This is a genomic window from Vagococcus salmoninarum (assembly GCF_003987495.1).
Classification (GTDB): domain Bacteria; phylum Bacillota; class Bacilli; order Lactobacillales; family Vagococcaceae; genus Vagococcus_D; species Vagococcus_D salmoninarum.
Genome location: NZ_NGJU01000004.1, coordinates 1 through 57,671 on the forward strand (window position 1 = coordinate 1; position 57,671 = coordinate 57,671).

General features: G+C 38.2%; 54 protein-coding genes. 24 read left to right on the forward strand and 30 right to left on the reverse strand.

Going from position 1 to position 57,671, the window contains the following annotated elements; translation table 11 throughout:
- Positions 1–647: 647 nt before the first annotated feature.
- From CBF35_RS03375 to CBF35_RS03385, 3 genes are all read right to left on the reverse strand, one after another.
- Entirely contained in the window at positions 648–1,013 is a 366-nt protein-coding gene (locus tag CBF35_RS03375) for a hypothetical protein (protein ID WP_126778578.1), read from the reverse strand.
- A gap of 76 nt (positions 1,014–1,089) precedes the next feature.
- Positions 1,090–1,458 carry a CvfD/Ygs/GSP13 family RNA-binding post-transcriptional regulator gene (locus CBF35_RS03380; protein WP_126778579.1) on the reverse strand — a complete coding sequence of 123 codons (369 nt, stop codon included), beginning with the start codon at positions 1,456–1,458 and terminating at the stop codon, positions 1,090–1,092.
- A 123-nt stretch (positions 1,459–1,581) separates the two neighbouring features.
- Positions 1,582–2,166 carry a peptidylprolyl isomerase gene (locus CBF35_RS03385; protein WP_126778580.1) on the reverse strand — a complete coding sequence of 195 codons (585 nt, stop codon included), beginning with the start codon at positions 2,164–2,166 and terminating at the stop codon, positions 1,582–1,584.
- 171 nt (positions 2,167–2,337) lie between these two features.
- Here CBF35_RS03385 and CBF35_RS03390 point away from each other — a divergent pair, with 171 nt between their 5' ends.
- Both CBF35_RS03390 and CBF35_RS03395 read left to right on the forward strand, forming a co-directional pair.
- A complete protein-coding gene (locus CBF35_RS03390; RefSeq protein ID WP_126778581.1) occupies positions 2,338–3,330 on the forward strand; it encodes an NAD(P)/FAD-dependent oxidoreductase in 993 nt (330 codons plus the stop codon).
- Positions 3,331–3,422: 92 nt separating this feature from the next.
- A complete protein-coding gene (locus CBF35_RS03395; RefSeq protein ID WP_126778582.1) occupies positions 3,423–3,911 on the forward strand; it encodes a phosphatidylglycerophosphatase A family protein in 489 nt (162 codons plus the stop codon).
- 21 nt (positions 3,912–3,932) lie between these two features.
- Here CBF35_RS03395 and CBF35_RS03400 read toward each other — a convergent pair whose 3' ends face one another.
- The 6 genes from CBF35_RS03400 to CBF35_RS03425 form a co-directional block, all read right to left on the reverse strand.
- On the reverse strand, positions 3,933–4,577 hold the full coding sequence (locus tag CBF35_RS03400) for a TIGR01906 family membrane protein (RefSeq protein ID WP_126778583.1): 645 nt from the start codon (positions 4,575–4,577) through the stop codon (positions 3,933–3,935).
- Positions 4,578–5,342, reverse strand: coding sequence for a TIGR01457 family HAD-type hydrolase (locus CBF35_RS03405; RefSeq protein WP_126778584.1), 765 nt, complete (start codon positions 5,340–5,342; stop codon positions 4,578–4,580).
- Positions 5,343–5,353: 11 nt separating this feature from the next.
- Positions 5,354–6,034: a YutD family protein gene (locus tag CBF35_RS03410; RefSeq protein WP_244922556.1), complete on the reverse strand. Its 681-nt coding sequence runs from the start codon at positions 6,032–6,034 to the stop codon at positions 5,354–5,356.
- Positions 6,035–6,080: 46 nt separating this feature from the next.
- Positions 6,081–7,457 carry a bifunctional metallophosphatase/5'-nucleotidase gene (locus CBF35_RS03415; protein ID WP_126778586.1) on the reverse strand — a complete coding sequence of 459 codons (1,377 nt, stop codon included), beginning with the start codon at positions 7,455–7,457 and terminating at the stop codon, positions 6,081–6,083.
- A gap of 87 nt (positions 7,458–7,544) precedes the next feature.
- Positions 7,545–8,294, reverse strand: a complete 750-nt coding sequence (locus tag CBF35_RS03420; protein ID WP_170174701.1) for a tyrosine-protein phosphatase — start codon at positions 8,292–8,294, stop codon at positions 7,545–7,547.
- 23 nt (positions 8,295–8,317) lie between these two features.
- Positions 8,318–9,010, reverse strand: coding sequence for an MgtC/SapB family protein (locus tag CBF35_RS03425; protein WP_126778588.1), 693 nt, complete (start codon positions 9,008–9,010; stop codon positions 8,318–8,320).
- A gap of 145 nt (positions 9,011–9,155) precedes the next feature.
- Here CBF35_RS03425 and CBF35_RS03430 point away from each other — a divergent pair, with 145 nt between their 5' ends.
- Positions 9,156–10,367 (forward strand): MucBP domain-containing protein, encoded by a 1,212-nt coding sequence (locus CBF35_RS03430; protein ID WP_126778589.1) that lies wholly within the window; start codon positions 9,156–9,158, stop codon positions 10,365–10,367.
- Between the two features lie 61 nt (positions 10,368–10,428).
- A complete protein-coding gene (locus CBF35_RS03435) occupies positions 10,429–11,079 on the forward strand; it encodes a class A sortase (protein WP_126778590.1) in 651 nt (216 codons plus the stop codon).
- Positions 11,080–11,098: 19 nt separating this feature from the next.
- On the opposite strand, the gene CBF35_RS03440 is transcribed toward CBF35_RS03435, so the two are convergent.
- Positions 11,099–13,456, reverse strand: a complete 2,358-nt coding sequence (locus CBF35_RS03440; protein ID WP_126778591.1) for an HAD-IC family P-type ATPase — start codon at positions 13,454–13,456, stop codon at positions 11,099–11,101.
- A gap of 304 nt (positions 13,457–13,760) precedes the next feature.
- Here CBF35_RS03440 and treP (CBF35_RS03445) point away from each other — a divergent pair, with 304 nt between their 5' ends.
- The 3 genes from treP (CBF35_RS03445) to CBF35_RS03455 all read left to right on the forward strand — a co-directional run bounded on the left by treP (CBF35_RS03445) (position 13,761) and on the right by CBF35_RS03455 (position 17,015).
- On the forward strand, positions 13,761–15,764 hold the full coding sequence (gene treP, locus CBF35_RS03445; RefSeq protein ID WP_126778592.1) for a PTS system trehalose-specific EIIBC component: 2,004 nt from the start codon (positions 13,761–13,763) through the stop codon (positions 15,762–15,764).
- A 151-nt stretch (positions 15,765–15,915) separates the two neighbouring features.
- Positions 15,916–16,635 (forward strand): trehalose operon repressor, encoded by a 720-nt coding sequence (gene treR, locus CBF35_RS03450; protein WP_126778593.1) that lies wholly within the window; start codon positions 15,916–15,918, stop codon positions 16,633–16,635.
- Positions 16,636–16,811: 176 nt separating this feature from the next.
- Entirely contained in the window at positions 16,812–17,015 is a 204-nt protein-coding gene (locus CBF35_RS03455) for a hypothetical protein (protein ID WP_126778594.1), read from the forward strand.
- A gap of 79 nt (positions 17,016–17,094) precedes the next feature.
- On the opposite strand, the gene pgmB is transcribed toward CBF35_RS03455, so the two are convergent.
- Entirely contained in the window at positions 17,095–17,745 is a 651-nt protein-coding gene (gene pgmB / locus CBF35_RS03460) for a beta-phosphoglucomutase (RefSeq protein WP_126778595.1), read from the reverse strand.
- Between the two features lie 25 nt (positions 17,746–17,770).
- The gene (locus tag CBF35_RS03465) at positions 17,771–20,482 is read right to left on the reverse strand and encodes a glycoside hydrolase family 65 protein (RefSeq protein ID WP_126778596.1); all 2,712 of its coding nucleotides are present in this window, start codon (positions 20,480–20,482) and stop codon (positions 17,771–17,773) included.
- A 293-nt stretch (positions 20,483–20,775) separates the two neighbouring features.
- Between CBF35_RS03465 and treP (CBF35_RS03470) the strand changes: the two genes are divergently transcribed.
- From treP (CBF35_RS03470) to CBF35_RS03485, 4 genes are all read left to right on the forward strand, one after another.
- Positions 20,776–22,740, forward strand: a complete 1,965-nt coding sequence (gene treP, locus CBF35_RS03470) for a PTS system trehalose-specific EIIBC component (protein ID WP_126778597.1) — start codon at positions 20,776–20,778, stop codon at positions 22,738–22,740.
- Between the two features lie 473 nt (positions 22,741–23,213).
- Positions 23,214–23,804, forward strand: a complete 591-nt coding sequence (locus tag CBF35_RS03475; RefSeq protein ID WP_211345289.1) for a sugar O-acetyltransferase — start codon at positions 23,214–23,216, stop codon at positions 23,802–23,804.
- 17 nt (positions 23,805–23,821) lie between these two features.
- Positions 23,822–24,208, forward strand: a complete 387-nt coding sequence (locus tag CBF35_RS03480; protein WP_126778599.1) for a VOC family protein — start codon at positions 23,822–23,824, stop codon at positions 24,206–24,208.
- Between the two features lie 423 nt (positions 24,209–24,631).
- On the forward strand, positions 24,632–25,933 hold the full coding sequence (locus CBF35_RS03485; RefSeq protein ID WP_126778600.1) for an NCS2 family permease: 1,302 nt from the start codon (positions 24,632–24,634) through the stop codon (positions 25,931–25,933).
- A gap of 41 nt (positions 25,934–25,974) precedes the next feature.
- On the opposite strand, the gene CBF35_RS03490 is transcribed toward CBF35_RS03485, so the two are convergent.
- Positions 25,975–27,408 (reverse strand): 6-phospho-beta-glucosidase, encoded by a 1,434-nt coding sequence (locus CBF35_RS03490; RefSeq protein ID WP_126778601.1) that lies wholly within the window; start codon positions 27,406–27,408, stop codon positions 25,975–25,977.
- Between the two features lie 4 nt (positions 27,409–27,412).
- A complete protein-coding gene (locus CBF35_RS03495; RefSeq protein WP_126778602.1) occupies positions 27,413–28,774 on the reverse strand; it encodes a PTS sugar transporter subunit IIC in 1,362 nt (453 codons plus the stop codon).
- 131 nt (positions 28,775–28,905) lie between these two features.
- Between CBF35_RS03495 and CBF35_RS03500 the strand changes: the two genes are divergently transcribed.
- On the forward strand, positions 28,906–29,796 hold the full coding sequence (locus tag CBF35_RS03500; protein WP_126778603.1) for a LysR family transcriptional regulator: 891 nt from the start codon (positions 28,906–28,908) through the stop codon (positions 29,794–29,796).
- 95 nt (positions 29,797–29,891) lie between these two features.
- On the opposite strand, the gene CBF35_RS03505 is transcribed toward CBF35_RS03500, so the two are convergent.
- Both CBF35_RS03505 and yeiL read right to left on the reverse strand, forming a co-directional pair.
- On the reverse strand, positions 29,892–30,464 hold the full coding sequence (locus tag CBF35_RS03505; protein WP_126778604.1) for a TetR family transcriptional regulator: 573 nt from the start codon (positions 30,462–30,464) through the stop codon (positions 29,892–29,894).
- 52 nt (positions 30,465–30,516) lie between these two features.
- Positions 30,517–31,188, reverse strand: a complete 672-nt coding sequence (gene yeiL / locus CBF35_RS03510; RefSeq protein ID WP_342352312.1) for a transcriptional regulator YeiL — start codon at positions 31,186–31,188, stop codon at positions 30,517–30,519.
- 54 nt (positions 31,189–31,242) lie between these two features.
- On the opposite strand from yeiL, the gene CBF35_RS03515 reads away from it, so the two are divergent.
- A complete protein-coding gene (locus tag CBF35_RS03515) occupies positions 31,243–31,872 on the forward strand; it encodes a DUF6198 family protein (RefSeq protein WP_126778606.1) in 630 nt (209 codons plus the stop codon).
- Positions 31,873–32,042: 170 nt separating this feature from the next.
- Here CBF35_RS03515 and lacD read toward each other — a convergent pair whose 3' ends face one another.
- Genes lacD through pfkB form a run of 4 tightly spaced genes read right to left on the reverse strand, consistent with a single transcriptional unit; the run spans position 32,043 to position 35,828 of the window.
- Positions 32,043–33,017 (reverse strand): tagatose-bisphosphate aldolase, encoded by a 975-nt coding sequence (gene lacD / locus CBF35_RS03520; RefSeq protein ID WP_126778607.1) that lies wholly within the window; start codon positions 33,015–33,017, stop codon positions 32,043–32,045.
- A gap of 2 nt (positions 33,018–33,019) precedes the next feature.
- Entirely contained in the window at positions 33,020–33,472 is a 453-nt protein-coding gene (locus CBF35_RS03525) for a PTS sugar transporter subunit IIA (protein ID WP_126778608.1), read from the reverse strand.
- 13 nt (positions 33,473–33,485) lie between these two features.
- Entirely contained in the window at positions 33,486–34,889 is a 1,404-nt protein-coding gene (locus tag CBF35_RS03530) for a PTS fructose transporter subunit IIC (protein WP_126778609.1), read from the reverse strand.
- A gap of 18 nt (positions 34,890–34,907) precedes the next feature.
- Positions 34,908–35,828, reverse strand: a complete 921-nt coding sequence (gene pfkB / locus CBF35_RS03535; RefSeq protein ID WP_126778610.1) for a 1-phosphofructokinase — start codon at positions 35,826–35,828, stop codon at positions 34,908–34,910.
- 124 nt (positions 35,829–35,952) lie between these two features.
- On the opposite strand from pfkB, the gene CBF35_RS03540 reads away from it, so the two are divergent.
- Together CBF35_RS03540 and CBF35_RS03545 are read left to right on the forward strand one after the other, a co-directional pair.
- The gene (locus CBF35_RS03540) at positions 35,953–36,714 is read left to right on the forward strand and encodes a MurR/RpiR family transcriptional regulator (protein WP_126778611.1); all 762 of its coding nucleotides are present in this window, start codon (positions 35,953–35,955) and stop codon (positions 36,712–36,714) included.
- Between the two features lie 8 nt (positions 36,715–36,722).
- Positions 36,723–37,412, forward strand: a complete 690-nt coding sequence (locus CBF35_RS03545) for a thermonuclease family protein (protein ID WP_126778612.1) — start codon at positions 36,723–36,725, stop codon at positions 37,410–37,412.
- A 21-nt stretch (positions 37,413–37,433) separates the two neighbouring features.
- Here CBF35_RS03545 and CBF35_RS03550 read toward each other — a convergent pair whose 3' ends face one another.
- Together CBF35_RS03550 and CBF35_RS03555 are read right to left on the reverse strand one after the other, a co-directional pair.
- Complete coding sequence (locus CBF35_RS03550; protein ID WP_126778613.1) at positions 37,434–38,309, reverse strand: class II fructose-bisphosphate aldolase; 876 nt, start codon at positions 38,307–38,309, stop codon at positions 37,434–37,436.
- Positions 38,303–39,373, reverse strand: coding sequence for a zinc-dependent alcohol dehydrogenase (locus CBF35_RS03555; RefSeq protein WP_170174702.1), 1,071 nt, complete (start codon positions 39,371–39,373; stop codon positions 38,303–38,305). Before CBF35_RS03555 ends, CBF35_RS03550 begins: the two co-directional genes overlap by 7 nt.
- A gap of 171 nt (positions 39,374–39,544) precedes the next feature.
- Between CBF35_RS03555 and CBF35_RS03560 the strand changes: the two genes are divergently transcribed.
- Entirely contained in the window at positions 39,545–40,300 is a 756-nt protein-coding gene (locus CBF35_RS03560; RefSeq protein WP_126778614.1) for a DeoR/GlpR family DNA-binding transcription regulator, read from the forward strand.
- 47 nt (positions 40,301–40,347) lie between these two features.
- Here CBF35_RS03560 and CBF35_RS03565 read toward each other — a convergent pair whose 3' ends face one another.
- Positions 40,348–41,430: an alcohol dehydrogenase catalytic domain-containing protein gene (locus tag CBF35_RS03565; protein ID WP_126778615.1), complete on the reverse strand. Its 1,083-nt coding sequence runs from the start codon at positions 41,428–41,430 to the stop codon at positions 40,348–40,350.
- A 183-nt stretch (positions 41,431–41,613) separates the two neighbouring features.
- Here CBF35_RS03565 and CBF35_RS03570 point away from each other — a divergent pair, with 183 nt between their 5' ends.
- The 7 genes from CBF35_RS03570 to queG all read left to right on the forward strand — a co-directional run bounded on the left by CBF35_RS03570 (position 41,614) and on the right by queG (position 48,866).
- Positions 41,614–44,220, forward strand: a complete 2,607-nt coding sequence (locus tag CBF35_RS03570) for a sigma-54-dependent transcriptional regulator (RefSeq protein ID WP_126778616.1) — start codon at positions 41,614–41,616, stop codon at positions 44,218–44,220.
- A gap of 241 nt (positions 44,221–44,461) precedes the next feature.
- Positions 44,462–44,881: a PTS sugar transporter subunit IIA gene (locus tag CBF35_RS03575; RefSeq protein ID WP_126778617.1), complete on the forward strand. Its 420-nt coding sequence runs from the start codon at positions 44,462–44,464 to the stop codon at positions 44,879–44,881.
- 70 nt (positions 44,882–44,951) lie between these two features.
- Positions 44,952–45,425, forward strand: coding sequence for a PTS sugar transporter subunit IIB (locus CBF35_RS03580; protein ID WP_126778618.1), 474 nt, complete (start codon positions 44,952–44,954; stop codon positions 45,423–45,425).
- 24 nt (positions 45,426–45,449) lie between these two features.
- Positions 45,450–46,211, forward strand: a complete 762-nt coding sequence (locus tag CBF35_RS03585; protein WP_126778619.1) for a PTS mannose/fructose/sorbose/N-acetylgalactosamine transporter subunit IIC — start codon at positions 45,450–45,452, stop codon at positions 46,209–46,211.
- A complete protein-coding gene (locus CBF35_RS03590) occupies positions 46,211–47,080 on the forward strand; it encodes a PTS system mannose/fructose/sorbose family transporter subunit IID (RefSeq protein ID WP_126778620.1) in 870 nt (289 codons plus the stop codon). The genes CBF35_RS03585 and CBF35_RS03590 overlap by 1 nt, the downstream gene beginning before the upstream one ends.
- A 69-nt stretch (positions 47,081–47,149) precedes the next feature.
- On the forward strand, positions 47,150–47,578 hold the full coding sequence (gene rpiB / locus CBF35_RS03595) for a ribose 5-phosphate isomerase B (RefSeq protein WP_126778621.1): 429 nt from the start codon (positions 47,150–47,152) through the stop codon (positions 47,576–47,578).
- A 130-nt stretch (positions 47,579–47,708) separates the two neighbouring features.
- A complete protein-coding gene (gene queG, locus CBF35_RS03600; protein WP_126778622.1) occupies positions 47,709–48,866 on the forward strand; it encodes a tRNA epoxyqueuosine(34) reductase QueG in 1,158 nt (385 codons plus the stop codon).
- A 68-nt stretch (positions 48,867–48,934) separates the two neighbouring features.
- Here queG and CBF35_RS03605 read toward each other — a convergent pair whose 3' ends face one another.
- From CBF35_RS03605 to CBF35_RS03630, 6 genes are all read right to left on the reverse strand, one after another.
- The gene (locus tag CBF35_RS03605; protein ID WP_126778623.1) at positions 48,935–50,260 is read right to left on the reverse strand and encodes an amidohydrolase; all 1,326 of its coding nucleotides are present in this window, start codon (positions 50,258–50,260) and stop codon (positions 48,935–48,937) included.
- Complete coding sequence (locus CBF35_RS03610; protein WP_126778624.1) at positions 50,257–51,969, reverse strand: adenine deaminase C-terminal domain-containing protein; 1,713 nt, start codon at positions 51,967–51,969, stop codon at positions 50,257–50,259. Before CBF35_RS03610 ends, CBF35_RS03605 begins: the two co-directional genes overlap by 4 nt.
- A gap of 85 nt (positions 51,970–52,054) precedes the next feature.
- Positions 52,055–53,113, reverse strand: coding sequence for an ABC transporter substrate-binding protein (locus CBF35_RS03615; RefSeq protein ID WP_126778625.1), 1,059 nt, complete (start codon positions 53,111–53,113; stop codon positions 52,055–52,057).
- Positions 53,114–53,137: 24 nt separating this feature from the next.
- Positions 53,138–54,175, reverse strand: coding sequence for an ABC transporter ATP-binding protein (locus CBF35_RS03620; protein ID WP_126778626.1), 1,038 nt, complete (start codon positions 54,173–54,175; stop codon positions 53,138–53,140).
- A 22-nt stretch (positions 54,176–54,197) separates the two neighbouring features.
- Positions 54,198–54,977: an ABC transporter permease gene (locus CBF35_RS03625; protein WP_126778627.1), complete on the reverse strand. Its 780-nt coding sequence runs from the start codon at positions 54,975–54,977 to the stop codon at positions 54,198–54,200.
- Positions 54,970–55,803: an ABC transporter permease gene (locus CBF35_RS03630; protein ID WP_126778628.1), complete on the reverse strand. Its 834-nt coding sequence runs from the start codon at positions 55,801–55,803 to the stop codon at positions 54,970–54,972. Before CBF35_RS03630 ends, CBF35_RS03625 begins: the two co-directional genes overlap by 8 nt.
- A gap of 425 nt (positions 55,804–56,228) precedes the next feature.
- On the opposite strand from CBF35_RS03630, the gene CBF35_RS03635 reads away from it, so the two are divergent.
- Complete coding sequence (locus CBF35_RS03635; RefSeq protein WP_126778629.1) at positions 56,229–56,783, forward strand: NADPH-dependent FMN reductase; 555 nt, start codon at positions 56,229–56,231, stop codon at positions 56,781–56,783.
- Between the two features lie 46 nt (positions 56,784–56,829).
- Here CBF35_RS03635 and CBF35_RS03640 read toward each other — a convergent pair whose 3' ends face one another.
- Positions 56,830–57,609, reverse strand: coding sequence for a sulfite exporter TauE/SafE family protein (locus tag CBF35_RS03640; RefSeq protein ID WP_126778630.1), 780 nt, complete (start codon positions 57,607–57,609; stop codon positions 56,830–56,832).
- Positions 57,610–57,671: the final 62 nt, after the last annotated feature.

The window sequence follows — 57,671 nt, forward strand, 5'->3', positions numbered from 1 at the left end:
AGGCACGCCGCCAGCGTTCGTCCTGAGCCAGGATCAAACTCTCAATAAAAGTTTTGATAAGACCCGAAGGTCTCGCTCATTTTGTTTGCTAGCGAATTACTTCACTATATCAATTTTTCATAAAAAATTGTAAAATCTTTTGTGTGTTCTTCTACTAAAGAAGAACTATTACACATTTGGTTCGTCTTACTTTGTTCAGTTTTCAAAGGTCTACATATTGGCTCTTCGCCAACTTGAAATGTTGTCTTAGCAACTTTTATATCATAACCTTAACTGTTGAGTTTGTCAACAATTAATTTTATTTATTTTTTTGTTGCTGTCCGAAGTTCAGCACTCCTTGACAACTTCATAAGAATAACATGGTTAGTTGACATTGTCAACCTTTTATAAAATTCTTTTTTTGTCACCTTCTTACGAAATGACAACTTATTTATATTACCATCAATCCAAGCTGAATGTCAATATCTTTTCAAACAATTAAAAATTGTTTTTTTATATTGGTCTTCCACATGAACTCTTACTAATATACCAAGAGTCTTATTAAAAAGCAATAGTTAATTGCATTTCCTTTAATATTAGATATTTCTGGTTTATATAGAAGAAAGAGGATTAAAAAAAGCTAATCAGTGAATGATTAGCTTTCTGGTTTATTTAAATATCGGTACGCCTGAAACTTGAAATTTATTCAATACTGCTCGCAGGGTTGTTGGTGTTTCCCAAACATACTCTTCTTCTAAGACTAGCTTTTCGCCACGATCTTCCATTTCAAAGACAAACAATGGCATCTTCTTATTCTCAACAATTACATTTGTTAATTCCACTAAATCAATGGAATTGACATCCATCATAACTTCTGACTTGAGTTCTTGCAAAATACAGGCAAGATTTGTTAAGTCTTGATTCATTGGTGTTGTCACGAAATCAAACTTATTTTCGCTCTTTCTCACTAAAAACTTTTTATCACCATTTGCGCTATTAAGTATTACAGTACCAGCAACTAATTGGTTACTCAAAACTTCCACCTCAATTTTCAATGAATTTTCAGTCTACATTTCAAATAATAGCACATTTTTCTGAAAAAATACATGTTTATTTCTCAGTTAATTCTGTAACGCTTTCGGAAATCCAGTCTGGCATTTGATTCGCTAAGCTTTCAAAGCCGATTTTCTTGCGGCGATTAGTAAAATATTTTTTTCTTTTATATGTCGCTACCGGTGCTTGATCATCTAAACTTCTCATTGAAAGGCTGATTTTTTGAGAATATTCATCTATATCAATTACTTTGACAGTTACAGCATCACCTACCGCTAGAACTTCAGAAATATTCTTAATAAAACCATGTTTCACTTCGGATATATGGACAAGTCCTTGAGTCTCCTCGTCTAAATGAACGAAGGCCCCATATGGTTGGATCCCTGTAACTTTGCCTGCCATAATCATTCCTATTTTAAAAGTCATACTTGTCCCTCCTTTACTCTTCCTTTCTATTATACGTCAATTTATCAAAAAATTAAACCTTGGATTGTTCCTTTGCTTAAAACAAAAAAAGCAGACAGCTGATAGCTGCCTGCTTTTTGATAGTTATTCTGAGATTTCAACCTTTTCCATGACGATATCATAAAGAGGTTTATCTTGAGAGCCACGTTGGACAGCAGAAATATCATCCATTACGTCGATTCCATCAATGATATGTCCGAAAACTGTGTGACGGAAATCTAACCATGGTGTTCCACCATTTTTATATGCTTCAATGATTTCTGTTGGGAATTCAGCCCCTTCAAGTTGGCTAATCATGTTAGCTGGGACATTTTTATTTTGTACGATGAAGAATTGGCTACCGTTAGTGTTTGGTCCTGAGTTAGCCATCGACAACGAGCCACGTAGGTTATATAAGTTTTTAGAAAACTCATCTTCAAATGATGAACCGTAAATACTTTCGCCACCCATTCCTGTTCCAGTTGGATCGCCCCCTTGAATCATGAAATCTGGAATAACACGGTGGAAGATAATCCCATCGTAGTAGCCTTTTTTCGCTAATTCAACAAAGTTTTTAACTGTTTTCGGTGCTTCTTCTTCAAATAATTTGAAAGTCATTACACCTTTGTTAGTTGTTACTGTGGCGATTGGTCCTTTAGCCTCGGCTAAATTTAGTTGTGGAAATGTCATTTTGTAATTCCTCCTAATTTGTATTCTATTATATAATACCCAAAATTCTAAAAGATATCTATCTATTTAACTGATAAAAGCAAATTTGTGTTGTTATTATCAGTTATATTCTATACTATATCAGTACTAAAGACATTACGATTTTAATAACTAACGGAGGTGCGGTAGTTTATGCCGACTGAAAATATACATGATATTACCATCATAGGTGGTGGCCCAACTGGTTTATTTGCAGCCTTTTACGCTGGGATGCGAAATGCCAAAACAAAAATTATTGAGAGTTTACCACAACTAGGTGGTCAACTTGCCATGCTTTACCCTGAAAAAAAGATTTATGACATTGCTGGTTTTCCAGATATCAAAGCTAGTGACTTAATTAACAATCTGACTGAGCAAATTGCCCGCTTTAATCAAGACATCTGTTTAGAAGAAGAAGTTCTTGATTTAACTCTTAGAACAGATGGTTTACTACATATTACGACAACAAAGGGCGCTCATCTTTCAAAAAGTGTGATTATTACAGCTGGAAATGGTGCCTTTCAACCGCGAAAATTAACACTTCCCCAAGCCGTTGAATTAGAAGGTCATAATTTGCACTACTTCGTGACCGACACTGAAAAATTTCGCAATAAAGAAGTCATGATCTGTGGTGGCGGAGATTCTGCTATTGACTGGGCCTTAATGCTTGAGGAAGTCGCAAAATCCGTCACTTTGGTTCATCGCCGGCCAGATTTCAGAGCCCATGAACACAGCGTTAGCTTATTAAATCAATCTTCTGTCATCGTTAAGACGCCTTTTATTCCAGATAGTCTAAACCTGGAAGACTCTAACCTAAAAAGTATTACTTTAAGCAACCCTAAAGAAGACCTTACGGAAGAACTGGCGATTGATGAATTAATTATTAATTATGGCTTCACTTCTTCCCTGGGGGCAATTAAAAAATGGGATTTAAATTTTTCTCGTAGTTCGATTGTCGTTAATAGTGATATGTCCACGAGTTTACCTGGTGTTTACGCTGCTGGTGATATTTGTACTTACGATGGTAAAGTCAAGCTTATTGCAACCGGTTTTGGTGAAGCACCGACAGCTGTTAATAACGCCTTACACTTTATCCGCCCAGACATGCGGACTCAACCAACTCATAGTACCAGTCTTTTTGAATAATAAATAATAAAAGCAAGGTTAATCCTTGCTTTTTCCTATTTATTAAAGGTAAGATAATTAACATCAGAGCTCTTTGAAAGGAATGGATAGACGTGACGATCGATAAAAACATTTTAGAAAAACAAGCGAAGGCTTTACTAATTCAACGAGGGATTACTTTAGAAGATATGGCAGAGTTAGTTTACTTCTTGCAAAAAGATTACGTGGCTGGTCTAGACTTAGCAACTTGTCAAGAAAATGTCGAAGCAGTTTTATTAAAAAGAGAAGTTCAAAATACGATTATTACTGGGATTCAATTAGATATTTTAGCAGAAGAAGGCAAATTACTAAGCCCACTCCAAGAAATTTTAAGTGAAGACGAAGGCCTTTACGGCATTGATGAGATTATGGCTCTCTCAATCGTTAACGTATATGGTTCAATCGGTTTTACAAACTACGGCTACATCGACAAAGTTAAACCTGGTATCTTAGCTAAGTTGAATGAACATGATGGCATTCACGTTCATACTTTCTTAGATGATATTGTTGGGGCAATAGCCGCTGCTGCAGCTAGCCGAATTGCCCACGCTCAAGTCAAATAAACACAAAAAAACAACTGAAAGTTAACTTTCAGTTGCTTTTTTTAATTCTCGGCGACCACTTACTATCCCCACTAACATAATTAATTCAAAGATAACTAAAGCTAGGATGAAACAGTGCATGAAGTAAGCTTCTGGTAATACGTTAATAATTGGGTCTGTTGCTGGATCAAATAACCAGTCATCGTTATTGAAAAAAACACCATGAAACGTTTCAAAAAATTGTTGAAAGCCAATTAACATGCCGAAACCTAAACCTACAGGAATCAAGGCACCAATTTGGAAAGGTCTGACTAACTTCCAGAGCCTTTTTTGTTTGATTGATTCTTTAAGAAAAATCACGCTTGGAATAAGAGTAATTAGGAGTACGCCGTAATTTAACATAAATAAGCGTTTGACTTCATAAAAATGAAATGCGCCTGAGGCTGAAACTGGAAAATCCGTCATCTTCAGTTGACTCACCCACGGTAAATTCAAGTAAGCCATTAGTTGACGATAATTAGCTAATAATTCAGTTTTAGATAAATCTACCCAATCTAAAATATTTAAATACTTAATATCAAAAACATATAACGGATAAGCATTAATGGTTAAAGTAATAGCTAACGTAATAATTGTTAAAAAAAGACATGTTACGCCAAGATAATGACGCCATTTTTGATTTTTCACTTAAAAACTCCATTCATCAAGACTGTTTAACACGAAAGTTGGGGCTTCCCTTAGGCTTGCCACGTCTTCAGCTTGGGTAAAACCGGATAACACGAGTAATGTGTCAATGCCATTCTTTAAGCCTGCTTGAATATCGGTTTCATAATTATCCCCCACCATGATGACTTCTGATTTATTTAAACCGAGCTTTTTGACAGCGATTGACATAATCGTCTTCTCGGGTTTTCCGATAATGACTGGTTTAACTCTTGTGGCTGTTTCAATTAAAGCCAATAAAGAGCCTGCTCCTGGCATTAACCCCCGACTTGTTGGAATGTTTTTATCAGGATTCGTACCAATAAAATGAGCCCCTTTTTGAATGGCTAATGTAGCGATGGCTAATTTTTCATAAGTCAATTCAGTATCTAAACCGACGACAACATAATCAGGTGTCAACTCTTCGTACTCATAGCCGGCCTGATAAATTTCAGTCGTTAGACCTGCTTCGCCAATCACAAAGACTTTCTTACCTCGATTTTCTTGATTCATATAATCAACTGTCGCTAATGAGGCAGTATAGATGGTTTCTGGCCCGACATTTATCCCAAAATCAGTTCCCAGCCTTTGACTAACAGCTTGTGGACTTTTCGTTGTATTATTTGTGACAAATAGAAAGGGAACCTTTCGCCCTTGTAAATTTTCGATAAAGCTTTTACCAGCAGGAATCAACTTATCCCCTAAATAAATAGTCCCATCTAAATCTATTAAGTAGCCTTTATAACTCATAGTTAGCTCCTTTACTCGCCTTCAGTTTGTCGAATAGTAAAACTTCGATTAGTATTTTTGGATGCTTGTGTTTTTTTCTCAACTGGTTTGGATCCTTGAGGTTTAGTTTCAGCTGCCTGACGATTTTTTATGACAGGGCTTTTTTTGTTACGATTTGGTTGCTTCTTGTCAACTGGTTGGCCTTTCTTCTCTTGGAGATGAGCGGCTGGCTGTTTCGGCTTATTGCGACGATTGTTGCGTTTATTTTTATTTTGCGGACGCTCTTTTTTAACGGGTCCACCTATCCGTTCTAAAACAAAGTAAGCACAACCAAAGTTGCAATACTCGTACAAGTAATCTTGCAGGGAACCAATGCGTTGTTCCACTGGCATTTTTTTCTGGTTATCAGAAAAGAACCCCTTGAGTCTCAGTTGTTCAAAACCAACATCACCAACTATATAGTCATATCTATTTAAAACATCACTGTAGCGTTCATTCATTTTATCTAAGTCAAAGCCTTCACGATAATTGACGGCTAAACGATATTCTCGTTGATCAATCGTTACGACATCTTCACTTTGCATCTCTATCCGTCGTTTCTTTTCTTTGACAGGGGCTTCGCTAGCAATCTCCGTTAAGACTTCCGCAATGTCACCTGTCAAATCAGTTACTACCGCCGGGGTTTCTACTAGTTGTTTTTCTTTTTCAGTCACGCTCTCACCACCTATTTTTTCTAGTCTTTATTATTATAGCCTTTTTTTACTTCCTTGGATAGTGACGAGTCAGATGAAGACCGATTACTTCCCGTAAAAATTCTGGAAAGAGAAACTCAATCTCTGCTCCTTGACTTAAACTTGGGAAAAAAGGAATAAACAAAAGATGATCCACAGTCGTAAATTGATACTCTTTGTCATCTTCAATCTCTTGACCTAAGTAGGTCATGCCTTGCTGGTCATTCCAAGTTAAACCATTACTCACTAACTGACCAAATACTTTGCCACGAAAACCCATTCCGATAATGGCGAAGTCTTGTAATTTATCTTCTTGAATATTAATTTCTCTTAAAAAGGTTTTTAAATGTTCACCGCTAATTTTCACTCGAATCAAGTGCATTGGATGAGGCAAGACTTGATGAAGATCGTCACGGCTAACGAGGCCTTTTTGAAAGGATTCTAGAAATAAGCCACTATTGAGTAGGCTGACTTCCGTCTGACTATACTCACTCATCGCTGTTAAGGCCATCATCATAATATCACTAGTTCCTTCACCAGTTAAACTCAAGGTTTGTGGTAAATCAGCGATGAGTTGTTTTTGTAATAGTTCTCTACCTTGATTTTCGTAGCTAATAATTTCTGCCTGATCACTTAGTTCTTCTTCTAAACTAGTAACTGGAATGACTTTAGCTTCTTTCTTGACTATTAGACCGTCAGCTAGTTGAACCTTAACTTCGCCAATATAGCGACCATACTTACCTGCAGCTGCTAGTAAGCACTCATCGACATACATGCCTTCTGTCAGCAAATGATGCGTATGAGAACCTAAGACTATGTCAATCTCCGGGTAAGCTTTAGCAATCCGAGTTTCTTCTTTAATCCCTAAATGAGACAAAAGCACTATCATGTCGGTTTCCTTACTTATTTCTGCTAATAAATTCGGTAACACCTCATCAGCTTCAGCCACTTTCCAACCATTTGGTCCGTATGTTAACTCAAAGGGTGCGGTCAATCCTAGCAAGCCGACCCGAGTCCCTTGGTCCGTTTCAATAATTTTATAGGGCTCTGCCCATTGAGGCTGTTCCAAACTTTTGCCGTCACGTAAATTTCCTAAGATGACGGAAAACTCACTTGATTGGTACAAGTCATTCAGTTGTTCGTGACTATTGCCGACTCCTTCATTATTACCAATCGTCACACCATCATAATTGACTTGATTCATCAATAAGGTATTAGCTAACCCATTTGTGGCTTCCGTTAAAGGATGAACCCGGTCTGAAAAATCTCCTAAGTCTAGAGTAATGACTGTTATGCCAGCAGCTTGTAATTCAGCTTGTCGTTTGAGAATGTAACGTCTAATCTTAGGCCAATTTTCAAAATGAGAATGTAGATCGTTCGTGTGGATGATTACTAATTCTTCCATAATTATAAACACTTTCTTTACTTTTTTATTTGCTTTCTACGATAGAAAAACTACTCTCAAAAAAAAGAATAGTTAGTCGTTGTTCTATTAGACAGTATATAGTGTTTTTAACTTTGCTACAAGATTATCAGATATTCCTAAACCATCTTTAACAAAACCTAAAAGACCACCAAACTGGGTCTCCATTATTTCAAAGGCTTGATCTAAATATTCTTTTTTAACAGTCATCAATGTTTCAATTTCAGCTAATTGATTGTCTGGCACGCCTTTTTTTATTAACTCCGCCAACATCTGATCATTCGCTGGTTTTCTCAAAGTATTAGTCCTTAAAAAGTCATGATAAATGTCTTCTTTTGAGACATTTAAGACACCTAAAAGGAGAGCTGCGGCTATACCTGTATGGTCTTTGCCGGCAAAACAATGAAAAATAAACGGATCATCATTAGCACCTAACATTTCTAAGTATTTTTTATAGCCAAGCTTGGCAGAATCTGTTAATATCATATCATGATAGATACCGAGCATCTTGTCATTCGCTGACAATGCTTTGCCACTAGTCATGTCTTCAAGACTAGCAGACTGACCTTTTGAGTCTTTCATGATGTCGATATTTATATAGTCAACTCCCTCGAACTGATCATCTGGTCGCTCACTTAATTCACTACTTCCTCTTAAATCAAATATTTGTTTTATTCCGTAAGTTTCAGTAAAGGCTCGATAATCATCTGCAGCTAACTGGACAATCTCACCACTTCTAAAGATTTTACCCTTTTTCACTACTGTGCCATCTAACGTAGCATAGCCTCCTGCATCTCTAAAATTCACTAATGTTTTCATCCTATCATTCCCTTTCATGCCTCTTATAAGTCTACTAACCTGATTTTCAACACATTTTCGTGGATTGATAAATCTTCGATTAAGTCCGCGTAATTTTTTCCACGAGGTAGCTCAATCGTGTACAGATTAGTATAGATTTTTCGCTCATCAGTTAATTCCACATCAAAATTTACGTCTCTGACAGAAACGTCGTTAGACTCAAAGTAATCAGTAATGAATTCTTTCGTCTCTACTCGATGAACAAACTTAACTTCTAATTTTTTCATCGATGGCACGATGATGACTTTTTTCAGTAACGACAAAATAATTTGAATCGTGATAAAGCCAACAATCGCAATCTGGTAAAAACCCATGCCGACAGCTACGCCTAAACAGGCCGCCGCCCATAATGAGGCTGCCGTAGTTAAACCTGTGACAGACCTTTTCGTCACAATAATCGTCCCGGCACCAAGAAAGCCAATGCCACTAATAACTTGAGCAATTAGCCGAGCTTGATCCGAACGAATAACCCCAGCCAATTCAGGCTGAGCAATTGCTAAGTTAAGCGCATCAATGGATATTTGATCTTGGATCAAAGCAACAACCGTGGCGCCAACGCAGACTAAGATATGGGTTCGCATGCCTGCTGGACGATTTTTGAACTCTCGATCAAAACCGATTGCACCTGAAATAATCACTGCTAAGCCTAAACGTTGAATAATTTCAATCAGTTCCATAGTGGCCCTCCCTTTGCTAGATACTTTAATTCTAGCACTAGTTACTCGTTTTTTCTAGTTTAGCCAACCTGCCTTTTTATTTTCTGTTTTGCCTTTAGTCACTTAATCGTTCCATTGAATCAAGGTTTAAAGAAAGAGGTTTTTTATGAAAAAGAAAAAGTTATTACAAGTAGGGTTAACGGCTGTTATTTTAGGACAAGTTATTGTTAGTCCCGCCGTTGTATTAGGTGATGATACCGCGTCTACTAGCGAGGCACCAACGACTGAAGCTGAAACTAGTGAACCTACTGCTAGTGACACAAGCACTGAAGCTGAAACTAGTGAAGAGTCTGAAACTCCCTCATCTTCTGAAGAAGCCCCTGATTCATCAACAGCTCCGGCTACTTCTGATTCTAAGCCAGAAGAGAGCAACGGTGAAGAAAACGGGGAGAAAGAAGATGACAAGGAAGATGAGGAAGACGAAGCAGCCGAAGGTCTCTTTTTACGTAATTTAATTGAGGCTGTCTCCTGGGGCGAAGAAATCTTAGCTGAAACAGACGTAGTCACTAACGAGTTTACGATTGCTTCAGTTGCTGCTAATCGGGAAGCTTTAACTGCCGCTGTAGTTGCTGGAAGTGACTTACTTGATGCTATTCCAACCGTTGATGAGACTGATGCGCTTGATTTAGACGCCGCTAAAACACAAGAAGAGGAAATTGTTGCAGCTACTCGGGCCATTAACTCTATTATTGAAAATAATTTAGCGGCGACTTTACCAATTGACTTAATTTTAGCCGAGGTGGAACACTTAACTGGTGCCTACCTTGACCCAAGTAAACCTGATGTGCGGGAAGAGCTATATGCCGCCATCACAGCTGTCGAAGAGGCCCGCGTAGCCGCTTTAACAAATGCCGAAGTCGCTACAGTTGTCGGTAACTTACAAAAGATCTTAGATGAGCTTCACTTACTTGTCCAAGTTAGAGCCTTTGATGAAAAAGGAGAAGAGATTTTAATCGATGTAAAATCGCCAGTTGCTGATTTAACCGGTCTCTTTAAAACAGGTTACGTTGTAACACCACCAGTGATTCCAGGCTATGAGTTTGTTGATGCTAACCGCCTGACTGGTAATTTTGGTGATGGTGTCAATGACATTGCTTTAGCCTATAAAAAAGTCGAAGCTGCCCCTGGGAAAACTGCCCCTGATCCGATCCCATCTTCTAGCAGTTCTGAGAGTAGTTCAACAAGTGAACAGCCAAAAGATCTCCCACGCCTAGCCCAAACAAACGTTTCCTTAGGTTCTGGTACGACTTTAGCTGGACTTGGGGCTGCGGCTGCTTCACTTGCTGCCTTTATTAAAGCACGTCGCAATAAAAAATAAACGTAAGATTGAATCAGTCAGTTAACATCCTGACTGATTCGCTATAGATTGGAGTAACTAGATGCAAAGACCTAAGAAAAAAGCTAAACTCTACCCTTTCTTAAGTGGTCTACTATTGCTAATTAGTCTTAGCTTATTCGCAGCTAATCCTCTTTATCAATACACGACTACCCAAAAAGTTAAAAACAACTTAAAGACAGTCTCCTTAGCTGAGATTACCCCAGTTGTCGCAGCAGCTGCAACAACTGCTGAGATGGACTATAGTAATGACGGTGTCTATATTGGTAAAGTTGCTATTCCCGCAGTTGACTTAGCCTTACCGATCGTCAAAGGGATTGGTGATGATAATTTGTATTTAGGTGCTGCGACTAATTTAACTAATCAAGTTTTAGGTCAAGGCAACTATCCACTTTCTGCCCATAAAATGCCCTTTGACCAAAACTTACTTTTTAGCCCTTTGTTAAGGGTCAAGATTGGTGACTTAATTCATTTAACTGATGGGGAGCAACTTTTCACTTATCAGACGACTGAGACTTTCGTTGTTGGTCCTGAGCAAGTTGAAATTCTTGATGTTATCCCTAATAAAACAGTGGTGACTCTTTATACTTGTGAAACTGATGCCGGGACCGAACGGCATGTTGTCCGGGGAGAGCTTCAAAGCATTAGCTCACTAGCAGATGCTGACTCGGCTATTTACGACTTACTACAATAAAAAAATAGCCATGCAGAAGTTAGCTAACTTCTGCATGGTTTTTTTGGTGATTTCCTAAAAGATGGTGAGTCACTTTTTTTAAACTATAAAACAAAGGAATTACCACTGCCATTAAAGGCAGATAGACAATCGCTAAATGCCATTGAAATAAATTGACTAAAGAAAATAACTCCCCAAAGACTAGGAATAATAAAATAAAAATACTAGCTAACACACTAATCATCCCGATAATTTTCCAATTGATTGGTTTAGCGACATAGTAAAGTGCCACAAAACAGACCATTCCCGTTAACCAGACCGTTATCGTTGATGTTTCTTCATAGGTCCAATTGAATTGCTTGCCTAAAACTAAAAGAGTTAAAGTGAAAATTACTACGCTTAAACCACTGGCAATCGCTGGTTCTAAAACATTTTGAAAGAAACGCCCTTTCAATGGCGCAATATTCGGCCGTAAGGCTAAGAAAAACGAGGGAATTCCCACAGTTAACGTGCTAATCGGACTTAGTTGAATGGGTTGAAATGGATAAGGGGCAGCAATAAAAATAAAGACTAACGCCAAAATCAAAGAATAGATTGTTTTAGTTAAATACAAGGAGGCGACTCTTTGGATATTATTAACCACTTTCCGTCCTTCCAAGACAACACCAACCATTGAATCAAAATTTGAATCTAATAAGACGAAATCCGCAATTCCTTTAACAGCATCACTGCCATTGGCCATGACAATACTACAATCGGCTTGTTTCAATGCTAAAATATCATTTACGCCGTCTCCTGTCATGCCCACAGTTAAGCCGATTTCTTGCATAGCCTTAACTAAAGAGCGTTTTTGTTCTGGACTAACCCGACCGAAAACCCGGTATTTTTTAACTAAATCGACAAAATCAACATTTGGACCAACTTGACTCATGTCGACTAACTGCTGACTATTCTTGACTCCTGCTCTTTCAGCAATTTGAGCGACAGTTTGGGGATGATCACCTGAGATAATACAAATATCAACTTCCTGTTCAATGAAATAAGCCAAGGTTTTAGGGGCTTCAGGGCGAATCTCATCTTCTAAGAAAATCAAGCCTTCTAACTGTAATTCTTCAGGTAACTCTTGTTCTTTCAATCCCTTTGAGCTTGAAGCCACGGCTAATACGCGTAGCCCATTGTTCGTGCCCTCATTAATTCCCTTCATTAATTGATGATCCAATTGCCCAAACAAATACTCAGGAGCACCAATTACAAATGAGCCCTGACTTTGATATTCAACGGCACTCCATTTACGGACTGAAGAAAAGGGAATCTTACTTCTGACTTCCCAAGAATTTTCCTCTTGAGGGTAACTAGTCATTAATGCTTGGCCTGTAGCATTATCTTCGGCTAAATCATGAGCAACATGGCTAATCATTCGTCCTAAATCTTCTAAGCTACTACTACCAGTACTTTCAGTTTTAACAATTTTTAAATCGCCACTAGTTAGAGTGCCGGTCTTATCTAAACATAAAATGTCTACCCGGGCTAAGGTTTCAATTGACCCCATGGTTTTTACTAAGACTTTTTTCTGAGTTAAGCGAATGACCCCAACAGCTAGGGCCACCGTTGTTAACAAGACTAACCCTTCCGGAATCATCCCGATCATGGCTGCAGTTGAACCTAAAATCGCTTGATTGACAGTCATATCGCCAATCATACTAGAAGTAAAAAGTAAGGCACCCACAGGAATGATCCCAAAAGTTAAGATGCGAATGATTTTCTTCATTGTATGAACTAGTTCACTGTAAATGCTTTTTTCACCTTTCGCTTCGGCTGTTAGTTTAGAGGCATAGCTTGCTTTCCCGACTTTAGTCGCTTCGATTAAAGCACTGCCACTAACTAGAAAACTGCCTGAAAAAACGGCATCGCCGACTTGTTTAACTACGGCATCAGACTCACCAGTTAATTGTGATTCATCACATTCCATCCCTTCTGTGGCTAGTACAATGCCATCAACGACTACTTGCTGACCTCGTTTTAACATCACGATATCGTTCATGACGACTTCTTCTTGTAGGACTTGCTCTTCTTGGTTATTTCGAATCACACTGACTTTCGACTGAGTCAATAATGACAAATTATCGATACTTTTTTTAGCTCGTAATTCTTGAAAAATACCAATCGTCGTATTGACAATAATAACTCCTAAAAACAGTAAATTTTTATAACTACCAGTATAAACGACAAAACCAGCAATAATAATATTAATAAAATTGAACAATGTTAAGCTATTTTCTAAAAAGATTTGTTTAAAACTCCGAGTCATTGGTGGTAAGCCTTCGTTAACATCCCCTCGGGCTTTTCTCACTTCAACTTCTGAGTAGCTTAATCCTGAATACTGACTATTTTTTGCCATTGCTTCCACCCTTCTAAGTGACAATTACGCTCACCTGCTGTTATTTCATAGTAAGCCATCTTGATTCCCTTGACTAGGGACTAGAGACCTAGTTATTTAAGCTTAATAAACTCTTTAACTTTTTCTAACTATTCTTAATCATACGATTTTTAGACTACTTATGGCAACTATTTACATCCTCTTTTTTAAATATTCCTTTTTGTTAAAACGCTACCAAAATTCTTGCATTATTGATTAAATCACGTTATTCTATAACTACCTAAACTTGTCTATACAAGGTTAGAATAACTAGGAGGTTTCACTTATGGTTGATTTTAAAAAAGACGCTGTCACTCTGTTAAAACATCTCGGGAGTTCTGAAAACATTTCCTCCGTCTCTCATTGTGCCACTCGCTTACGTTTTGTTTTAGTCGACCCAACTAAAGCCGATCAAAAGGCTGTCGAAAACATCCCCTCTGTTCAAGGTCTCTTTACTCAAGCCGGTCAATTCCAAGTCATTATTGGCAATCAAGTTGCCACATTTTATCATGAATTTATCCAACTCCCTGGTGTTCACTCTGCAACTAAAGAAGAAACAAAATTAGCTGCTAAACAAAACCAAAGTGTTCTTCAACGGATCATTGGAACTTTTGCTGAAATTTTTGCACCGATTATTCCTGCTCTAGTTGTTGGTGGTTTAATTTTAGGTTTTAGAAATGTTTTAGGGGAAATCCCCTTCGCGGCCTTTGATGATCAACCGATTGTAGCAGTCTCTCAATTTTGGGATGGCGTCAACCATTTCTTATGGATTATTGGCGAAGCCATCTTCCACTTCTTACCAGTTGGCATCACTTGGAGCATCGCTCGTAAAATGGGAGGAACGGAAATTTTAGGAATTGTCTTAGGTCTAACTTTAGTTTCCCCTCAGTTGTTAAATGCTTATGGTGTCATACATACTGCCACTGCTGATATTCCTGTTTGGGATTTTGGTTTTACCCAAATTAGTATGATTGGCTATCAAGCCCAAGTAATTCCAGCCATGCTTGCGGGCTTCTTACTTTGTTATTTAGAACTTTTTTTTAGAAAACACATTCATCAAGCGGTTTCGATGATTTTTGTCCCCCTCTTTTCCTTAGTTCCAACAGTACTAATTGCCCATGTACTACTAGGTCCAATTGGGTGGGCCATGGGTAATACAATTTCAACGGTTGTCAATGCTGGTTTAGCAAGTACTCTTAACTGGTTATTCGCTGCCACTTTTGGTTTCTTATACGCCCCTCTAGTTATTACCGGACTCCATCATATGACAAATGCCATCGATTTACAGTTAGTAGCGGATTTTGATAGTACTAATCTCTGGCCGATGATTGCCTTATCAAACATCGCCCAAGGTTCGGCTGTCTTAGCTGTTATTTTTTTACATCGGGGCAATCAAGAAGAAGAACAAATTTCGATTCCTGCCACTATTTCATGTTACTTAGGCGTGACGGAACCAGCGATGTTTGGAATTAACTTAAAATACCTTTACCCCTTCATTGCCGCCATGATTGGTTCAAGCATCGCCGGTATCTTTTCAGTCGTCACAGGTGTCCGGGCTTTTACGATTGGCGTTGGCGGTTTACCTGGATTGCTGTCAATAAAAATCGGTTACGGCTTCTTTATAATTGCCATGTTACTAGCCATTCTAATTCCTTTTAGTTTAACGATATTTTTCAGACAAAAAGGGATCTTTAATAAATTAGATCCTGCCCCTAGTGCTAATGGACCGATTATCCCGACTGAGACTTCTAGCCCAGAACCAGAACCAAATTCCCCTGACCCTCTTTCTACTGAAAGTCCTTCACCCATTCCAAACCCTTCTGAGCCACCGACTACTGAAAAAATTTCAATTCACGCCCCGGCTAGTGGAACATTGATTCCTCTTGAAGCTGTGGAGGATCAGCTCTTTTCAAAAAAAATCTTAGGTAGTGGCTTAGCCATTCAACCGACAAGTGGCCAATTAGTTGCACCTGTCAGTGGCATTGTCACAACCATTTTCCAAACTAAACACGCCCTTGGTTTTCTGACTGAGAACGGCATTGAAGTGTTACTACATATTGGTTTAGACACTGTTGAACTTGACGGCTTGCCTTTTAATCTGACTGTGGCAATTGATCAAAAAGTCGAAGCTGGTGATTCCCTTGGTTTCGTTGATCTAGAAAAAATCAAGAAAGCCAAAAAAGCTACTGACATTGTCTTAGTTTTCACTAATCTCAAGCCCTCTCATCAGCTGACACTAACCGAACTAGCCACTGTAGTTGGTGGCTCAGAAATTGGCTACATTGATTAAGTTGAAACTCACCTTACTCTTAGACTTTAATTAGATTTCTAGCTCCTTTATCCTTTGTAATTAAGATTTGCTCCTGCTCTATTGGTACTTAATCGTAACTGTGATATTATTAATAGACAACAAATGTACTTTTCAAGTAAGGAGCCCACTAATGAATAAATTTCATGATATTTTTTTAGACTTAGAAGATAAAATTATGAATAAAACTTATGTTTCTGGGAGCCTATTACCTAGCGAAAAACAATTAATGGAAATTTATAGCGTCTCACGAGAAACCATTCGTAAGGCCTTAAATTTATTAATCAATAACGGCTACATTCAAAAACAACAAGGTAAAGGTTCCATCGTTCTTGATTTTCAACGATTTAATTTTCCAATTGCTGGTTTAACTAGTTACAAGGAGCTGCAAGAAGCCCAAAACATTCAAAGCGAAACAATCGTTGTGGAATTGGAAAAAGAGACTGTCTCGCCTAAACTCCATACCTTAACTGGTTGGAAAACCAATGATGAGATTTGGCGGTTAGTTCGTCAACGACGAATTGATGGAGAAGTCGTGATTTTAGATAAAGACTTTTTATTAACAAGTTTTATTCCTGAGCTGCCACTGGAAAAAGCGGCTAATTCTATTTACGATTATTTTGAAAATGACTTAGACTTAAAGATTGGCTTTGCGCAAAAAGAAATCATTGCTGAAGAAGTCACTGCGGAAGACCGCCGTTACATGGATTTAAAAGCCGATGAAACCCACGTGATTGTTGTCCGCAGCTTAGTTTCTTTAGAAGATACCCAAAGCTTTGAATACACTGAATCCCGGCACCGCCTAGATAAATTCAAATTTGTCGAGTTTGCTCGCCGTCGTCAAACGACGTAAGCCATCTAACCTATTCTTTTTAGAATAGGTTTTTTATTTTACTGAAAACGGAAAACCTCAGTCTAAAGTCCCTTATCTCCGATTTTTTTAAAGGTTATAATATAAAAGTTAGATGATTATAACTAAGCGGATATTTAGGTAAAGCCATCGATCTTGATGGTGAAAAATACCAAGTCGTGGGGATTAAAATCAAGCTTTCACCGGAAAGTGACCGGACGGTGGTCATGGCGGCAGCTAATGAAAAACTAAAAGAGTCCCATCCTGAATTGACTGGTAATTTTGAAGAAGACCGAACAAGTGAAAGAATTCGCCAAAAAATTGAAGCGATGATTCAACAAGTCGTGATTGGTTTGATTTTCATTACTGCGATTTACCAATAAGTACTTTTAAATAAAACAAAAAACCTGTCTCTCCTACTAACTTTTCACTAGTAGTCTTGAGACAGGATTTTTTGTTATATTATTGATTGATTAATTCTTCTAAGTTTAATTGACTTAAATCTCGAACACTAATGTCAGTTCCTTGTAAAGGTTGCTCTGTTTCAATCCCCACAGTATAAATCCCAGCGGCTTTTAAGGCATCAACACCTGCTTGGGCATCTTCAAAACCAACTGCTTCAGCGGGACTGACCTTTAAAGCGGCAGCCGCTTTTAAAAATATTTCTGGATCTGGCTTCCCTTGACTTAAACTCGCTGGATCAACAATTATTTGGAAGTAATCAGCCACGCCGAGTTTTTCTAAAATCATCGGCGCATTTTTTGAAGCTGAGGCAATGCCACAAGGGATCTGGGCTACCTGAGCAGCTGCTAGAAAATCAGCCACCCCTGGCAATAAATCCGCTGGCGATAAATCAACTAATAACTCCACGTAAGCTTGATTTTTAGTCACTGCTAAGGCTTCTTTTTCAGCTAAAGTAAAATTGCCCTCTTGTCCCCCATGATTTAAAATCAATTCTAAAGAGTCTAACCGACTAATGCCTTTCAATTCCTCGTTAAAAACTTCATCGATAGTAATACCGAGTTTTTCCCCTAAGGCCTTCCAAGCCACATAGTGATATTTGGCAGTATCAGTAATCACACCATCTAAATCAAATATAAATGCTTTTTTCACAGGACACCTCTTCAATTTTATTGGATTAATAATTAACAACTAATGGTTCTTTAGCTTGTAAGTCATACTCTTCTTCAGCAATGATAACACTTGTTTCATTACTAGCAGTGACTGTTACCTTTCCTAAACTAATCGTAAATTGGTAATCAATTCCCAGTCTTTGTAGCTTAAAATCTAAGCCTTGCCATTTTTCAGGTAAATTTGGCTTTAAAGACAACTGGTCTTCTCTAATTTCTAACCCGCCATAAGTCGCTAAGGTCACGTAAAGGGTAGCAGCCATCACCCCAGTATGAATGCCTTCTGCTGTCGTTCCCCCTTGAATGTCTTGATAATCAGAACGTAACGCTTCTTGATACAACTGCCAAGACAAGTCTCTCTTACCAACATTTTCGGCTAATTGAGCGTGGACAATCCGTGATAAAGTTGAGCCATGTGAGGTCCGTTGTAAATAATACTCTAAGTTTTTTTCTAAATAATCTGCTGGTAACTGGTAAGCTAAATCAGCTAAGATTTGATCAACTTTAACTTTTGAAAAATTGTAAAAAGTCATTAGCGTATCCGCTTGTTTCGCCACTTGATAATCATCTGCAGATTCGCCATTAGCACTTAAAATCCGATCCATTCGGTAAACATTGCCATATTTTTGACGGTAAAAATCCCAATCAATTTCTTTTAAGTCAAAATAGCCAGCGTATTGAGCTATCACACCTTCCTCATTAATTTCTAAGGTTAATTTATGACGAATGGTTTCCATCTCTGCTAGTTTTTCAGCTGTGACTTTAGTTTTAGCTTGAATCTGAGCTAAAGTAGTTGGCTCTAAACTTTTTTGTAAATTAGCGACTTCTTCAAACAACCACACAACCATCATATTCGTATAGGCGTTGTCCGTTAAGCCCCCTGTTTGACTCTCTGGGTAGGCTTCATGAAATTCATCTGGGCCCATGACTTTGGCAATGGAGTAACGTTCCGTCTCTACTTGCCACTCGGCTTTACTTCGCCAAAACTCGGCAATTTCCATTAATAACTCGCCACCATAAGAAGCCATAAAGTCTTGGTCGCCGGTGTTATTCCAGTACAACCAGACATTGTAAGCAATGGCTAAAGAAACATGCCGTTGTAAGCGACTATAATCTTCCCCCCACTCCCCATTTAAAGGATTTAAGTGAAGTTCTTGGCTTTGCTCTGTACCATCTAGGCCAGATTGCCAAGGAAACATCGCCCCAGAATAACCCGCTTCTATAGCATTTGCTTTAGCCGCATCTAGTCGGTGGTAACGATACATTAGGAGTTGTTTCGCCATTTCAGGAAAGTGCATTGTGTAGAAAGGCATGATAAAAATTTCATCCCAGAATATATGCCCCCGGTAAGCTTCGCCGTGAAGACCACGAGCAGTAATTGAGACATCTAAGTCTTGATTACTAAAAGGTGAACCAGAAACAAGTAAATGATACGTATGTAAGTTAAGTAGTTTTTGAGACATTAAGTCGCCACTGACTTGGATTTCAGCTTGTTGCCACAAACTTTCCCAGGCTTTTTGGCTTTCTTGGTAGTTTTTCCCGAAAGACTTAGTTCCTTCAGCCCCTTTTGGTAAGTTAAGTTCTTGATGGGCTTCTGAGCGATAGACACTCACACTTTTTTCAATCCGGTACGTTTGATTTTGTTCAACGACTAGTGGGACTTCTTGAATAATTTCTTGATCAGAAATTATTGTTGTGATCCTCTCGGCTGAAACAAAATCCCCTGCTAGCTCTGAAACTTGCTGAACTGTCATTTCTGAGTCCTTCGTTTTAACTTTAACGGCTGTTTGCAAGCCCTCAGCTTCCAAGCTTTCAATCATTAAATGGTGTTGCTCTAAACTACGATACCGTTCAACATTAAAGTTATGAACACTAGCGTCACTTTTACTAATAACTTTAACTTCGCCATTAAAATTCAAAGGAGTAAATTCGTAAGCCAAAGCATAATGATGTTTATCAGCCATATTAACAACTCGTTGGGTTTTAATAGCCAATTGATGACCTGCTTGATCTGTAATGTTTAACTCTGCTTGAAATAAGCCATCTCTTAAATTTAATTGGCGGTGCAAGGAATTAATCGTAACCTCTGCTAAATTAATGACTGGCCCCTCACCGATTTTCAAACTTAAATATTGAAGATTTGGCGCATTAACAAAGTCTTCATTGCCAATGGCTTGGCCTTCAACTTCTGAGGTTGCCAAGTTATATAAGCCGGCAATATACGTTGCTGGATAGCTGCCTTCGGAAATATCCGCTTCTAACAAACTCCCTCGTAAGCCAAGATAGCCATTCCCAGTCGTTAATAGTGACTCAACAGAATAATTGCTTTTACCAGGAGTGTAACCGTAATAGTTAAGTTGCCAACTCATCTCTTGACCTTGTTGACTTAAAGCTTTAAGATTTTCAGCCCAACTTAAACCTGATACACTACGAATAACTGGGACATTCATTTTTTCCATTAGATGATTTAAGACATTTACAGTTAACCCGTCAGCCGTTGTAAAACCGCCTGTTTGATCGATGTTTTTTAGTTCCTCAGTTATGATAATTCCTTGAATGTCTTGATAAGCTTCTGTAATTACCGACATTACTTGATCTAATTGGTCGGCAATGTTTTTTGAAGTCAACAACACCTGCTGTTGTTTTAAAATCACTTGTAAGCTAGTAAACTCAGTGATGTCACAAGTTTCTGTTGAAAAAGCTAAAGTTAGATACGTCATGTTAAGTCTCCTCTATTAGATAATTAGAACCTTGTATATACATGTATTAATTGGTTTTAGTATACCGATAATAATTCTGAATTGCAAATAATTATTAAAAAATAACTAAAATAAACGAGACAGATTAGCTTTTTATGCTAATTTTTTTAATTGTTTATATAGTAATAATTTTTTTAGCTCAATTTTTATAAATAAATAAATATAAAACGCTTGCAAGAAAGTCTAAAAAGTTATATCATGTATATACAAGAACTTGTCTATACATATAAAAATAGTTTTTAGGAGGAGTCAGAATGGTTGATTACAAGCAAGATGCGTCACAATTATTAACACTCGTTGGTGGTAAAGATAATATTGCAGCTGTTTCTCACTGTGCCACACGGATGCGCTTTGTCTTAAACGATTTAACAAAGGCGGATCAAAAAGCAATCGAAGAAATTCCTGCAGTCCAAGGGATGTTTACCCAAGCCGGGCAATTTCAAGTCATTATCGGTAATAATGTTCAAAGTTTTTATAATGAATTTGTTAAAATATCTGGGATTGAAGGGGTTTCCAAAGAGGCAGCTAAGCAAAATGCCAAACAAAATCAAACCACACTGCAACGAATTATCGGCGTCTTTGCTGAAATCTTTTCACCATTAATTCCGGCTTTAGTCGTCGGTGGGTTAATTTTAGGATTCCGGAATGTCTTAGAAGGAATTGAGTTTGCCCGCTTAGGTGGTCAAACAATTGTCGAAGTTTCCCAGTTTTGGTCCGGGACGAATCACTTCCTGTGGTTAATTGGTGAAGCAATCTTCCAATTCTTACCTGTCGGAATTACTTGGAGTATTGCTAAAAAAATGGGAACAACCCAAATTTTGGGAATTGTTTTAGGGATTACCCTAGTCTCCCCGCAACTCCTTAATGCTTACGGTGTAGCTGGAACAGCAGCTGCCGATATTCCTTTTTGGGATTTTGGTTTTGCCCAAGTTAATATGATTGGTTACCAAGCACAAGTCATTCCTGCTATGTTAGCCGGTTTCTTACTATGTTATTTAGAAATATTCTTTAGAAAATACATTCATCAAGCGATTTCGATGATTTTTGTGCCCTTATTCGCCTTAGTCCCTACTGTTTTAATCGCCCACACTATTTTAGGGCCGATTGGTTGGACGATCGGTAGTTTCATTTCTAACGTTGTTAACACTGGTTTAGCTAGTGCTTTTAACTGGTTATTCGCTGCAGCCTTTGGTTTCTTCTATGCACCACTCGTTATTACTGGCCTTCATCATATGACTAATGCCATTGACTTACAGCTAGTTGCTGACTTTAAGAGTACTAACTTATGGCCGATGATCGCCTTGTCGAATATCGCTCAAGGTTCCGCTGTGTTAGGTGTGATTTTCCTCCACCGAGGCAATGAAAAAGAAGAACAAGTCTCGATTCCAGCCGCTATTTCATGTTACTTAGGAGTAACGGAACCGGCGATGTTCGGTATCAACTTGAAATACTTATATCCTTTCGTAGCTGGCATGATTGGTTCAAGTATAGCTGGTCTCTTCTCCGTTGTGATGGGAGTTCGAGCTTCAAGTATTGGAGTTGGCGGTTTACCAGGGATTCTTTCAATTAAAATCGGCTACTGGCCTTTTGCAATTGCCATGGTTATTGCCATTGTTATTCCCTTCTTTTTAACTATTTTATTCAGAAATAAAAATATTTTAAATAAGTTAGACCGAGTTGACGAAACCGCTTTAGCAATTGCAGGTTTTGAAACCGTAACTGGAACTACTACTAGTGTCACTCCTAGTACGGATTTAACTAAAAAGGCAGATTTAAACCTTTATGCTCCCGTAACTGGTCAATTAATGCCGATTACCGAAGTCCCTGATGAGGTCTTTTCGCAAAAAATGTTAGGTGATGGTTATGCGGTCTTGCCGACTAAGGAAGAGATTTGTTCCCCAGTTGCTGGTACAGTCACTTCGGTCTTCCCAACAAAACATGCCCTTGGCTTATTAATGGCAAATGGCATTGAAGTCTTACTCCATATGGGAATTGATACAGTTGAATTAGCTGGGCAACCTTTCACTATTTTAGTGGCAGAAGGTCAAACCGTAACTGCTGGTGAACCACTTGCTAAGATGGCTTTAGAAGACATTAAAGCTGCTGGTAAAGGTACCGAAATCATGGTCTTACTCACTAACTTAACTGAGGCTCATCAATTTGAATTAACTAAAACTGGTCAAGTGACTAGTGGTAATGAGATTGGTTTTACTAAATAAATAGTCTGAAAAAAAATAGAAAAAAGACCTCAACAATAAGACATTTATTGTTGAGGTCTCTTTTTATTATTCTTAAAATTGACGAAAGCCACTCAATTGCTCGAGTGGCTTTCTAACTAAAAATAAATATTATTAAGGTTTCTGTTCCGTTAAAACTATTTGAATTAGACATCATTATTGTTTCTCATTTAAACGACTTAAACCCTACCATCTTTTAAGTCCTTGCAATCCTATAATTGCGCCAGTGTGAATAAACTTCCTAAAAATCAATCGTGTTAATGCTTCATACTTATTTTTAATACACTATTATTATAACATAGGTTGAAAAAAAATACTATTTTCTGAAAATAGTGAGGGTTATAAGGTAGTTTGCAAGTAATTACAGATCATTCCCTCCTCCCTCAAACATGCTATAATTAACTTATTACTCATCACTAATTATTGGAGGCGTTTATGTGAATCAAAAAGAACGAATGTTAGCTGGATTACCTTATAAAGCTTGGTTAGACGGTTTAAGTCAAGAGCGACAAGCAACGAAACAAAAAATTTTCAATTTTAACCATCTCTCTCCTGCTGAGCTTAGCCAAACCGATGCTCTGATTAAAGAGATTATTGGCACTCATGGCGATAGCTTACATATTGAAGCCCCTTTTCATTGTGACTATGGGTCAAATATTGAAATCGGTAACAACTTTTTTGCTAACTATCATTGTGTGATGTTAGATGTGGCGAAAATCACGATTGGCGAGAATGTGATGTTTGCTCCTAATGTTTCTTTGTATACTGCCGGACACCCACTTCATCCAGTCTCACGAAATTCTGGCTACGAGTACGGCTTGCCGATTACAATTGGAGACAACGTGTGGCTTGGTGGCAATGTGATTGTTAATCCTGGTGTGAGGATTGGGGATAATGTAGTTGTCGGCTCTGGCAGTGTAGTGACTAAAGATTTGCCTGATAATGTTGTAGCTGTTGGTAATCCTTGCCAAATTATCCGAGAGATTACTGATGAGGACCGGGATTTTTATTACCGTAAAGAACGATTTGATGTAAGTGATTACTAATTAAGGAGGCGGAATGGATGAAACTCGAGCATAGTGCAGTCTACGTTAATGATTTAGAAAGTATGAAAGAATTTTATCAAGAATACTTTGGGGCAATGGCTAATGAAAAGTATCGTAATCCCAAGACTGGTTTAGAAACTTATTTTTTAAGTTTTAAAAATGGCGATAGTCGCTTAGAACTAATGACCCGACCGGAGATAGTTTCCCAAGACAAAGCCTTATTTCGGACCGGTTTAACTCATCTGGCTTTTTCAACTGGCAGTGAGTCTCAGGTTGACGACTTAACTAACTCATTGAAAGCTGCTGGCTACACTGTTATTAGTGGCCCTCGGCGCACAGGTGACGGTTACTATGAAAGTTGTATTTTAGACCCTGAAGGCAACCAAATCGAAATAACTAGTTAAGACAAAGAAGGTGTGACAAAAGTCGTTTAAATACAAGTAATTGGAAATAAATCCGAACAATCAGTTCTTTTGATTGTGGCCTTTAATTCTTAGTGCTTTAGCACTTAGAGATTAATGAGAGCGAAACAGAGTGTAGTCGGATTTATTGAAATTATCGTGCCTTCAACGCTTAGCGCTTTAGCGTTTAGCAGTTGTTGAGAGCGAAGCTATTTGACTTTTGGAACCCGTCTATCAAATAGCTTTCGTCAAAAAAGGGCGCCGATGACTTATGTCACGGCCCCTTTTCGTTCGGAAATGAAAGGCTTTCTTAAACAAAAACCGCTCTTTTCCTTCTATTTGATTGCTTATGCCTTTGATATTTGATAGGATGTCAGAGGTATGTTTGTAGACTTACTAATTATAGCTATTATAAAGGAGATTATTATGAATCGTTTTTTTAAATTAACTGAAAACGGCACGACGATTAAAACAGAAATCGCTGCCGGCTTTACGACTTTCTTAACAATGTCATATATTATCATTGTCAATCCAGCGATTTTAACAGCTGCTGGGATTCCTGCTAACCAAGTCTTTATGGCAACCATTATTTCAGCCGTCATCGCTTCAACTTGGATGGGCTTAGTTGCTAACTATCCGATTGCGATCGCCCCTGGCTTAGGACTTAACGCTTACTTTGTTTCTGTCGTAGCTACTGGAGTTGACTACAAGACCGCTTTTTCTTCTGTCTTTATTGCCGGGGTCATCTTCTTACTTCTATCATTAACAACTTTTCGGGAGAAATTAATTTTAGCGATTCCGGAATCATTAAAATCAGCGATTTCAGCTGGGATTGGTTTGTTTATCGCTTTTGTCGGCTTACGTCTCTCAAGTGTTATTGTGGCTGATCCAGTTAACTTAGTTAAACTAGGTGACCTTCATAGTCCAGGTGTTTTATTAGCCCTCTTTGGTTTAATTTTAACCGTTGTTCTGTTATTACTAAACGTTCCAGGAGCCATCTTTGTAGGCATGATTATTATTGCCTTACTGGCAGTGATTACGGGTCAAATTAAATTTGATGGCTTTATGAGTCTTCCAAGTTTCGGTGATCAATTAATGATTACTAACCCACTCAAACCCTTTAAAGACATCGTTGACCATAGTTTATACGGCGCAGTCTTGTCATTCCTCTTAATTACAATTTTCGACACTACCGGCACGATGATTGGTGTCGCCAAACGAGCTGGCCTAATGAAAGATGGTAATTTACCACGAGCGAAACAAGCCTTATTCGCTGATGCTTTAGGAACAACTGTTGGTGCCGTCTTTGGAACTAGCCCAACTACAGCATACATCGAATCAGGAACTGGCGTTGCTGTTGGTGGACGAACTGGTTTAACGACAATTACTGTTGCTGTCTTATTTTTCTTATCAAGCTTCTTTTATCCGGTTGTCAGTGTCTTAGCAAGTGCCCCAGCCGTTACCGCTCCGGCTTTAATCATCGTCGGCAGTATGATGATTGGTGAAGCTGCTAACATTAATTGGGAAGATTTATCAGAGGGCTTTCCAGCTTTTCTAGTCATTATCACCATGCCTTTAACTAGTAGTATTGCCACTGGTTTAGCACTTGGTTTTATGACTTATCCCATTACTAAATTTATTAAAGGGCAATCAAAAGAAGTTCACCCTTTAATTTACGTCTTTGCTGTCTTATTCTTTATTCAATTATTCCTCTTAGGAGGACATTAACAAAAAGAGTTGCTTCTTAAAAAACGAAGCAACTCTCTTTTTTAGTCTAAATTATTACCGTTAGTGGCAATGACCCTTTGATACCAGTCAAAGGACTTTTTCTTAATCCGTTTAAATGTCCCCCTTCCCCCATTATCACGATCCACATAGATCAAGCCATAACGTTTCGACATTTCACCAGTACTAGCACTAACTAAGTCAATACAGCCCCAGGCAGTGTAACCTAAACAGTCAACTCCGTCAGCGATTGCTTCGGCAACAGCTTGCAAGTGAGCCTTTAAATAGGCAATTCGGTAATCGTCTTGAATTGTGCCATCTGCTTCAATCCGATCAACGGCACCGAGACCATTTTCAACAATAAATAAGGGCTTATCATAACGGTCGTAAAGATCATTCATTGTAATTCGTAAACCTAGCGGGTCAATTTGCCAGCCCCACTCTGATCGTTCTAAATGAGGATTCCGGAGACTTTTAAAGACATTATTAGCACTCACTTCTTTATCACTTAACTCACTACTCGTCAATCGTGAAGAATAGTAACTAAAGGCGATATAATCAACTGTATTTTCAGCTAACATCTTTTCGTCTTCAGCATCAACTACAAGTTCAATCTGATTCTCTTTGAAAAAACGTTTGGCGTAATTCGGATACTTCCCTTTAGCTTGAACGTCAATTAATAAATAATTTCCTCGATTCGCTTCAATTGCCGCCCAGATGTCAGTTGGGTCACAAGAGTAGGGGTAAGTTGTAGCGCCAGCTAACATACAGCCAATCTGAAACTCAGGATTAATTTCCCGAGCTAGTTTGATTGCTTGAGCTGAGGCTACTAACTGATGGTGGGCACTTTGATAAATAACTTGTGTTGGATTGACTTCTTCTGAAACATCGAGACTTCCACCAAATAGTGGGAGGTGAAGAATCATATTGATTTCATTAAAAGTAATCCAATACTTGACTTGCTGTTGATAACGCTTGAAAAGGACGTGACAATAATTCAAATAACAAGAAATGAGACGGCGATCTTTCCAACCGCCATATTCTTTTAATAAGCCAAGAGGCGTGTCAAAATGATTAATCGTGACGATAGGCTCAATTTGATATTTTTGCAATTCCGCAAAGACATTATCATAAAAGCGTAAGCCTTCCACATTCGGTTCTTTCTCATCGCCATTTGGGAAAATCCGTGACCAACTAATGGACAAGCGGAAGGTCTTAAAACCAAGTTCTGCCATCAGAGCAATGTCTTCTTTATAACGATAGTAAAAATCAATCCCTTGATGACTGGGGTAATAAGCGTATTTTTCTTCAAGGGCTTTTAATGGCTGGGCTAATGCTAGCTTTCGACCATGAGTGCTTTCTGGTAAGATATCAACTGGTGATAGCCCTTTGCCGCCAACATCATATGCCCCCTCACTTTGATTGGCCGCCATTGCGCCACCCCATAAAAAACCTTTTGGAAATTTTTCCTCTGTCATCCCATTACTTCCCTTCTTCTGCCAGCTGTTCTAAGGCGATTGCTTTCTGATCTAATAGTCGGACAAATGGTAAATAAATGATTCCTCCTAAAATAATAATTAAGACTTGAAACAAGGCTACCCGCCAACCACCACTTGCTGTTGAAATAAAACCTGACATAATGATTGGTGTTCCTAAAGGCACGATTGTTGTCAGCCTTGGTAGAATTTCCATGACTGTTAGTCCATAAGCTAACACAGCCATTACTATTGGTGATAAAATAAACGGCACAATTAACAGAGGATTTAAGACAATCGGTAACCCGAAAATTAACGGTTCATTAATACCACAAATATTAGCCACAACTGCAAGTTTGCCAATTGTTTTATACTGCTTACTCTTTGCCCAAAAGACCATATATAAACATAAACCTAAGGTCACACCTGAGCCCCCAGCAATGACATAGACTTGCCAAAAAGAGCGATTTAAAATATTAGGTAACTCGTAAACACTCACTCCCCTATTTAATGCTTCGATATTAGCATTATTAAGAGATGTCCATAAAGGATAAAAAATTGGTAAAATAATTGCTGACATTCCATGAATACCAAGACTCCATAAAAATTGAGCGGCAAAGGCTGCAAAAATAAAGGACCAAATGTTATTACCTAAAAAGTTTTCCATCGGTGACTGAATCAAATGGTAAATCCCCGTTTGAATACCGGAAACTTGGGCAACTGGTACTAAAGCCACACACCGATCAATCAAGATAAAGAAAATAATTGAAGCAAAACCTGGCATTAAACCAGCAAAGGATTTTGAAATAGTCGGTGGCACTGAGTCAGGCATTTTAATCATCAAGTTCTTTGCCAACAAACTATCATAAATTTTCGCTGAAATTAAACCGACAAAAATTGCCACAAACAAGCCTTTTGCTCCTAACCATTCTAAGGGTAAGAAATTACCACCACTTATTTCCAGGCCCTCCGGTACACTCAAGCCATTGTCAGTGACAAAGGTCTGAATTGCTACTCCTAAGTTACCAAAAGGGGTGACTGCTAAAAATGAAAACAACGCAATCATGCCTGCTACTCCTTGATCACGATTTAGTCGCTTAGCTAAAGCATAGGCGATAAAAAAAACAGCATAAACTGCTAACATATCATTGGTTACTAAATTGGGAATTCCGAGAAGCCCTTTAAGACCAGTTGCGCTAATCATTTCTTGATACCAAGGAAGTGCTAAATTGTTTAATAATGAAAAAATCGAGCCAATAATCAAAACTGGCATCAACATCATAAAGCCATCACTAACAGATCCTAAATACTTATTTTGAGAAAGTTTCATCGCTTTAGGCATGACTTTCTCTTCAATAAACGTCATCATTTTTTTTCCTCCTTAATCTTGTAACTAACATTGCTTACTCATTAATAGTAACCCCTTACATTGTTTTTTGACTAATAGTTATGTACTATATCAAGTATAGTCAGTGACTATACTTGGATGGAGGAACCCTTATGGAACTTAGATTACTAAAGTACTTTGTGACACTTTGCGAGGAGAAGAACTATGTTCGTGCGGCCAAACGCTTATTTATTACTCAACCGACCTTAAGTCAGCAAATGAAGCTTTTAGAAGAAAATTGTCAAGTCAAGTTATTTCAAAAACATAATAAGCAGCTGACCTTAACAAAAGCTGGTGAGCTCCTTTATTTCGAAGCCCAAAACATTCTCAAACATGTCAATGCTGTTAGCGTGGCCTTGCAAGATCTAAGTCACTCTCAAGCCAATAAAATTACGTTATATAGTTCTGGTTGTCACTTTTTCACTGAAGTTCTGTATCAATTTTCCCGACAATACCCTACTGTTTCCGTTAAGATGGATGAAAGTAGTAGTCGCAACGTCGTCAAACATATCCTTGATGCTCGGGCTAGTTTTGGCGCAGCCTATTCATCACTAATTGAACCTAATGACTCTATCTCTATGGAAACCTTATTCGAAGATCAATTTGTCGTCGTAGTTAATAAAGTTCATCCTTGGAGTAACAAAGAACATATTTCTTTAAAAGAAGTCCTAGAACAAACGCTAGTCTTAGCCAAACCTGGTATCGCTGTCCGAAACATGCTAGATCGCTTTGCCACAGAACATAACTTGTTAGTCACACCCCAATATGAATTTCCTAATTTTGTTCCTTGTCTTGATTCAGTTCAACGTAATATTGGTATTTCGTTATTACCTCTCAGTTTTTTAAAATTTCGTTCTTTAGATTCGATTCACATTCTTAAAATAAGCGACCCCTTACCTGTTGCTGCCATTGCTTTAATTTATCGAAAAGACCATGCTTTTAGTGACATGGAACTAGCTTTTATTGAAAAAACAAAGACTACTCTAAAACAAGTGATTATTTAAGACAGAAAAAAACTAGGTCAGAGGGATGCTTAATAGCCATCTTTCTCTGTCCTAGTTTTTTATTTAAGTTCACTTCTTTTGAATAATTAGTTTAGTTATTCTTCACTCTTATCTTGTAAAAATAGTTCCACTTGGAATCGTAAATATTGTTCCCGATGTCTTTTATCTCCCATATTAATACCACTATAGGCTCTAAAATCCGCAGCTCTTAGGAACAACAATTCTGTAAAGCTAGTAATTTGTAAAGCAATCATTCGACTGTATTGAACTGGAATGCGATGTTGATAAAATTCTTCAATAATTTCCAGTATTTCCATTGGCACTTCTAAAGGTTTCGCTAATAACTTATAAGGGACACTTAGCTCTAAAAACTTCTGGAAAGCCACTGAAATATCACAGTAATAATTTAACACCCGGTACAAACGTTCCCGAGGTTCTAGCTGATTATCAATCACTGAAGCTAAAGGTTTCACTTTTTCTTCTATTACAGCTGCAATCGCTTGGTTAACTAGTTCATCTTTACTCTTAAAAAAGTAGTTAATCATTGCTAAATTTGCATCAGCTTCTTTGGCAATTTGCCTAGCTGTTACTTTATTTGGGAACTCCGCTGCTAGTAATAAATTAATTGCTGCACTAAGTAACCGCCCCTTAGTATCTTGCTCATCCATAGTTTCTGCCACCTCTCACAAACGTGTTTAATTATTGTTTAATTACAGTTTATCATGAATGGATGGCTTTTGCGATATCTTCAAGCTTTTTTTTATTTAAAATGCGATAAAATGTTCCTTCTTTCACGATTAACTCTTGCTGACGGAGTTCTTGAAACGTATGGAGAAGGTGGCGATAACTAACGTTTAAATACTCGGCAACTTCAGTGTGTTTCTCCCGATAAAGTCCTTGGTTTTCTGCAAATAAAACAAAAGCCCCTAAACGATTAATTAAAGGATAATTCAAACTTTCCGTTAAGCGCTCGGTTCGAAGAAGTAACTTCTTCCCTAAATACTGATTCAGTCCTAAGAGAAACGAATTACTTGTTAAAAGTTGTGCTTTTGCTATGGCTACAGGGACTACTAAACACGTACAGTTTGTTTGAGCAATCACATCTTTTGTTCGCTCTTCGATGCCTAATAAGCTTAACTCACCAACTAGCTCGCCAGTGCTAAGGAACTGGATTAGCGACTGTTTGCCATCTTCATGGAGTAAATAAATTTTAGCTTTACCAGCTAGTAAAAAAAATAATTTATCTGTTCCTTGATTAAACTTGATTAACCTTTCACCAACTTGATAAGTCTTGATTTCTCCAATGTCTTGCAAGCTCCTGCCAAATTGTTCTTCCAGTAAGGTGATTGCTAGCAGATGTTTTTCCATTTTATCACTCCTAATGTGAGATATCTCATATAATTATCTTAGGAAAGCTGATAAATTACAAGTGAAAGGAATGATTACATGTTAAAAAAAGAGTTTGCTTTAGCTAGCTCCTTCGCTTTTTATTTATTAACCGCCTTTGGCATTAGCTTAACTATTTCCGCTGGAGTAGGCGTTAGTAGTTTTAATTCTTTAAATTTAAGCTTAGCTTATTTGAGCCACTTAAAAATTGGTACAGTGACTATTTTAGTCAATGGCAGTTTTCTTTTCGCATACATCTGCCTAACTAACTTTAAATTGAAAGGGACTTATCTCCGCCAATTAATTGCCCTCCTAGCCTTTGGACAAGTCATTAATTTTTTCTCTTATCAAATCTTAGGCAATTTTACCCTGAACAGTTACCCGTTAAAACTCAGTATATTTATTTTAGGCTTAGCTTTAGCAGGCTTTGGAACAGGGATGGTTCTTAATTTACACGTTTTAACTTTCCCAATCGAAGGAGTTTGTCTCATCTTAGCTGAAAAAACAGCCTTCACATTTAAACAACTTCGCTATAGTATTGATCTTTTTTCAGTCGCTTTCTCCCTCTTAGTAACTTTAATGACTTCTGCCCCCTTAGTTGTTCGGGAAGGAACCTTTCTGAGCTTGTTTTTACTTTCCTTTTTCATCAGTCAGACGAAACTTTCCTTTGATCAAAAAAAGGCACCGTGACAGTAGTCGACGCCCCCTTGATTTTGACGAACGTTATTTGACTAACGGGTTCCAAAAGTCAAATACTACGATAATTTCAACAAATCCGTACAATCAAAAGAACTGATTGTTCGGATTTATTTCCAATTACTTGTATTTAAACGACTGTTGTCACACCTCCTTTAGTCGATTTAACTAAACCAGGAGCTAGCTGTTTCAGCTAAGACTTGATTCAGACTTTCCATGTTTTGGCGCCCTGTTGTTTGGAGCCAGTGACGAGTGGCTGCTTCCCCGTCTTTCACAAAGATTTCAACAGCAGCGGCCCAAGTTGCCCGACCACAAAGGACACCGTTAAAGGTTGAGCCCCCAGCTTTAGCAAATCGTAAGGTTGCTTGAAACAACGCCGCCGATACGCCAGCACTTAAAAAAATAAAAGGTAAATTAGTGGCTGCGCTTTGGGCTTTGAATAAGGCACTGGCCTCTGCCTGAGTATGAATGACTGGACCTTTAGCAAAGCCTTCAACGAAAGCCATATTAACTGGCACTTCGACTTTCAAGACATCCACATTGTAACGGTCTTTAGAAAATTCTTCCATCATTGCTAGCACTTTGGCAGGTTTTTTCATTGCGAATTCTTGACTGTTGTTATCGCTGATATGCTGATCGTAAGATAATAATTCTAAGTAAAAAGGCATCTCTTCACTACGACATTCCGAACCAATTCTTTCAACGAAAGCTTGTTTGACTTGGTTGATTGCTTCATCTTCTTCAAAATCATAATAAAGTAAAAACTTCACTGCCTCAGCCCCAGCTTCTTTGATTCTTTTAGCTGACATTTCCGGAATCAAGTCTGGCAAACGACCTGGCACAGTCGTGTCATAACCAGTTTGTTCGTAAGCTAATAATAAACCAGTCGTTTCTTCTCGTTTTTCAGCTCCTAATCCCCCATACTCAGGATCAAGTAAAATCGCTGAGGCGAAAGGCGTTAATTCTTCTGAGACTAAGCCTTTAAAAGTTTCAATCATTTGCGGATCAAGTTCGGTGACACCGGCTTGAGCCATCATTTTTTTCATTGCGCCTCGTTGATCAATCGCCAAAGCGGAGATGATGCCTTCTTTCGTTGATAATTGCTGCATTTTTTTTAATTTTTCTGCTGTCAGTGTCATTTTTACGCTCCTAAGTTTGAATTTATAATCTGGTGAATTTCCTTAGCTGTAGTGGCTAATTTCAAGGCCTCTTTAATCGGTTCTTGCATTAACATCCGGGCAACTTTTGATAAGAGCTTTATGTGAGTCGTGCCAGCTTCTCCTGCTGGAATTAATAAGGCGACAACAAAAGTAATTGCTTGGCCATCAAGGGACTGCCACTCAATCCCTTCTTTCAGACTAATAATGATTATCCCTGGTCTGTTAATAGCTGAACTTTTACCATGTGGGATTGCAAAACCATCCATCATTCCCGTCGTGCCTTCTTGCTCCCGAGCTTTTAAACTAGCGATTACTTCCATCGGTTGAGTTGCGATGTTTGCTGCGACAGCGATAGCGGCGATTTCCGTAAATACTTCTGCTTGGTTGGCGTAAGTAGCGGCGACTTTAATTTGTTCTTCTCTTAAAATGTCCATTTTCAACCCTCTTTTAAGCTAATTCGCTATTATTTTTTTCGAATTTCCGTTTTTGTAAGAGCCCTAGTAAGACTCCACCAACTAGCGAGCCAATGAGAATCGCGCTCACCCAAGCAAGTTTGCCTGTGACAACTGGTAGTACTAAGAAACCACCGTGGGGCGCTGGGACTTGCACTCGCATTAAATAAGTTAAGATTGCTGAAATTGATGAACCAATCATCATAATTGGCAAGACTCGCAAAGGGTCTTTAGCAGCAAAAGGAATGGCCCCTTCGGTAATATGAGTTGAGCCTAAAATAATGTTAACAAAACCTGCATTGCGATCCGTTTCATCGAAATATTTACCGAATAAAGCGACAGCGATACCAGTAATTAATGGTGGGGCAATACAAGCGGCTGACACTCCTGCCATAAAGTAATGATTGCCTTGGGCTAATAAGGCGGTTCCAGTCACATAAGCAGCTTTATTCACAGGTCCGCCCATGTCGAAAGCACACATACAACCTACTAGTAAGCCTAAGATAATCGGATTAGAGTCTTGGAAGCCTGTTAAAAAACTCATCATCCCTTCGTTAATGGCATTCATCGGAATAACTAAGAAATACATGCCTAAACCAGTAATAAAGACCCCTAAAACCGGGTATAAGAAAATTGCTTTTAAACCATCTAAGGCTTTTGGTAGTTTCTTTAATAAGTGACTAAGTAAGACAATCACATAGCCCCCTAGGAAACCTGAAACAATTCCCCCTAAGAAACCGGCACCACCATTTAAGGCAATCATCCCACCAACAAAACCAACGACTAAACCTGGTCGTTTGGCAATACTTTCACCAATATAGGCTGACAAAATCGGAACCATTGCCCCCATTGCTAACCCACCAATTTCCATTAACATGGCGGCAAATTGATTGTATTGTTCATTAGCAGGATCAGCAGAATAAATCCCCCATAAGAAACTCATGGCAATTAAGACTCCGCCACCGACGACAAAAGGTAACATATGGGATACGCCGTTCATTAAATCTTTGTAAATTTTGCGACCGATGTTTAAGTCATTACGACTAACCTCATTACTATTGCCAGTTTGAGCAGCGCCTGATACCTTGCCTTTACCGGCTAAAGCATCAGCGATTAATTGCTCGGCCTCACGAATGCCTTTCGAAACCGAGACATCAATGACCCGTTTCCCAGCAAAACGCTCAGGGTGGACATCTTTATCTGCAGCAATAATCACAACTTCCGCCTCAGCAATCTCTTGACTACTTAATTGATTTTCAATCCCGACTTGACCATGAGTTTCAACTTTAATTGTGACACCGGCTTTTTTAGCGGCTTGTTCTAAAGCTTCTTGTGCCATATACGTATGGGCAATCCCAGTTGGACAACCTGTAGCTGCAATAATTTGATACTTCGTCATGTTTTCTCCCTCTTTCTTTTAAATCTGGGTAATCCTGATTTCTTCTGATAAAGTTAAGACATCTGAAAAATCCGTTAAGCCTTCAGTGAACGCCGTGGAACTGGCAGCTGCAATACTAAATTTTAAACAATTCTGCAAGTCTTCCCCTTTTGTTAATAAACCAAGAAACGTCCCTAATAAAGTGTCGCCTGCACAGGCGGAATTAACGAGTTGACCTCTAGGAGCATTCCCTTGTAATGATAGTTCTTCTGAAAAGTAACAAGCTCCTCGCTCCCCTAAAGACACAATCACATGTTTCGCACCTAAGGAAACTAGTTTTTGTCCGTAAAAATGAATCTCTTTTTCAGTCAAGTCTGTTTTGCCAAACAGAGCAGCCAGTTCCTCTTCGTTAGGCTTCAGGCAAAAAGGACGATACTTTAATAGCTCTAACAAAATTGGTGAACTCGTATCGATCGCTAATGGAACCTTCCGTTCATAAGTTAATTCCGCTAACCTTAGTAAATCATGATCGCTAATGCCTTTCGGGTTACTTCCTGAGACACACAGCAGGTCCCCAGCTGTTAACTGACTGATTTTACCTAGTAACTCAGTAAAAGCGACTTTCGGAATAGTTGGCCCTTGGTTGACTAGTTTGTACTCTTGCTTTTGATCTTCGACTTTCGTAAAGACATTAATCCGCGTTGCTTCAGTGACGTCTACAAAATCTGTGCTAATACCTTTTTCCACGAGGGATTTTTTGATAAATTCTCCCGTGAAGCCTCCAGTAAACCCAATTGCTTGATTGTCGATTCCTAACATTTTTAAAACAAAAGAAACATTTACCCCTTTGCCATTAGGCTGAATATCATCTTCTAGTGTTCGGTTGACAACTTTAGGTAAAAAGGAGTTCGTTCTTACAAATAAATCAATTGCTGGATTCATTGTGCAGGTCACGATCATCTTCTTCACTCTTTCTTTTAGTTAATTATTCTGTTCTATGTTAGAATTATGTCATAAAAAAGAATGTAAAGGTTTTCTGTTTCACTATAATTACTTGAAAACATTTACAAGAAAGGTCTTTAAGATGAAAACTAAGCTAGCCAAACAAAAAAAGTTAAGTCATACGGAACAATTTTTACTTGATTACATTCATAAAAACATTGATAAGATTCCCGAAATGTCGATTGTCAAATTAAGTGAAGACAGTAATGTTTCAACAGCAACTGTCGTTCGGACAATGAAAAAAATGGGTTACGATGGCTTCACAGCGTTCAAACATCATTTAAAAGATCAAGAAGCTAACAATCCTAAATTCGCAATTATGGAGCAAGTCGATCAAGAAATTAAACAAGCGATTTTAAAAAATCAACAAGAAGTTACTCGTACTATTGATATGTTAAACAGTGCCACCATTGAAGATGCCATTCAAAAAATTAAAGCGGCTCAGCGAGTTTGTATTTTCGCCCGAGGCTTTTCTGAATTAATTGCCAAAGAAATGATGGTTAAACTACAACTGTTAAATAAGTATTGTGAAATGCATGACGATCCTAATATTATTCGTCACATGAGCCAAACTTTGTCAAAAGATGATTTAATTATCTTTGTCTCTTTAAATAGTGAAACACCGGAGTTAGTTGAGGCTGCTGAAAACTGTCGCAAAGATGATATTACTAGTATTACTATCACTGCTAATCAAGGGGGGCCTTTAGCCCAGCTGTCAGATTTAGTTTTTGTGGGATTTAAGTCGCCAATTTCGTATTTTCCTGACTACGAAGTCCGTTCTCGTCTGCCACTACAAGTTATCAGCCGGGTCTTATTAGACGCCTATGCTGTTAGAAATACTTAGGGCTCCAGATGAAAAGGACAGCTGGCTGGATCTGTGTTTTAGTTATTATTTTATTTATTCTTTTAATGGAAACGCCCCTCTTTGATCAGTTTCCAGCAATCTTAAGCCTTCGTGAAAAAATCACCGCCTTGATTCCAACTGAAGCCGACCCCGAGCCAGTCCTAGAACCGTTAATTTCAAATCAAGGAGAAATCACTCACTTTACTGGTCAGAATTTCCAAGACTTGCCGCAGTTAACTTTATTTAAAGTGGCTACAGTCTACGTGATTGATGGGGATACGATTATTTTTAACTTAAACGGTCATGAAGTCAGAAGTCGTTTATTAGGAATCGACACGCCTGAATCTAAAATTCCCGACCAGGAGGTTCAACCATTCGCTTTAGAAGCAACGGCCTTTGTAGAGAAATTTTTAGCCTCTTCTTCTGAGGTTTATTTAGCCTTAGAAACTGGTCCGCCTTTGGATAAGTATGAGCGGCTCCTGGTTTATGTTTTTAACCAAGAGAAAGTTCTCTTACAAAGTGAGCTGTTACGACAAGGCTTTGCTCGTTCCCTAGATTATTGGCAACAGCCCCTCATCTATCGTGATTTTTTTCAAGAACTTGAGGCCACTGCTAAAAAAACAGAATTAAATATTTGGGGGTTGCCTGATTTTGTGACTGATGAAGGGTTTAATCCGATTCAAACAAAAAAACGCTAAATTATTAGCGTTTTTTGTTTACTATAAATTATTAAAAATCTTCAAAGCTGCTTTAATGTTTACCTTCATACTTTCGTAAGCAATTAGTGATAATTCATCAAAAAAGATTAGTTCTGCTTGTTGACGATTCCTAATGACCTCAGCTATTCCTTGACCACCGGCTTTATTCATATAAGTGTAATAGTTTATTTTACGAATTCCTTTAGCAATCGCTGCTCGGTAATTTTCTGCTGAAACCCCTGAGCCGCCATGCATGACAAATGGGAGGTCAATTTGCTCTTTAATAGCGGTAATCCGTTCTAAATCTAAGACTGGTTTGGTCAAGTACATGCCATGGACTGTCCCAAAAGCAATTGCTAGACAATCAATTCCTGTTCCTTCCACAAATTCCTTTGCTAGTGAGGGGTCAGTGTACATATTTTCAGGCTGTAACTCTACTAGACTACGATCTGTTCGCCCTTCGCCACCACCAATTTCTGAAGTATAAATACTACCTAGCTCTGCTTCCACTGATACTCCAACAGCATGAGCAATTTTGACGATTTCTTTCATTTCTGCCAGGTTGACTGCAAATGGTTTATCAGAAGCGTCATACATAACTGAAGTAAAACCTAAGCGAATGGCTTCCACACACTTCTCAAAGCTAGCCCCATGATCTAAGTGAACAGCAACTGGAACACTGGCTTCTTTCGCCATGGCAATCATCAGTGGGCCAATTTCTTTAAGGGCAATCAGATTTTCATGAACTTCGGCATGTTGAATAATTACCGGGACATTTAATTCTTCCGCACTATGAATGACTGCTCGTAAAGTGTCGTAATTTGGCACGTTGAAGGCGCCGACTGCTATCTCTTTTTTAGTTCCTTGGGCTAATAGTTCTTTTAAAGTTACTAACATGATACGTCCCCCTCTTTCTTTTGATAATCAATCACTACTCGATACTTATCCCCTTGAATAGCCGACTCTAAACCGGCCTTTATGTCTTCAAAGCCATAGACAGCACTGATTAAAGGTTTCATATCAATAATTCCCTCACTAATCATTTTAGCGGAGCGCATAAAATCACGACTATTTGAATTAGCTGTCCCTTGAATTTGAGTGGCGGTTTTATGTAAAGTGTCGGGACTAAAAGCCACTGGTGAGTCAGGATAAAAGGAAGAGTATAAAACTAGCTTGCCGTTATTTGCTAGCAAATCTAAACTTTGACTGACGATTTCAGCAATCGGAGTCGTATCAAAAACAATTTGCGCCCCAATATTGCGAGTTAATTCTTGAACGGCGATTTCAAGATTTTCTACTAAAGGGTTAATGGTGTGTTGGGCCCCTAATGCTTGGGCTTTAACTAAACGCTCCGGTTGCGGATCACTCGCAATAACCAAGGCCCCGCTTTTAACAGCTAATTGAATATGGAGCAGCCCCATAATGCCACAACCAATTACGACGACGGTGTCACCATAAGCAATCCCGGCTGTTTCAGAGCTATGAATCACACAAGATAAGGGTTCTGCTAAAGCTGCTTCTTGAGGTGTGACGTGCCAATAAGGAAATAAATGCCTTGGCTCAACTAAAATATATTCTGAGAACCCTCCCATTCCCGGGTAAGGCAGCCCTGGCAATTGTTTACTATGGTCAAAATTATAACAATTTTGCTCATCACCACTTTTACATTGGTAACAATCGCCACAAGCTAAATTAGTTCCATAAACTACTTTAGCGCCAACTTTCCAAATTAAAGAATTGACCTCACTACCAAGAGCGACAATTTCCCCAGCAATTTCATGCCCACCAATAAAGGGAAAACTGACTTCTTTAACACCGGTATAAACCCGTTGTTCCCATGTGCAAACAGCACATGCTTCAACTTTTATTAAAATCGTTGAAGCAGTTACTTTTGGTAAATAGGCTTCTTCAATTTCAAGAGATTTAACATCATTAAATACAGCGACTTTCATTTTATTCATACATTTTCCTTCTCTCTTTTTTATTAGCTCTAGCATAAATCAATCAATTACAGTCAACAAGGTCTGGCGATAAAGATGACTAACAATCATCTTCAATCACATTAACCAACATCAACAATCACTTTTGATCATTCTGTGATATGATAAAGAAAAATCTTAAGGAGGCTCTCGATGTTACCGGAAGAACGACGGATTCAAATTTTAAACTTACTTAAAAAAAATCACTTTTTATCAACTAAGGAACTTAGCCAGCAGCTGTATAGTAGCCCAGCTACCATTAGACGAGATTTAAGTGTGCTAGCTCAAAATGGCCAAATTAGCCGTACTCGTGGTGGAGCAATGTATTTAGGTGAGCAACGTTATGAGTTACCCTTTTTATATCGTGAAAGGAATAACGAAAACCTTAAAGAGTACATCTCTGAACTAGCTTTAGCTCACATTCAAGAAGGCCAAAGTTTGTTTTTAGATTCTAGTAGTACGGTTTTTAAACTAGCAAAAAAATTAAATCAATTCGATAATCTAAAAATTTTGACTAATGGTAATTTAACTTCTTATATTTTAGGGATTCAAACGAATCATGACATTTATACAGTCGGTGGTCGGGTCAGAAATAAAGAATCTTCAATCACTGGTGTCATGGCCTGTGATAGCATTCGCTCTTTTTCTGCGGATGTAGCAATCGTCTCTTGTCGTGGCTTTAGTAGTCAAGGTGGTTCAGATGCTACTGAAGAAGAAGCCCAAGTCAAACAAGCTTTTTTTAAGCAAGCCAAAAAAATTATTTTATTAGCTGACAGTAGTAAAATCGATAGTGATTATTTTTATTTAAGTATTCCCTTTGATAAAATTGATATGTTGATAACCGATCAACCTTTACCCGATCACATCAACCTTTTAGTCGCAGAACACAACGTGGAAGTCATCTATTAAACACAGAAAAGCAAGCAAAAAGAAGACTCTTTTCGCTTGCTTTTTTATTATGACCATTTAAAATCTAAAATAGTTTTATGCCAGTCCCGCTTTTCAACGACTTGATCCATGGCTTTTTTAAAGCTCTGCTCATCAGTCACTACGTTCCACTCTTGCGGTAAGATTTCCCCTAAAGCTTCCCGATAATCAGGATTTTCAAAGGCTTTAATAACCGCTTCAAAGTCTGAAGTTGAAGAACGACTACTGCCATACAACCGTAAGCCTTTTTCTAGTATGTCCCGAGTATTAATCGGCACTCGCTCTTCACTGACTCCCATAATGACTAGATCCCCACAAGGTGCGAAAATATCAATGGCTTGGTTCAGGGCACTTTCACTAAAACGACCACCAGTACATTCTAAGACAACGTCATACTTTTCAGGATTATTAGTAAAATCATAAGTTTGCACCATTTCTTGACGGGCAAAAGTAAATTTACTTAGCTTTTCAGGGTCTGCTCCGAAAACAGTAAATCGCTCAGCTTCAGCTCCGTATAAATAACGAATCATTGCTGCTGTTAAGTAACCAACAGGGCCATCACCAAATAAGGCAACTTTCGTTTTAGGGTCCCGTAAGCGTTCTTCAATATGACTAACGCCATGATAAGAGACTGTACAAAGTTCTGCTAAAACAGCAATTTCGTCAGGAATCTCATCAGGAATTTTGACTAAACACTGGGCAGGCTGAACTAAACGACTTTGGGCGATGCCATCGTAGCCGCTCCCTAAAAATTGGTTACCTTGAGTATAATTGACAGGAATCTTTTTTTCGTTTGGGTATTTTTCTGGATCTAAGACTTCACCTGGGATGTTCGGAACTATCACGACCCGATCCCCTTTGACAAACCTTTCAGATCGACTTGAGACAACGACACCTATCCCCTCATGCAATAAAGCCATTGGTAATTTTTTCTTCATCGCTTCTGGCCTCCGACTACCAGTATAATACCTCAAATCCGCATGACAAACACTGGCAATATTCGGTTCAACTACGACCCAGCCAGGTTTGACCTCTCTCTCGATTATTTCTGAAACAACTTCACCTGCCGCAACTAAGCGATAAGTTTTCGAGCTAACTTGTTCATTTTTCATAAAGCAATCCTCCGTTTTCTATTTACCAGAGATTGCTCATATCTACTCACCACAGATATTAGCAAAGGAAAAAAAAATAGTCAAGATAAATTTTTTCGTTTTTTTCCTCAATGTTGATTATCGACTTTCAGTTAATTTGTGCTATGATAATAAACAAACTCATTGAAAGGGGTTACAAATATCATGTCAAGCACTCGAAAAACTGCCGTTTATCAAGCCTTATTAGATTTATCGGCAAGCCTCACTCTTGCTAGCGACGACCACATCTACGGCTGGTCAGCAGATTTTTTAGCTGAACAATCTGGCTTTTCTCGCAGCAATGTCAGTCGTGAATTAAATGTTCTTCACAAAGAGCAGAAAATTATAAAGATCAATGGCCGTCCAGTTTATTTTATTAGTGCCGAAAAAAATTTACTTGAAAAGCCGATTGATAAATTTTTTTTTAATAATCAAAAAGAATTTTATCACTATTTTTGTCTTGAGTCTGAAAATCAATCAGCAACCTTAGCTAACAACCAGCCAGTTAGTGATCCAGCTACTTCAAAAAAACAAAATAAGATGACTGAATCTTTTGCTAATTTAATTGGTTTTGATAAAAGTATGACTTACCAAGTCCAACAAGCAATCGCGGCTATTCTTTACCCGCCTAAAGGTCTCGACACTTTACTGATTGGAGAAACTGGGGTTGGTAAAACGACTTTTGCTAATACTATGTATCAGTTTGCTTTAGAATCCCAGAAATTTAAACCTTCTGCCCCTTATATTATCTTCAACTGTGCTGATTATGCTGGCAATCCACAACTCTTACTTTCCCACCTTTTTGGTCATGTCCAAGGGGCTTTTACTGGTGCAACCTCTGACCGCCAAGGGATTGTTGCCCAAGCCGACAAAGGCATCTTGTTCTTAGACGAAGTCCATCGCTTACCACCAGAAGGTCAGGAAATGCTCTTCTCTTTAATTGATCGTGGAGAATACCGCCGACTTGGGGAATCCCATCAAGTTCATCACGCCGATGTATTAATTATTTCAGCTACAACAGAGCAAGTCGATGTCTCAATTTTACAAACTTTTTTAAGACGTATTCCTAATATTATTTCAATTCCACCATTACGGGAACGTTCCCTTGAGGAGCGAATGGAATTGATTATACTTAATTTTGAACAAGAAGCTAAAAAAATTAATCGTCCAATTCATGTTTCTAACGAGGTTATGAAGTATTTTCTCGTTTATGATTGTAAAAATAATATTGGTCAGCTTTGCAATGATGTCCAATTAATCTGCGCCAGTGCTTTTGTCGAAATGTTAACCAAAGGGACGGAAACCGTAAATGTGAAACTGTCCCAACTACCAAGCCAATACGTTGATTACTTTGATGTTTTTGATGAAAAACGTGCCCTACTATCCCATGAATTTTATTGGTCAAATAAAACCGGCTTTGTTTTTCATCCTACAAATAAAAGTAAACGTTTAGAAAACTTCTTTGTTGATAAAACCTTAGAACAAAATTTTTACGCAAAAATCGAAGAGACTTCTAAACAATATTTTAAACAAGGACTCGAACTTGAAGAAGTGACCCATTTAGTTGATAAAGAGCTGATAAACTATTTCTCACAAAAAAATCAATTTAAATATGCTGAGAACCTTCACGAAGAACCTATTTATAAACTCATCACAAAAGAAGACTACTCATTCATTAACTCCTTGCTGCTGTCAGTTTTAGCAGAGTATGGCATTAATGTTCAAGAGAATGCGATTATTGGGATTATTTTACATTTAGTCGCTTTGATTGAACGGATTAATGACAACCAAGCCTTACGAAAACCTAAATCTGAATTAATGATTAATAATCAATCGACTTATTACACAATGGCTAAAAAAATTATTAACTTGTTGGAACAAAAGAAGAACATTAGAATACCTACTTATGAAATCGGCTTTATCGCAGTCTTTCTAGAGTCCCTGACACTAGATACTCATAGTCAACATGTTGGCATATTAGTAATTACCCATGGCCAAGTCGCTAAAGAATTGGCCCATGTTTCAAATATTTTGCTAAAATCCGAGCATGCCCATTATTTGTGTATGCCTTTAGATGAAAAAGTTAGTACCGTCCTCGAACAAGCTAAAACTTTAGTGACTGAAATCAACCAAGGAAAAGGCGTGCTCTTGCTAGTAGATATGGGCTCTTTGACCAGTTTTGGTAGTATCATTGCTAAAGAAACAGGCATTCAAGTTCAATCCCTTAATATGGTCAGTACCTTAACTGTTTTAGAAGCGACTCGTTTATCTTTAATGGCTTCGACAACTTTAGACGGTTTAGTTGAAAGTATGGCCAATATTAGTGACTATCAAATTAAAGAACGCCACGCTGAAGATGACTTTTCCACACCGATCCATAATTACATTGATAATCCTAAGTTAGTCACCCTGATTCAAAATGTCTTAACTTTTATTGATTCGAAGAAGGCTATTGAAAGTTTAACCGAAACCTTTCATCAGATTATCTCTGAGTTAGGAATTGCTGATACAAACGCTCTCTACGTCAAATATATTTTCCATACAACGTGTATGCTTGAGCGGGTCATTCAAAATGAAACCTATTCCTACAAAGACTTAGTAAACAAAATGGCCCATCATCAACAAATCTATCACAGTATTTCCCAAGCATTTAAACAAATTGATAACTTGTGGGGAATTACAATTCCAGATTCAGAACTCGCTTACGTAACCGAAATATTTATTTTTTCAGAACGAAGTATCTTTGAAAAGATTACAGACCCCACTTTGTGAAACGTCCCCAACACTCCCTTGTCTTTAGCTTTCGGCACACTAGCTTGACACACTGGCAATTCAACGACCAACACACTAAAATGACACACTTCTTTCATAAAGAGTGTGTCATTTTAGTTTTTTTCACAGACTTTCGAAAAACCTAAGCCCTTGACTAGTCTAGTCTTTCCTTTAGTAACACACTATTATTTACAAACTTGGCACGGCTCTTGCAATGTATAAAGTCAAAGGTGGTGAAAATATGATCGGTGTTTTAATTGCAACACACGGAAAATTTGCTGAAGGTATTCTCGACAGTGTCGAGTTAATTATGGGGAAACAAGAAAACTGCCAGACTTTAGCACTTTGTCACGGCAATAGTATCGAAGATTTCTCGACTGAGATTTTAGAATCAGTTAAAAAATTAGATCAAGGTGAAGGTGTTATCGTCTTCACAGACCTTTATTCAGCAAGCCCTTATAACCAAACAGCCTTAAATCATAAAAATCTTAGTGATACCGAGTATCGCTTAGTTGCTGGGGTTAACTTACCGATGTTGATTGAAGCCTTTAATCAACGCATGCTTGGTAGTTCCTTAACTGAAACGACTATGCGTTCACTTGAAACCGGTGTTGATGGCATTAAAGAATTTTTCACGGAATTAAATAAACTAAATAACTAGACGACTTACTCATATCTACTCAATATAAGTAATCTTGTCACAAGCTTAAAACTACTAGGAGGAAATTTTAATGGCAAAAATTGTATTAGCTCGAATTGATGATCGCTTAATTCACGGACAGGTTATGACTGCTTGGTTGCAGTATACAGGTGGCAATCATATTATCATTGTTGATGACCAGACAGCTGGCGATGACTTTACAAAAACGATTATTAAGATGGCTGTCCCAATGGGAATTGGTCTAGATATTTTAACCGTAGCTGACGCCCCAGAAGTAATCAATCACCTTTCAAATGATAAAAAAGTCATTATTTTAACTAAAGGTCCTGGGGTTTATGTCTCACTAATTGAAAACGGTGTCAATCTGACTGATGTTATTATCGGTGGCATGGGGGCTAACAAAGAGCGGAAGAAATTTTACAAAAACATTTCTGCTTCCGATGAAGAAAAAGAACAGTTCAAAAAAATCATCGCACATAATGTTGGCTTAAAAGTTCACGTCATTCCTGATGAAAAATCAGTTTCCGTGAACGGGATGTTATAAAATAAATTTTAAAGGAGAATAGCAATGGAGATTAGTTTTATACAAGCAGTACTAATCGGGTTTGTTTACTATCTTGGTATTAATGGAACCCCTTGGATTTCGTTACTTGGCACACACGCTTGGATGCGCCCAATGGTCAATGGAGCCGTTGTCGGACTTATTTTAGGAGACCCAGTAAAAGGAACAATTATCGGGGCAGCAATTAATTTACCTTACTTAGCATTTATTTCAGCTGGGGGAACTGTCGCTATGGACCCGGCTTTGGCAGGTACACTTGGGACAGCCTTAGCAATGGCAGCAAATGTTTCGCCTACTGTAGCAACAACTTTAGCTGTACCAATCGGCTTGCTCGGTACTATTATTTGGGTCTTACATATGACTGTTGATATTACTTTCGTTCATTTAGCTGACAAAGCTGCTGAAGAAGGAAATATTGATCGCATTAACTTTTTACATGTCTGGCCTCCGCAAATATTTTTAATTTTAATTACTGTCGTCCCTGTGGCTCTTGCTAGCTACTACGGTGCCGATGCAGTTAAAGGTGTCATTGACTCCCTAGCTGGGAAACCTCTAGCTGTTTTATCTGCCATTGGTGGCATCTTACCCGCTTTGGGGATCGCCATGAACTTACGTGCAATGAATGGCAAAGGGACTTTAGTCTTCTTCTTCTTCGGTTTCCTATTAACTGTTTATTCTGGCTTACCTATTTTAGCTGTGTCACTTTTCGCTCTCGTAATTGCTTATGTATTTACAGAATTATATCTTAAAGATGGGAGGCAAGCATAATGACTGAGAATACTACTCCAACTGAAACTAACCAAGCAGTTCCTGAAAAAAAATTAAGTAAGTCTGACGTTGTTCGTGCCTTTTGGCGTTGGACATTCTTTTCACATGCAAACTACAACTACGAACGTTTACAAGCAACTGGGGTCGTCCATGCTTTTTCACCAATTTTGAAAAAACTCTACGGCAAAGACTCCGATGAAATGAAAGACGCACTTGAACGTCACATGAACTTCTTCAATACTGAACCATCATTTGGTGGGCCGATTCTTTCCATGACAATTGCCATGGAAGAAGAAAAAGCCAATAGCGCACCTATTGATAGTGGGACCATTAATGGTTTAAAAACTGGTTTAATGGGACCTTTAGCAGGGATCGGAGACACTTTATGGCAAGGAACTTTAATTCCAATCTTACTCTCTTTCACCTTACCTTTTGCTGCTGAAGGAAATATTTTAATGGGGCCTGTCGCCTTCTTCACTTTACATATGGCAATTATGTTAATCATTGCTTATAAATTGTGGATGCAAGGTTACGAGACTGGTAAGGAAGGCATTACGAAAATCTTATCCGGCTCCTTACTGCCGAAAGTCATGACTTTCTCACAAACACTAGGAGCAGTAGTAATTGGCGCTTTAGCTGCTCAATTTGTCTCGATTTCTTCCCCTTTAAAAATCGCTTTAAGTAAAGGTGAGTTTATGTCGATTCAGACTGATGTTTTAGATAAATTAGTCCTTGGGTTCCTACCATTAGTTGTTACGATGTTAACTTTTATTATGTTGAAAAAGAAACTGAAACCAACAACTGTCTTACTTGTTTTAATTGTCGTAGGTGGTCTTTTAGCAGCCTTTGGCATAATCGGTAATATCTAAAACACAAAGGCCTCTTAATTTGGTATAATTAAGAGGTCTTTAAATTATGATGCTAAAGGGGATATGACAATGAAGATTGCAATTGCAAATGATCATGGTGGTATGAATTTAAAAAATGCTATCAAAAAGCACTTAGAAGAACAAGGAATTGAGGTTCTTAACTTAGGGACAGATGACACAGCTAGTGTGGATTACCCAAACTATGCTAAAAAAGTTGGGAATGCGATTTTAGCTAAAGAAGCTGACTTAGGGATTTTATGTTGTGGGACAGGTATTGGAATGTCCATCGCAGCTAATAAAATGAGCGGCATTCGCGCAGCAGTTGTTGGCGATAACTTCTCAGCTCAAGCAACTCGCGAACATAATCACACAAACATTTTATGTCTTGGTGAACGAGTAACTGGTGAAGGCTTAGCTTTAATGTTAGTTGACACTTGGCTACAAGCCACGCCTCAAGAAGGTCGTCACGCTGACCGCGTGAGTCTTTTAGAAAATTAAACTTTACCCCTCTACCTTTTTAGTAGAGGGATTTTTTTATTCCTTCTTTCGTGGAATTGTTTATTTTTCCCCTTACTGTTATTATAGAAGGACTAAGTTATCACGTTAGCAAGAAAGGAGTTGTTAGTTAATGTACCAAGAACTGAAACAAAAAATCATTAACGCCAGTCAAGACTTAGGGATCGATAAAATTGGCTTTACTGATGCCACCCCTTTCGATCACCTAAAAGCCAGTCTAATTGAACAAAAAGCCGCTGGTCATACAACTGGTTTTGAACATCAAGAGATTGATGAACGACTTTATCCCGAATTAATTTTTGATCAGCCTCAGTCAATCATTTCCATTGCCTTAGCTTATCCGACGAAAATGAAAACGAAAGCCCCTTCGATTAAAGGGGAACGACGAGGCAGTTTTGCCCGGGCTTCCTGGGGGATTGATTACCACGATATCTTAAAAGAACGTTTAGAAAAATTAATGGCTTTTATTCAAGAAGCGTGTGAAAATGATGAATCAATTCGCTTTAAACCAATGGTTGATACTGGCGAATTAATTGATGTGGCTGTGGCACAACGAGCAGGACTAGGCTTTATTGGTAAAAACGGCTTATTAATCACCGAAGAATTCGGTTCTTACGTTTATCTAGGTGAAGTGATTACTAATATCCCTTTTGAACCAGATACGCCAATTGAAAATCAATGTGGCAGTTGTACTAAATGTATTGATCTTTGCCCTACTGAAGCTTTGTTAGGTGATGGTCGAATGAATGGTCAGAAATGTCTCTCTTATCAAACTCAAACAAAAGGCTATATGCCAACTGAATATCGACCAAAAATTCGAACGATTATTTATGGCTGTGACATTTGTCAGCAAGTCTGTCCATTTAATAAAGGCAAAGATTCTCATTTCCACCCTGAGATGGAACCAGAACCTGAAGTTGTTACCCCATTATTGAAGCCTTTATTAACGATTTCTAATCGTGAGTTCAAAGAAACCTTTGGCCCTTTAGCTGGCTCTTGGCGTGGGAAAAAGCCGATTCAACGTAACGCCATTATTGCCTTAGCCAATGCCAAAGAAAAAAGTGCCATTCCGAATTTATTAGCCCTAGTTGAAAATGACCCCCGACCGGTGATTCGCGGAACTGCCATCTGGGCAATTAGCATCCTAGCTACTCCCGGCAACATTGGCATCATCGACTTTATTTCAGAGCAATTAACAACGGAAACCGATCCCGAAACGATTGTTGAGATTGAAGAAGCCCTCTTGCGTCTTAAGATTCAAGAAAGGTAAAATTTTAAAAAGCGTCAAAAAGTTAAAGGACTCCTTAACTTTTTGACGCTTTTTAGTTGTTCTTTTAGCTAGTCTGGGGTCATTATTTTAGCAACTTCTTGATTAAATTCAGTCATTTCTGTTGCTAAATTTTGCTGTAATCCTTTTAACTTGTGACCAACTAGTTCTTTATGTTTAACAACGACTGCCCCGTTAATCCAAACAGTCTCCACATTACTACTATTAGCTGAATAAACGACGACACTGTATGGATCATGGAGTGGAAACATATTGACCGACTGAGTTTCAATGAGTACTAAGTCCGCTTTTTTCCCCACTTCGATGGAACCGATTTGCTCCTTCATCCCTAAGACTTCTGCTCCCCCATTAGTCGCTAATTGTAAGATTTCCACAGCGGGAAAAGCACTTCTGTTTTTTAAAACTGTTTTATGCATATTTCCGACTAGCTTCATTTGGCAAAAAAGATCTAAAGTATTGCCACTGCTAGGCCCATCTGTCCCTAAACCAACTGGCACACCTGCTGCTAGAAGGGCTTTTAACGGTGCCACTCCCTTAGCAGATTTCGTATTAGCGCCTAAGCAATGAGCGACTTTCGTTCCTGTTCGTTTTAAAATTTGAATATCTGCCTCACTGATGAAGATGCAGTGAGCTGCCACAACATGCTCACCTAAAAAACCGATTTTTTCTAAATAAGCGACTGGGGTTAAGTCATATTTTTCGGCAAAATAACTAATTTCATAATCCATTTCTGCTAAATGAATCATTAAGGGAACGTTGTATTGCCGTGCTAATTGGCTGGCTGCAATCAAGGCCTCTTCACTATTCGTGTTTGGTGCATGAGGCGCAATTCCTGGCGTAACTAATTCGTGATTCAGCCATTTTGGCAGATAGTTTTGACTGTAATCGATGCCACCATGAGCAGTTTGACTGTCACAAGTTGGAAAATCAATTACCGTTTCGGCGATAATTCCCCGGCTCTTCATAGTAACGGCGGCGGCTGCTAAGTCATCGGCAAAATAATACATATCAAAAAAAGTTGTCACACCTGCTAACTGCATCTCCGCCATCGCATACTTCCCACTAGCTACCGCTAATTCTTGAGTCATAAACTTCTCTAAAGGAAACAAAAATCGCCGTAACCGATCTGGTACATCATCGCCAAGGGAGCGAAAAGGAATCATGCCTAGATGGGTGTGTGTATTGATTAAACCGGGAATTAATAGCCCCCCTTCGCCATCAGTGACTTCCTCAAAAGCCTCGGCCTGATAAACTAATTCCGACATTTGACCAATCTCTGCTATCCGATCCTTTTCAATGATTAAGTAACCTGTTGGATAAACAGTTACGTCTTGATCCATTGTTAAAATATAAACATTTTTAATTAACTGTCTCATCTAAACCTCCTAATTAAAGGAATCAATTCTTGGCTCTTAGTTGCCATCATCCCTTTGTCGGTAATTTTAATTTCTGGTGAGACTGGTAAAGATAGCGTTGAAAAAGACATAATTTCATTACCATTACGGTAACCTAAGTCAACCATTCCTTGTCTGACATCTTTAAGTTTTTGACCTAAGTCAGCTAAAGGGGCGGCACTTAAAATCCCACCAATCGGTAAAGGGCAAGTAGCTACAAGCTCCCCTTGGTTAACGACAACATAGCCCCCTTGAAGCGCTAATAATGTTTTTTGTGCTTCCAAGATACTAGCTGAATCAGTTCCCATAACCATTAAATTATGATGATCATGAGCCCAAGTCGTTGCTACAGCACCTTTTTCATGAAGCCCTTGGTCGACAAAGCCGTAAGCGATATTGCCATTTAAGCCATAACGTTCCATGACAATAATTAAAGCTAAACCACTATCTTCCCAATTTAAATAGCCATCAACAACAGGTAAGGTCTTACTTTCCTGAGTTGTGAAGGTCCCAACTGCTTGAATTGCCATCACATTAACATCAGCCTCAGTTGCTGTTGCCGGGGCCGCAATTTTGAGGTCTACCGGCGTTAACAATCGACACTTAACAGACTGATAATACTCTGGCGGAAATTCTTCAATCACTGCTGGCTGTTGAATTGCTTCACCTTGACGATGAACTAGCTGACCTTTTTTATAAACAGCTGCAATCTCAAAAGTTGTTAGATCATCTAATAAAATGAAATCAGCTAATAAACCTGGGGCAATTGCCCCTCGGTCTTGAAAGCCAATTCTCCGAGCCGGGGTATAAGTACTCATGTAAATCGCCCATTCAATTGGTAGACCACAAGCAACGGCTTTTTTGATGTTCCCGTTTAAATGACTGGTTAATAAATCATCAGCCATCACATCATCAGTAATTAAAGCCATATATTCGTATAACTGATGATCAACTACGGTTTTGATAGTTTCTGGGGTAATTGATTTACTTTGTAATTCAATGAACATTCCGTTGTAAACTTTTTCTAAGATCGACTCTGGGCTTTGATGAGTATGATCTGCTGTCACTCCTTGATAACTAAAGCGAGCTAATTCTTCCCCAGTAATTCTAGGAACATGGCCTTCAATCGGCATCCGAGGGTGTTTTTCTTGAACTAAAGCGATGATTTGACGAATTAAGGAAGCTGGCTCTGACACAATGCCTTTAAAATTCATCGCTTCCCCTAAACAAACGACCTCTGGTGAATCAAGTAATTCGGCGACTTCAGCTAACTCAATGACGCCACCTGTCGTTTCTAAGGCTTTCGTTGTTGAAGGGACTGAAGAGGGAATGGCTTGAAAAATATCTAACTCGGTTTCCCCTTTAAAGTATTCCTTTAAGCCTACAATCCCGAAGACATTAGCCACTTCATGGGCATCGGCAACAATCGTTGTCACACCATAGGTTAAAGCGGCTTTAGAAAAGATACTAGGCAATGTCATTGAACTTTCAATATGCATATGAATGTCTAGTAAACCTGGAATCATGTAGCGATTGCCACCGTCTAAGACTTCTTTTGGATTTAAATAACTTAAATCTTCCTGACTACGATAAAAAAACTTGCCTTCACTAATTGCGATTGAACCTGACTCAAACTGACGATTAAAACTATTAAAAATTTGGACATTGGTAACTAATAAATCAATAGTCATTTGTTAACATCCTTTCAACGATTATCTGGCTTTATCATAAAAAACTCTTCAAAAGAGCCTCGCTTCTTTTGAAGAGTCTCCCTTTTTATTGGTTAAAAGTTTGATTCCACTGATCAATCCAGTTAGTTAATTCTTCATTTACAAAATCAAAATCAATTCTTTTCAGACGTTCTGCCACTGGCCCATAGGTTTTATCTTTTGAAGTCGCTTCATCTAAGACGACTTTAGTATTTGTTGGTGCTTCGTTTAAAGACTTAGCTGTGACTTCTTGTAATTCTTGACTAATTCTCCAGTCAACAAATTTTTGAGCCAGTTCTTTGTTTTTAGAATTTTTAGTCACATTGACTGTATTAAAGTTAGCGTATGTTCCTGAAGCTGGGACAAAGTATTCAACTTCTGGATCGGCATTAGCAATAATTGGCACTGCAAAATCACCTACAACTGCTGCTGTAATTTCTCCTGATTTTAACATGTTAATTAAATCAGATGATTTTCCGTAAGTTTTAACAATATTCGGTTCTAAGGCTTTTAAGCCGACAAAGGCACCTTTGCCTTGGTTTTTTTCTAAGTCAGTTTTTTGCTGATCATTGGCTAAGTAAACCATTGCTGGGCCATAAGTTGTCGCAATATCTGGAATAGCGACTTTACTTTTTAAGTCTTCTGACCAAAGATCTGCCCATTCTGTCAGTTCTTTACCAGTAGCTGCTTGATTATAAATAATCCCAATACTATTTACCACATAAGCGGGACCAGCCCCTGGAGCAACTGCCCCTTTCGCTGATTCTGTTAAGAAAGCCATATTTGGAACACTTTTTTCATCAACTTCTGCGAATAACCCCGCTTGGAAGCCTTTTGCAGCATTTCCTTGCGCTAACTCAATCACGTCAACACTCGAGTTTGGGTTATTAGCTAATTTCGTATAACGTTCTGAACTCGTTCCTGATTCAACAACGATTTTAACATTATTCGCTTTTTCAAAAGGTTCAAAAATATCTTTTTTGACAACATCTTCACTAATTCCGAAAGTCGAAACGACTAATTCTTGAGGTCCTTCTTCCCCGCCTTTAGATGTTTCTTTACTACAAGCACCTAAGATTAAACTACTAATTAAAACAACTGCACTTACCGTAAGATATTTTTTCAAATTAAACACTCCCATTTTCTTTTTTTAAACTAAGACTAATTTGTTTTCTGCTAAATATAAAGGTAAGACATCCCCTGTTTCGTAACGTTGGGCACCAGTGCCGTTAACTAGTAACTTGCCAATACTAGTCGTGACTTCATACTGATAACTTTTACCTAAGAACGTTCGAACTGCCACTGTCCCTTCTAAGTGATTTTCCTGATATTGGCCTGCTGTCTCTAAAATTTCGATGTCTTCTGGGCGAATGGCTGCGACAGTTTTTGAAGCATCAGTGACTTCAGCAATTTTAAAGCGACTGCCATCTTGGGATCGATACTCTTCCCCACTTAGGGCAACTGAGAAGAAGTTTTCAAAGCCGATAAAACGAGCCACAAATTCGGTTTTAGGTCGATGGTAAATCACTTCCGGACGGTCGTATTGTTCAATGACTCCTTTGTTCATCACTGCCACTTTATCAGAAATTGAGAAACATTCTTCTTGATCGTGAGTCACAAAAACCGAGGTAATGCCCAATTGTTGCTGAATTCGTTTAATCTCAATCCGCATATTAATTCGTAACTTTGCATCTAAATTACTAAGTGGCTCGTCTAAAAGTAATAACTTCGGTTCAATGACTAAAGCTCGAGCTAAGGCCACCCGTTGCCGTTGCCCACCAGACATTTGTTTCGGGTAACGGTGACTAAATTCTTCTAAGCCACAAACTGTTAACATTTCTGAGACTTTTCGATCAATTTCTTTTTGCGGCTCTTTCCGGAGTTTCAGCCCAAAAGCGACATTTTCCGCCACGGTTAAATGTGGAAATAAAGCATAACTTTGAAAGACCATGCCGAAATTTCGTTTATGGACAGGAACTTTCGTCAAGTCTTGTTCTTCCAAAGTAAACTGGCCTTCATTTGGTTCTATTAAACCAGCGATAACCCGCAAGGTTGTCGTTTTTCCACAACCACTAGGGCCTAGTAATGAGACTAACTCGCCTTTTTCCATTGAAATATTTAACTCTTTTAAAATATCAGATTTCCCGTCATAACTTACCCGGATATCTTTTAACTCGACAAATGACATGACACTGTTGCCTCCTCTTTCATTATGCAATGGCTGCTAAGCCTAAGGTTTTTTCAATCAAGTACATCAAACCAATCGTTCCTAACATTAATAAGACAGAAATTGCTGAAACTGTTGGGTCGTAATTGTACTCAATGTAGTTTAATAAACTAGATGGTAACGTACTAACTCCTGGGCCGGATAAAAACATCGACACTGGGATATTATTAAATGAATTGATAAAAGCTAACATAAAGGCTGCAAAAATTCCTGAAGTAATATTTGGTAAAACAACCTTCATAAAAGCAGTTACCTTCGTACAGCCTAGAGTCCAGGCAACTTCTTCAATCGAAAAGTCTAGCTGTTCCAAACTTGATCCGACTACCCGAATAATATAAGGCAAGCTAATTAAAAAATGACCTAATAACAAGCCTTGAAAGACTGGTAACTGCCACTTTATTACGACAATTTGGAACAAGGCATAACCGACGACGATCCCTGGCACAATTGTCGGTGAAAGAAAGAAACTTTTTAACAACTTACGCCCTTTCAAATCGCTGCGAGCTAGGCCATAAGCGGCTGGTACTCCTACTAATAAGGCAAGAACTGTCGCTAAGACGCCAATTTGTAAACTTAAAACAAAACCGGCTGTAAAAACATCTGAAACAAAAATATTTTGATACCACTTAAAAGTAAAGCCTTCGATTGGAAACTGAATCGTTGGATTCTCCCCAAAAGATGTCACGATAATAATTACTAGTGGTAAAAAGAGAAAAGCAAAAACTAGAAAGGCAATAACTGTTAGTCCTCGTTGTTTACGCATGATTTTCACCTCGTCTATCGATTGTTTTAGCAAGTAAATTAAAGCCTTTCATGACTACTAATGTAACTAAAATCATCACAAAAGCAATCACACTTGCCCCTTTCCAATCCCCTAAACTCATTGATTTCTGATAGAGGAAGGTGGCTAACATCACATTTTTATTTCCTCCTAAAAGCTGGGGCGTCGTGTAAGCTGTTAAGGTACCAGTAAAGACTAAAATGCTACCGACAATAATTCCCGGAATTGTTAATGGTAAGATAACTTTCGTAAACGCCACAAAACGACTAGCCCCTAATGTTTCTGCTGCCTCCATAATTTCCGTGTCGATATTCTCGATTGAGCCGACTAAAGTCATAATCATGATTGGTAAAAATAAATAAATTGAGCCAATAATGACTGAAAATTCAGTGTATAGAATCACAATTGGTTCTTGAATTAAGCCAGTACTCAGCAACAAACTATTAATGACCCCTTTCTGGCCTAGAATATTAATCCAAGCAAAGCTTCTGACAACAGAATTCGTTAACAATGGAAACAACGTCAATGCCATCAATAAGCCTCGCCACTTTTTCGGACTGCGAGCAATGTAATAAGCTGTTGGCACACCAAAAATAGCCGAAAATAAGGTGACTATCAATGACACTCTTAATGTTCGGATCAAAATTCCTAAATTGTATGAATCGCTAAAAAAGTGTTGGTAGGCAGATAAAGTAAACCCATTTTCAAACACAGTTGGTAACAAGATTGAAACTAAAGGTAAAACGAGAAAAAAAACTAATAGACTAATTCCTGGAGCCAAAATTAAGTAGGCTGCCTTTTTTTGCATCGTATTCGCTCCTAACAACATTTTCTTTTTTTATTGAATTATTTGTTTATTATAAGGGTAACTTCCAACAATTACAACAAAAACCACACAATAACTTTGGATAATCATTTTATTGTTCGTGTTTTAACTTTTAGGTTTAAAACTTAATTTCTATTTCCCCTTCAGATTAACTTACAAACCAGACTATTACCTAGCTACCAAGACAGTTTTATTAATGATGTTTTTTATTAAGTAGTTAGTTAGTTAGCTTATGTCAGAATTATCTACTAAGTCACGACATCACTAATCCTTCCTCAGTAACTTTGGCTTATTCTAAATTTTTCAAAAAATATAATCATATTACTTGCCTTATTTTAAATTCAGAGGTAAACTATGTTTAGAAGCTTACATAAAGTAAGTTAATTAAATTTATGAGGAGAATGTATATGTCTAAGAAAAAAATTGGTATTTTAGTTGGTAGTTTGAGAAAAGAATCATTTAACAAGAAAATCGCTGAAGCAATGGCTAAGCTTTTCCCAGCAGAATACGAGGTATCATTTCTTGATATTAGTGATTTGCCTCTTTATAACGAAGATTTAGATGTTAGTGATGTACCAGCAACTTGGACTCGTTTCCGTGAAGATGCTGGAACAAAAGATGCTTTCCTATTTGTAACACCAGAATACAACCGTTCCGTACCGGCTGTTTTGAAAAACGCTTTAGATGTTGGCTCACGTCCTTATGGTGCAAGTATCTGGGATAAAAAAGTTGGGGCAGTTGTTAGTGCTTCACCTGGAGCTTTAGCTGGTTTTGGTGCTAATCACCACTTACGTCAATCATTAGTCTTCTTAAATGTTCTAACGATGCAACAACCAGAAGCTTACTTAGGTAATGTTGGCGAATTCATCGCTGAAGATGGTAGTATCACAAACGAAGGAACATTAGGCTTTATGCAAGTCATTGTTGATAGCTTCGTTGATTTAATTGAAAAAAATGCTTAAATAAAAAAACTAACTTTTGCCTTAATTGGCAGAAGTTAGTTTTTTTTTAGATTAAGTTTAAACCATTCCATAAATTAATTAAGATGACGACAATAACGACACTGATAAAGACTTTGCCTACGACTTTCTCTGATAGCTTGCCACTTAATAGCCCACCGATGTAGCCGCCAATAATCGCCGCTGGAATAATTGCCCATAGCCAGCTAAGGTCAAACTCACCATAACCGCTACTAAGACCAATTTCACCGAGTTTCGCCAATTGGGAAAATAGAATCGTTATGATTGAGTAGACAGTGGCTTCTTTTAGCGTTAGGCCAAAACAGAAAATCAATAGGGAGACATTAATCGGACCGCCGCCAATTCCTAATAAAGTTGAAAAAGTACCAAGTAAGCAACCTATCCCCAGAAACCAACCGAGGTTAGTTAAGTGATAACTGTGTTTAATATACAAAGTATGCAGTAAGACTAAGACTAAAGAAATAATTGTTAAGATAATTTGAATTAGCTGAACCTCTCTTTGGTTACCGAAAAATTCTAACAGTTTTTTAAATAACTGGCTGCCAAGGATGCCACCGCCAATTGAGCCTACAGACATTGCCATCGCTTCCGGCCAGTTAATTGTAACACCATTTTTTAATTGCTTAGTTGTTGAACTCACTGCCATAACTAAGACGGCTACACTTGAATAAAAAGTAATGGCTGACAGTGAGTGAAAACCTAGACTATCAAAGACTGGCTTAATAATCACCCCACCGCCCATGCCTGACACTGCTCCGACTGAATTAGCTAAAATAATTACTATAAAATAAATTAAATATTTAACCATCTTTTCACTTCTTTCCGAATGTTCTTCTTAACTAAGTTTACCCTTTAACTAGTATTATGCAA

Excerpts from the sequence above, each read along its gene's own strand:
- CBF35_RS03435 (WP_126778590.1), top strand. The coding sequence starts at position 10,429 with ATGCAAAGACCTAAGAAAAAAGCTAAACTCTACCCTTTCTTAAGTGGT.
- CBF35_RS03560 (WP_126778614.1), top strand. The coding sequence starts at position 39,545 with ATGTTACCGGAAGAACGACGGATTCAAATTTTAAACTTACTTAAAAAA.
- CBF35_RS03555 (WP_170174702.1), bottom strand. The coding sequence starts at position 39,373 with ATGAATAAAATGAAAGTCGCTGTATTTAATGATGTTAAATCTCTTGAA.
- CBF35_RS03580 (WP_126778618.1), top strand. The coding sequence starts at position 44,952 with ATGGCAAAAATTGTATTAGCTCGAATTGATGATCGCTTAATTCACGGA.
- CBF35_RS03500 (WP_126778603.1), top strand. The coding sequence starts at position 28,906 with ATGGAACTTAGATTACTAAAGTACTTTGTGACACTTTGCGAGGAGAAG.
- CBF35_RS03575 (WP_126778617.1), top strand. The coding sequence starts at position 44,462 with ATGATCGGTGTTTTAATTGCAACACACGGAAAATTTGCTGAAGGTATT.
- CBF35_RS03590 (WP_126778620.1), top strand. The coding sequence starts at position 46,211 with ATGACTGAGAATACTACTCCAACTGAAACTAACCAAGCAGTTCCTGAA.
- CBF35_RS03465 (WP_126778596.1), bottom strand. The coding sequence starts at position 20,482 with ATGACGTATCTAACTTTAGCTTTTTCAACAGAAACTTGTGACATCACT.
- CBF35_RS03630 (WP_126778628.1), bottom strand. The coding sequence starts at position 55,803 with ATGCAAAAAAAGGCAGCCTACTTAATTTTGGCTCCAGGAATTAGTCTA.
- CBF35_RS03505 (WP_126778604.1), bottom strand. The coding sequence starts at position 30,464 with ATGGATGAGCAAGATACTAAGGGGCGGTTACTTAGTGCAGCAATTAAT.
- CBF35_RS03640 (WP_126778630.1), bottom strand. The coding sequence starts at position 57,609 with ATGGTTAAATATTTAATTTATTTTATAGTAATTATTTTAGCTAATTCA.
- CBF35_RS03525 (WP_126778608.1), bottom strand. The coding sequence starts at position 33,472 with ATGGACATTTTAAGAGAAGAACAAATTAAAGTCGCCGCTACTTACGCC.
- CBF35_RS03635 (WP_126778629.1), top strand. The coding sequence starts at position 56,229 with ATGTCTAAGAAAAAAATTGGTATTTTAGTTGGTAGTTTGAGAAAAGAA.
- CBF35_RS03515 (WP_126778606.1), top strand. The coding sequence starts at position 31,243 with ATGTTAAAAAAAGAGTTTGCTTTAGCTAGCTCCTTCGCTTTTTATTTA.
- CBF35_RS03425 (WP_126778588.1), bottom strand. The coding sequence starts at position 9,010 with ATGGAACTGATTGAAATTATTCAACGTTTAGGCTTAGCAGTGATTATT.
- CBF35_RS03380 (WP_126778579.1), bottom strand. The coding sequence starts at position 1,458 with ATGACTTTTAAAATAGGAATGATTATGGCAGGCAAAGTTACAGGGATC.
- pfkB (WP_126778610.1), bottom strand. The coding sequence starts at position 35,828 with ATGATCGTGACCTGCACAATGAATCCAGCAATTGATTTATTTGTAAGA.
- CBF35_RS03485 (WP_126778600.1), top strand. The coding sequence starts at position 24,632 with ATGAATCGTTTTTTTAAATTAACTGAAAACGGCACGACGATTAAAACA.
- CBF35_RS03415 (WP_126778586.1), bottom strand. The coding sequence starts at position 7,457 with ATGGAAGAATTAGTAATCATCCACACGAACGATCTACATTCTCATTTT.
- CBF35_RS03605 (WP_126778623.1), bottom strand. The coding sequence starts at position 50,260 with ATGAGACAGTTAATTAAAAATGTTTATATTTTAACAATGGATCAAGAC.
- CBF35_RS03540 (WP_126778611.1), top strand. The coding sequence starts at position 35,953 with ATGAAAACTAAGCTAGCCAAACAAAAAAAGTTAAGTCATACGGAACAA.
- CBF35_RS03480 (WP_126778599.1), top strand. The coding sequence starts at position 23,822 with ATGAAACTCGAGCATAGTGCAGTCTACGTTAATGATTTAGAAAGTATG.
- CBF35_RS03475 (WP_211345289.1), top strand. The coding sequence starts at position 23,214 with ATGTTAGCTGGATTACCTTATAAAGCTTGGTTAGACGGTTTAAGTCAA.
- CBF35_RS03565 (WP_126778615.1), bottom strand. The coding sequence starts at position 41,430 with ATGAAAAATGAACAAGTTAGCTCGAAAACTTATCGCTTAGTTGCGGCA.
- treP (WP_126778592.1), top strand. The coding sequence starts at position 13,761 with ATGGTTGATTTTAAAAAAGACGCTGTCACTCTGTTAAAACATCTCGGG.
- CBF35_RS03420 (WP_170174701.1), bottom strand. The coding sequence starts at position 8,294 with ATGAAAACATTAGTGAATTTTAGAGATGCAGGAGGCTATGCTACGTTA.
- CBF35_RS03585 (WP_126778619.1), top strand. The coding sequence starts at position 45,450 with ATGGAGATTAGTTTTATACAAGCAGTACTAATCGGGTTTGTTTACTAT.
- CBF35_RS03490 (WP_126778601.1), bottom strand. The coding sequence starts at position 27,408 with ATGACAGAGGAAAAATTTCCAAAAGGTTTTTTATGGGGTGGCGCAATG.
- CBF35_RS03385 (WP_126778580.1), bottom strand. The coding sequence starts at position 2,166 with ATGACATTTCCACAACTAAATTTAGCCGAGGCTAAAGGACCAATCGCC.
- CBF35_RS03405 (WP_126778584.1), bottom strand. The coding sequence starts at position 5,342 with ATGAGTTATAAAGGCTACTTAATAGATTTAGATGGGACTATTTATTTA.
- treR (WP_126778593.1), top strand. The coding sequence starts at position 15,916 with ATGAATAAATTTCATGATATTTTTTTAGACTTAGAAGATAAAATTATG.
- lacD (WP_126778607.1), bottom strand. The coding sequence starts at position 33,017 with ATGACACTGACAGCAGAAAAATTAAAAAAAATGCAGCAATTATCAACG.
- CBF35_RS03550 (WP_126778613.1), bottom strand. The coding sequence starts at position 38,309 with ATGTTAGTAACTTTAAAAGAACTATTAGCCCAAGGAACTAAAAAAGAG.
- rpiB (WP_126778621.1), top strand. The coding sequence starts at position 47,150 with ATGAAGATTGCAATTGCAAATGATCATGGTGGTATGAATTTAAAAAAT.
- CBF35_RS03625 (WP_126778627.1), bottom strand. The coding sequence starts at position 54,977 with ATGCGTAAACAACGAGGACTAACAGTTATTGCCTTTCTAGTTTTTGCT.
- CBF35_RS03570 (WP_126778616.1), top strand. The coding sequence starts at position 41,614 with ATGTCAAGCACTCGAAAAACTGCCGTTTATCAAGCCTTATTAGATTTA.
- CBF35_RS03440 (WP_126778591.1), bottom strand. The coding sequence starts at position 13,456 with ATGGCAAAAAATAGTCAGTATTCAGGATTAAGCTACTCAGAAGTTGAA.
- CBF35_RS03620 (WP_126778626.1), bottom strand. The coding sequence starts at position 54,175 with ATGTCATTTGTCGAGTTAAAAGATATCCGGGTAAGTTATGACGGGAAA.
- CBF35_RS03495 (WP_126778602.1), bottom strand. The coding sequence starts at position 28,774 with ATGATGACGTTTATTGAAGAGAAAGTCATGCCTAAAGCGATGAAACTT.
- CBF35_RS03390 (WP_126778581.1), top strand. The coding sequence starts at position 2,338 with ATGCCGACTGAAAATATACATGATATTACCATCATAGGTGGTGGCCCA.
- CBF35_RS03610 (WP_126778624.1), bottom strand. The coding sequence starts at position 51,969 with ATGACTATTGATTTATTAGTTACCAATGTCCAAATTTTTAATAGTTTT.
- CBF35_RS03530 (WP_126778609.1), bottom strand. The coding sequence starts at position 34,889 with ATGACGAAGTATCAAATTATTGCAGCTACAGGTTGTCCAACTGGGATT.
- queG (WP_126778622.1), top strand. The coding sequence starts at position 47,709 with ATGTACCAAGAACTGAAACAAAAAATCATTAACGCCAGTCAAGACTTA.
- CBF35_RS03545 (WP_126778612.1), top strand. The coding sequence starts at position 36,723 with ATGAAAAGGACAGCTGGCTGGATCTGTGTTTTAGTTATTATTTTATTT.
- CBF35_RS03430 (WP_126778589.1), top strand. The coding sequence starts at position 9,156 with ATGAAAAAGAAAAAGTTATTACAAGTAGGGTTAACGGCTGTTATTTTA.
- treP (WP_126778597.1), top strand. The coding sequence starts at position 20,776 with ATGGTTGATTACAAGCAAGATGCGTCACAATTATTAACACTCGTTGGT.